We start from the raw sequence: 42,653 nt of genomic DNA, 5'->3' as shown, positions 1-42,653 counted from the left end.
GTGACCGCGCACGGTATAGCAGCCGCCTGCACACTCGGCACGTAGTCGAAGTCGGCCACCAGGATATGGTTGTAGAACCAGCCGTTGATCAGGAACTTCACTTCTTCGGCGATTTCGTCGAGGGTCATCCGCTTGGCGTTCTCCAGCAGATCAAAAAGCATCCGGCGAAACTCCCGGTGTAACTTCCGGTGTGCCTCAAGGCCTGGGTATTGACAGGCCATCATCAACTGCTCTTCTTCATGCAGGTGCACCTTGACGTATTCAGTCAGAATTGCCAGTGTTTTCAACACCCTGATCTGGTCACCATCGCCACCGAAGGTGGCGGCCAGATCGAACAGTTGCCGGTGCTGTGCATCGATCGCCGGTACCCCCACCTCGATCTTCGATGACCACTCTGCCAACTCAAAATTCATTCTTTACTCCAACGGTTGTGAAGGGTATGACCGGCCGTCTCACGAAGGTACCGAGGGTGTTGCCCGATCAATCTGTTCGGAAAGGGTCAGCCATTGTTCTTCCAAAGCAGACAACTCCAGCGCGATCTGGTTCAGTCGGCGGCCGCTGTCGGCCAGTTCCTGTGCCGAGAGCGGAGTCGACAAACGCGCTTCGAGGGTGTGCTGCTCCTGCTGGAGGTCGAGCAGGCGCTTTTCAATGTGCCCCTGCTCCCGCTGCAGGGTTTTCAGCTTGCCCGGCGTACCGCTATCGCCGCCGGAGCGCGGCAAACGTCTGGGCGGCCTGTTTTCGCACTTCAGTGATTCCCGGAGGCTTTCCCGGATGCGTTTCGCCTCGTCGAGCAGATAGCGCTGGTAGTCGTCGAGGTCGCCTGTGAAGTCCTCCATGCCACCGCGGGTGACCAGCCAGAATTCGTCACACACCGAACGGAGCAGAGAGCGGTCGTGGCTGACCAGCATCACGGTTCCCTCGAACTCGTTGAGCGCCATCGCCAGGGCCTCGCGCGTGGCGAGGTCGAGGTGATTGGTGGGCTCGTCGAGCAATAACAGGTTGGGGCGTTGCCAGACGATCATGCACAGTACCAGACGGGCCTTTTCTCCGCCGCTCATCGTGCCAACCGTCTGCTTGACCATCTCGCCACTGAAATTGAAGGTGCCGAGGAAGCTGCGCAGATCCTGTTCCCGGTCGCCTTGTCCAGTGGGCAAGCATTCCTTGGCCAGGCGCAGCAGGTGTTGCAGGGGGGTTTCGTGCGGGCGCAGGACATCGAGTTCCTGCTGCGCGAAGTAGCCGATGTTGAGGCCTTTGCCTTCACTGATGGTGCCGCTGCTGCAGGGCAGGGCGCGGGCGATGGTCTTGACCAGCGTCGACTTGCCCTGGCCGTTGGCGCCGAGGATGCCGATGCGCTGCCCGGCCATGACCGATCGGTTGACCCGCTGGACGATCACGGTCGGTGGCGTGCCGGCAGGCGCATCGACCGGCGGTGGGTAGCCGAAGCAGGCATTGTTCATGACCAGCATCGGGTTGGGCAGGTTGGCGGGTTCCTTGAACTCGAAGGTGAAGTCGGCGCTGGTCAGTACCGGCGCTAGACGCTCCATTCTTTCCAGCGCCTTGACCCGGCTTTGCGCCTGCCTGGCTTTCGTCGCCTTGGCCTTGAAGCGGGTGATGAAACTCTGCAGATGGGCGATCTTTTCCTGCTGCTTGAGGTAGGCATTTTGCTGCAGATCGATCTGCTGGGCGCGGGTTTCCTCGAAGGTGCTGTAGTTGCCACCGTAGCGCGTCAGCTTGCCGTTGTCGAGGTGCAGGGTCACGGTGGTCACCGCGTCGAGAAACTCCCGGTCGTGACTGATCACCACCATGGTTCCTGTGTAGCGTTTGAGCCAGGTCTCCAGCCAGACCAGCGCATCCAGGTCGAGGTGGTTGGTTGGTTCGTCGAGCAACAAGAGATCGGAAGGGCACATCAGCGCCCGCGCCAGTTGCAGGCGCATTCGCCACCCGCCCGAGAAGCTGTCGACCGGATTGTTCAGTTCGATGGTCTTGAAACCCAGGCCGAGGATCAGCGCTTGCGCACGCGCCTGCGCATCGTGTGCGCCCGCGTCGTGCAGAGCCAGGTAGGCGTTCGCCAGGCGTTCGCCATCGCTCCCTTCGCTTTCGGCCAATTGCACTTGCCGCTGGGCGGCCAGCAGCGCCTGGTCGCCCTCGATCACGAAGTCGGTGGCGCTCAGGCCGCTTGACGGCATCTCCTGTACGACTTGCGCCAGGCGCCAGGTGGCGGGTCGCGAGAATTCGCCGGCGTCTTCGTGCAGGCTGCCATCAAACAGCGCGAAGAGGGTGGTTTTGCCCACGCCGTTACGACCGACGAGGCCAACTCGTTCGCCTGGGTTCAAGGTGGCCGTCGCCTGGTCGAGCAGGATCTTGGCGCCGCGACGCAGGCTGACGCTCTTGAGCGTGATCACGCCGTCGAAACTCCCGTCGATGCTCCGGTGATGGGTGCGCAGCCCGGTGCCTGGCCAGCAGCAGCCAGGTTCACCGGAAGATCACGGTCTTGTTGGCATGCACCAGCACCCGATCTTCGAGGTGATAGCGCAACCCACGCGCGAGGACCGCTTTTTCGATGTCCTTGCCATAGCGGACCATGTCTTCGATCGAATCCGAATGGTCGATGCGGATCACGTCCTGCTCGATGATCGGCCCCTGGTCGAGTTCCCTGGTGACGTAGTGGCAGGTGGCACCGATCAGTTTGACGCCGCGCCGATAGGCCTGGTGGTAAGGCCTGGCGCCGACGAAGCTGGGCAGGAAGGAATGGTGAATGTTGATCATCTGTCCTGGGTAGCTGTCGCACAGATCTGGCGGCAGAATCTGCATGTAGCGAGCAAGTACCATCGTGTCCCCCTTGACTTCCTCGTAAATGCGCCTGATCTCGGCGTGCGCTGCGGCCTTGTTGTCGGGGTCTATGGGTACATGGTGGAAGGGAATGCCATGCCACTCGACCAGTTCCTTGAAAGTGCCGTGATTCGAGATGACGCAGGGAATCTCGATGTCGAGTTCCTTCGCCTGCCAGCGTGACAGCAGATCGTAGAGGCAGTGTTCCTGTTTGCTGACCATGATCACGACGCGCCGTTTCACTGCCGAATCACTGATTTTCCAGTCCATCGACAACTCGTCGGCAAGCGGGCGGAAACGCTCTCGAAATTCGGCCAGATGAAAAGGCAGCGACTCGGCTTTCACCTCCATGCGCATGAAATAGCGCCCGTCCTGTTCACCGCTGCCGTCGTCGGCATGATAGCTCGATTCGAGAATCCAGCCGCGGTGCTGGGCAATGAAGCCGGAAACGCGCGCGATGATACCGATCTGATCCGGGCAGGATCCGGATAGGGTATAGAAACGCTGCGAATGCATGTTGCGTAACCTTTCTAGGCGGGCGTGACCGCGACGAAGGCCTTGTCAATCTCTGCGCGCAGCTCGGCGTAGGACTGTGTGACCGGGAACTGCGGGAATTCGCGGATGACCTGCGCGGGCGGGTGAAAAAGGATGCCGGCGTGCGCTTCGCCGAGCATCGCTGTATCGTTGTAAGAATCGCCGGCAGCCACCACTGTGAACCGGAGTTCCCTGAGGCGGCGCACCGCTTCGCGCTTCTGGTCGGGCATGCGCAGGCGGTAGCGTACCAGCATCCCGTCGGCGTCGGCTTCGAGGCTGTGGCAGAATAGCGTCGGCCAGCCAAGTTGCCGCATCAGCGGGTGCGCGAACTCGTAGAAGGTGTCGGAGAGGATGATCAACTGATAGTCCTCGCGCAGTTCATCGATGAAGGTCCGGGCACCTTCAATCGGTCCCATTTCGGCGATGACCTTCTGGATGTCCATCAGGCCAAGCTTGTGTTCGGCCAGGATGGCGAGGCGGGACTGCATCAGCTTGTCGTAGTCCGGCTCGTCGCGGGTAGTACGGCGAAGCTCCGGAATGCCGGTGCGTGTGGCGAATTCGATCCAGATTTCAGGGACGAGGACGCCTTCAAGGTCGAGGCAGACGATTTGCACGGCAAGCTCCCAGAGGATGTGGTTTCAAGTAAGCGCGTGATTCTACCAAATCCCCGGAGTGGCACGGCAGCGCTGTAGCGACCGCATCGCGGTATGATGATAAACCTGCGGTCCTTCAGTAAGAAAAGAGGAAATGATGATTACGCCCAATATTCTTGCGTTGGTCCTGGCAGGCGGCGAAGGCACCCGTCTACATCCGCTGACCCAGCATCGTTCAAAGCCTTCAGTGCCTTTCGGCGGCCGTTTTCGCATCGTCGACTTCGTTCTCTCGAACCTGGTCAATTCGAAGATATTTTCCATTTACCTGTTGGTTCAATACAAGTCGCAGTCGCTGATCGAGCACATCCGCCGTTCCTGGTTGCTGGCTCCGATCTTTCCCGAGCAGTTCATCGCCGTCGTTCCGCCGCAGATGCGCGAAGGGCCGGAATGGTTCCAGGGCACTGCCGACGCCGTTTATCAGAACCTTGGACTGATCGAAAAGCGTGCACCGGACCTCGTTGTGGTGTTTGGTGCGGACCACGTCTATCGGATGGATGTCCGTCAGATGGTCCACTTTCACCTGCTCAGCCAAGCCGACGTCACCATCGCCGCGTTGCCGGTTCCCATTGGAGAAGCCTCGGCATTCGGCATCATTGATGCTGCTGACGACGGTCGCGTGCGCAGCTTCCGAGAGAAGCCGATCCAGCCGTCGCCGATGGCCGGTGACCCGACGCGCGCCTTCGCCTCGATGGGAAACTACATATTTACAACCGAGGTCCTGATCAAGGCGCTACGGGAAGGGCATCGCCTGGGAGAAAAGGATTTTGGCAAGGATCTGCTGCCGCGCTTGATCCAGACACAAAGGGTGTTTGCCTACGATTTCTGTGGGAATCGCATCCCCGGCATACACGCCTCCGAGGAGCCTGGCTACTGGCGCGACGTGGGCACGATCGATGCCTATTTTGCTGCCCACCAGGACCTCCTGGGTAGCGAACCGAGGTTGGATCTGTTCAATCCCAAGTGGCGGATCGGCTCCAGTAATTATCAGGGGCCGTCCCCGAAATTCTTCCACGCCGAGCTGGACAACAGCATCATCAGTGCCGGCGGGCTGATCAAGGGGGCCCGCATCCGCAATTCGATCGTTCGCCGCGAGGTGTTCATGGAGGAGGATGTGGAACTCGATGAATGCATCATCATGGACTACGCGGTGCTGCGCAAGGGAGTGAGGCTCAGGCGCGTGATCGTCGACCGTTACAACATCATCGAGGCCGGTGATCGTATCGGTTTCGATGCGGACGCCGACCGTCACCGATTTACCGTGACCGAATCAGGAATCGTGGTCATTCCCCGAGGCCAAGGCACGGATACCTATGCGGATGCGCGGATGTTCCACTACCTCTAATTGCGCTCATCCACTCCCTGCACCACAAAGATGTTCTTGGCGACATCGATTCCGACAGTCATAATGCTCATGGACTTTCCCTTTCAGGTTCCAAATTCAAATCAGGAAACCGGTGCATGAGCAGTCACGAAGAGCCCGTTGCAGGGCAGCGCAAGGGATACGGGCAGCGCCAGGGCCGACGGGTCGATGCCGACCGGCGTGACGCCGTGGCGAAGCTGCTGGCTGACTTGCCCCTGCGCCGCGACCTGTTGCTGGAACATCTGCATCGATTGCAGGACGAGCACAACTGTCTGCGCGCGGGAGACCTCGTGGCGCTGGCCGACTTGCTGCGGATTGGCGTCGCTGAAGTCTATGAGACGGCCAGCTTCTACGCCCATTTCGATCTTTGTGACGATGGCGATCCGGCGCCAGTGCTCGCGGTCCGGGTCTGTGACGGCCTCGCTTGCCGATTGCAGGGTGCCCTGCCACTGATGGCGTCGCTGCGCGAATGGCTACCGCCGGTGCGCGCCAGAGTTCTCCGGGCACCCTGCATGGGTCGCTGCGACCTTGCGCCCGTGGTCCAGGTCGGAAAGCGCCATGCCGATCGGGCGAGCACCACAGGGGTGCTCGCCCTGATCGAGGCAAGGGTCCTGACACCATTCCCGGTTGCCAGCGAGAGTTTCGACGCCTACCGAGCACGCGGCGGCTACCAGCCGCTGCAGGCGCTGCGCGACGGCGCGTTGTCGACCCAGACGGTACTTGACGAAATCGAAGCAGCGGGGCTGCGCGGGATGGGCGGCGCCGGCTTTCCGAGTGCCCGAAAATGGCGGCTGGTCAGCAATGCGCCGGCACCGCGCTTCCTGGTCTGCAACGCCGACGAGGGCGAACCGGGTACTTTCAAGGACCGACTGATCCTGGAACAGCAGCCACACCAGTTCCTCGAAGGCCTGCTGCTGGCGGCCAGTTGCATTGGCGCTACCCGTTGCTGGATCTATCTGCGTGACGAATACCCTGCCGCGCACGCCATACTGACTCGCGAGATCGTCTTGCTCGAACGCCTGAAACTGGTCGAAGCGGGCTTCATCGAGTTGCGTCGTGGCGCCGGTGCCTATATCTGCGGCGAGGAATCGGCGCTGATCGAGTCGATCGAGGGCAAGCGCGGTTACCCGAGGCAGCGCCCCCCTTACGTCGCCGAGGCCGGACTTTTCGGGCGGCCGACACTGGTCAACAACGTCGAGACACTGGCGCTGGTACCGGGAATTCTCTCTGGCGGAGGTGCACGCTTCGCCGCACTGGGTAGCAAGGGTTTTGCCGGTCTGCGCAGTTACTCGGTCTCTGGACGGGTGCGCGAGCCAGGAGTAAAGCAGGCACCGGCAGGAATCAGCGCGCGCCGCCTGATCGACGACTACTGCGGCGGCATGGCCGAGGGTCATCAACTGCTGGCTTACCTGCCTGGCGGTGCCTCGGGAGGGATTCTGCCGGCGAGCATGGCCGATCTGCCGCTGCAGTTCGGCGAACTCGAGAAGGTCGGCTGCCTGATCGGTTCGGCGGCAGTGATCGTCCTCTCCGATCATGATGACCTGCGCGCTGCGGTGCAGGCGCTGCTCGAGTTCTTCGCCGACGAGAGTTGCGGCCAATGTACCCCCTGCCGGGTCGGCACCGAGAAGATGCTGGCCATGTTCCGCGCACCCGAACCGGACTTGGATCTGCTCAATGAACTGGCCACGGTGATGCGCGATGCGTCGATCTGCGGCCTCGGCCAGGCGGCGCCGAATCCGCTGATGACGGCCTTGCGCTATCTGCCACAGCATCTGTTAACAGGCCACGGCGATGGCTGAGACCGGATCAGCAGAGCTTCGCTTCGTTCTCGATGGCCGCCCGTTGACGGCGCTGCCCGGCGAAACCATCTGGCAGGCAGCCCGGCGCGCCGGTACGACGATTCCTCATCTGTGTACGCGCACAGCGCCAGACTATCAGCCGGGCAGCAACTGCCGCGCCTGCATGGTCGAGATCGACGGCGAGCGAAATCTCGCCCCCAGTTGCAGCCGCCAAGTCAGCGAGGGGATGCAGGTGCGCAGCGACACTTCCGAACGTGCCCGGCAAAGCCGACGGATGGTGATCGAACTGCTGCTCACCGAACAGCCGCCACGCGCGCAGGCGTACGACCGCAACTCGGCGTTCTGGTACTGGGCCGGGCAGGCGGGTGTGCACGCCAGCCGCTTTCCGCAACGCACCAGGGCGGCCTGTGCCGACCGCAGCCACCCGGCGATGAGCGTGCAGCTCGATGCCTGCATCCACTGCCAGCTCTGTCTGCAGGCTTGCCGCGACATCCAGGCAAACGACGTGATCGGCATGGCTGGTCGCGGCGCAGCGGCGAGGATCGTTTTCGATCTCGACGACCCGATGGGCCGATCGAGCTGTGTCGGCTGCGGCGAATGCGTGCAGGCCTGCCCGACCGGCGCACTGCTGCCGACCGCGATGCTTGCCGATGACGGCAGCGGCCTGCTCGGGGCAGGCGAGACCGTCGACCGCGTCGTTCCCAGCGTCTGTCCTTACTGTGGCGTCGGCTGCCAGGTCGACTATCAGATCCGCAATGATCGGATCCTCGCCGTCAGCGGCCGCAACGGGCCGGCCAATCGCGAGCGCCTGTGCGTCAAGGGGCGCTTCGGTTTCGACTATGTGCACTCGCCAGAGCGCTTGCTGAAACCCCTGATTCGCCGCGATGACGCGCCCAAGGTCGCCGACGCGGCCTTCGACCCGGCCAGGCCCGGCACGCATTTTCGGGAAGCGAGCTGGGAAGAGGCACTGCAGCGGGCGGCGTCCGGGCTGCGGTCGATTCGCCAGCAACACGGTGGCGGCGCACTTGCCGGTTTTGGTTCGGCCAAGTGCAGCAACGAGGAAGCCTACCTGTTCCAGAAACTGGTACGCACTGGTTTCGGCACCAACAATGTCGACCACTGCACCCGCCTCTGCCACGCCTCGTCGGTCGCGGCCTTGATCGAGGGGGTCGGTTCCGGCGCGGTATCGGCTTCATTCATGCAGATCGACCAGGCCGAGGTGGCGATCCTGATCGGCTGCAATCCGGAATCCAATCATCCGGTCGCCTCGACCTTCTTCAAACGCGCCGCACGCCAGGGCACCCGCCTGATCGTCATCGATCCGCGCCGCCATGGTCTGGCGCGCTTTGCCGACAAGACGCTGCAATTCCGGCCAGGGACCGATGTCGCGCTGCTCAACGCGCTGCTGCACACGATCATCGACGAGGGCTTGTTCGATCCGGCGTATATCGCCCGCCATACCAGCGGCTTTGCCGAGATGCGCGCGCACCTTGACGCTTTCAGCCCGGAAGCGATGGCCGCAGTCTGCGGCATCATGGCCAGCGAAATCCGCGAAGTGGCGCGACTCTACGCCCGATCGAAAGCGTCGATGATCTTCTGGGGAATGGGAATTTCGCAACACGCGCATGGCACCGACAACGCGCGTTGCCTGATTGCTCTGGCGCTGATGACCGGACACATCGGCCGTCCCGGTACCGGTCTGCATCCGCTGCGCGGGCAGAACAACGTCCAGGGCGCATCGGACGCCGGTCTGATCCCGATGGTCCTGCCTGACTACCTGCCGATCTCGGTGGCCGCCAATCGCCGACGTTTCGAACAACTCTGGAACACGACTCTCGATCCGCGGCCGGGGCTGACCGTGGTCGAGATCATCAACGCCGCAGCCGCTGGCGACATCCGCGGCATGTACATCCTTGGAGAAAATCCGGCGATGTCCGACCCGGACCTCGGGCATGCGCGGCAAGCGCTGGCGTCTCTCGAACATCTGGTGGTGCAGGACCTGTTTCTCACCGAAACCGCAATCTACGCCGACGTCGTCCTGCCGGCTTCGGCCTGGCCGGAGAAAGAGGGCAGCGTAACCAATACCAATCGCCAGGTGCAGCTCGGTCGGCAGGCGCTACCCTTGCCCGGCGATACCCGGCCTGATTGGTGGATCATCCAGGAACTGGCGCGCCGGGTCGACCTCGACTGGCGCTACGACAGCCCACAAGCGATCTATTCCGAGATGCGCATGGCGATGCCCTCGCTGGCCAACATCAGCCACGAACGCCTCTTGCGCGAGGGTTCGGTGAGCTACCCCTGCGCCGGCGCCGACGTGCCGGGTGCCGACGTCGTTTTCGAGAATGGTTTCCCGACGCCCAGTGGTCGTGCCGGCTTCGTTCCAGCCGCTCTGCTGCCACCCGACGAACAGCCGTCCGAGGAGTATCCGCTGATCCTGTCAACCGGGCGCTTGCTGGAGCATTGGCATACCGGCGCGATGAGCAGACGAAGCGTTACGCTTGACGCACTCGAACCCGAAGCGGTGGTGACCGTCAGTGACCAAGACCTGCGTCGGCTGGGACTGGCTGACGGCGAGCGTGTCCGCCTGAGCACCCGGCGCGGTGCAGTCGAAGCCACGGCCCGCGCCGATCCGGCCGTCGCGCCCGGATCGTTGTGGCTGCCATTCTGCTACCACGAAGCCGCCGCCAACCGCCTGACCAACCCGATACTCGATCCCTTCGGCAAGATTCCCGAATTCAAGTACTGCGCGGTACGCCTGGAGCGTGCCTGAATGAGTACCTTCGCGCTGGCGCCCGACCCCGACGATCCGGAGCTCACACGCCACGTTGAAGGCTGCGACCACCGCGGCCAGGCGGTGGCGCTGAGTGTCGTCGTCGAGCGACCGCTGACCCTGTATCTGAACGGCACCGAGGTGGTCACGCTGATGACCATCGGCGACCACCCCGAGCTGCTGGCCCTGGGCTTTCTGCTCAACCAGAACATGCTTGCCGGCGGCGATGCGGTCACCGCCGTGGATTATGACGGCGACCTTGACGTGGTGGTCGTTCGCACGCGCAGCGAGTCGAGCTACGAACGGAAGCTGCAGCGCAAGATTCGCACCTCGGGCTGCGCGCAGGGGACGATCTTTGGCGACATCATGGAGCGCTTCGACGACATCCGTCTCGACACTGCCGCCGAGGTACGTTGCTCATGGCTGCAGAGTCTGTTCCTTCAGATTGGCCGGCAACCGAGCCTGTACCAGAAGGCCGGCGCGATTCACGGTTGCATCCTCTGCGAGCGTGACCGCCCACTCGTCTATATGGAGGATGTCGGACGGCACAACGCCGTCGACAAGATCGCTGGCTACATGCACCGCTACGGTCTCTGCGGCCGCGACAAGATCTTCTACACCACCGGACGCCTGACCAGCGAAATGGTGATCAAGACGGTCCAGATGGAGATCCCGATCCTGGTGTCGCGCTCGGGTTTCACGGCCTGGGGCGTGGACCTTGCCCGGCGCGCTGGACTGACGCTGATCGGGCGCGCCAGGGGGCAGCGCTTCATCGTCCTGTCCGGCGGAGAAAGGCTGGTCTACGACCTCGATTTCGCCAAGGCAGCGGGCGACGATGGCGGTGAGCTGTCTGCGGCGCACAAGATTCGGCCTGACCGCGGTGCAAGCAACGACCCTGGCTGAGATCGGGAGTCGTGGGCTGTTTCGATGCCCGAGGCTCGCCAGGGTCAGCGGCGTACGGCACCCGCCGTACCGGTCCAGACCCGCATGATGCGGTAAGGCGGCGTTCCCTGATCGCTTGCCCCCGTGAAGGCTCGGGTCGTATGCAACTGGTTGACCGAGATATAGAGCCAGCTGTCGTCGCCGAATTGCACGCTATCCGGCCAGTTCAGGAGGGGGTTGCGAACGAATGGCTGCAATTCGCCCAGGGTATCCAGCCGATCGATGCCATTCTCGTTCAAATTGGTGAAGAAGTGGTTCCCCGCTGCATCGGTCGTGGCACCATCGGAAACCGGTTTGCGTCCGGCGACACGAATGGCCGCTGCGATGTCGGCATCGCTCCCTTCGCGCAATAACCGCGTTGGTACAGAGTACCAGCGGGTTCCGGTCATCGCGCCAAAGAAGAGGGTTTCGCCGTCAACAGACAAGCCCAAGGGATTGACTCCGCCTTTCGCCGGTTTTCCGCCGAAGAAAGTGGGTTGTCCGCCAACCCGCATCTCGGCCCCTTCCTCGGCTTGCAGGCTGGCGTGTCCCTGGAAGCGCCGGACCTTGCTGTCCTCGATGCGTACGGCCAGCAGGGCCGGATGATTGATGTCCGCCAGATAGATCCAGCCGCGCTCGGCATCCACCACCAGATCCTGGATGAAGCTGTCCTTGGGGGCGACATCGCCCGGCAGGTCGATGCGCCTGGCCAGTTTTCCAGTCGCGATATCAAACCCCCACAGCCGGGTCTTGCCGATGTTCAGGCCCATGTCGGTAATCCACAGGCGGCCCCGGCCGTCCTGCGTGATACCCAGCGGCGCATCGATGCGGCTATCCCCGCGTGTGTTCGCATCGCTTTGCAGATCGGCCGACGGCCATGGACGGTAGGATGCTGGCCCGGTAATCTCGATCAGTTGCAGACCGGACGGTACGTCCAGTGGGTGGACCGTGGCAAAGACACGGGCATTGGCAGTGGCGCTGACATTGCCCGGCCGAATCGGCAATTCGGCCACGGTTTCGAGCGTGCCGATGGCTGGCGCAGCCGTAATCAGATGGCTGCCTACCATCAGTGCAGCGGCTAGGAGATGGCGAAACAGATGGTGGGGCATGATTCAATCCTCGGGTTTGGCATGGTTGTGGGCAAACGAGACAGGATCAGTCGGACTTGACCGCCATTTGCACGCGCGTACGCGTCCCCAAGGCGTTGGGGTTCTCTGCCGTCATCGGATTCTCCAGGGTCAGAGGCGACGCTGGCATTATAGAGCGATATAGCGAGCGTCGGCCTGCGCGCTGGTAGCCGTGTGTTGCCCGCCGTGTCGCCATCATGGCCATCAGCTTTTCTCCGTCCGCGGGACCGACCGCAACGATTCGGGCCCTCGATCGGCGATAAGTACCGTTATAAACGACGACTGCGAGGCCGAACAGGTCATCGGCAGGAACAAGGCAGAAACAAGCGACCCGGGGAAAAACCGATAGAGTCGGCGCCATGAAGCCATGCATTTCCAGGCTTGTGCTCGTGCCGCCAGCGGTGCTGCCAGTCCAAGTTTTACGCTGGATCAATATCCGGACGCACAATCCAGTGTGAAATCGCGACACTGACGATACCAACCGCCGAAGCACCGACATTTTGAGGACAGACACATGGCCGAAATCCAGTTCGCTAACAACTTCAATGACCTTTCGCACGCTCAGGGGGTCGATGCAGGCTTCCAGTTCGAGTTCTATTGCGAGCGCTGCTCTGATACCTGGCGTTCGGAGTCCGCTCCCTATCGCAGCGGTCAGGCTTCAGGCTGGGTTGGCAAAGCCGCCAGCATTCTCGGCGGAGTCCTCGGCAGTGTCGGTTCGGCGATCGATGGACTCGCGCAACATGGCTTTGGCGAGGCACGCGATAATGAATTTCGGCATGCGATCGAGCAGGCCAAGGCGCACTTTGCACTTTCACCGCTGCGGCAAATGTCACGCCTACGTTTGCGACCGTTGCTTCAATTCCGGTAGCGGGCTCTGCTACAACTGCGCGCCGGACGTCGAGGTAGAGATCAAGGCCGCGTGCAATCAGGGAGAGGTCCAGGGTGCGACGGAGAACGCGGTCGCAGAGGGTGTTCGCCGCGGCAGCCGGCGCGAAGTCGGGCGAGGTCGGCAACTCGTCTGTCCGGCCTGCGGAGCAGAAACGCACGGTGCGAAGTTCTGCCCCGAATGCGGCGCCAGGACGAGCGGCTGAGTCTGTTGCATCTGACCCGCATCGTCATGACCGTTTCCCTCTCCTCCGATCCCTCCCCCACAAGTAGGGGAGGGAGAGATTCGTGAGTCGCTAACGCGACTTTCACATTATAAGAAGAGCACTGGCTGGCGAAACGGCACCAGGGGAGCTGTTGCCGTTGCCGGACTTCCCCCGGGTATTCACCCCAAATCTCGGCACCCAGGCCGCGAATCGGGAGCCCGCAGCTACCCCCCTGCCAATTGGCAAGCATCCGTCCGATCCTGCCCAACCCAGATCAGGCGGCTGAGATCGAAACCGAGTTGGCGCGCTTTTACCAGTAACTGCTCGCGAACGTCGGCGGGCAGTCGCCGCTCGCGCGACAGGATCCACAGGTAGTCACGGCTCGGGCCAACGACCAGTGACCAGAGGTAAGCATGCTCATCCAGTGCGGCGATATGGTAGCCGCCGTAGAAAGGGCCAATGAACGACACCTTCAGTGAAGCGAGCGTCGGTTCGCCAATGAACCGTGCCTGGCCGATGGCTTCCTTCCAGGCAGCCTTTTCTGCGCTGTAGCCGCAATTGATCACTTTGACGCTGCCGTCTGGCTGCAGGCTGTACTGCGCCGAAACATCGCTGAGTCCGCGTTCGAAAGAGTGGTCGAGGCGGGCGATCTCGTACCACTTCCCGAGGTAGCGATCGAGCTGGAACGGGCTGACCGGGGTGATTCCTTGAGGAACACTGGTGCAGGCCACGAGGAACAGAAGCGAATCTAAAAACAGAAGGATACGAAGAGGGCGCATGCTCGTTACCTACGCAGGGGGTGACTCGTCGACGCGCTGGTAGCCGTGTTTCGCCCGTCGTGCCGCCATCATGGCCATCAGCTTTTCACCGTCCGCAGGGCTGTCGACCGCAACGATTCGGACCCTCGATCGGCGATAACCGCCGTAATAGACGACGACTGCGAGGCCGAACAGGTCATGGCCCAGCTCAAAGCAATAGAAGCGGCCATCGGGGCGTGTCCAGATTTCCATTGCACTATCGTACCGGTTTTCACGCATCGTTGAATGGTCGAATACCCTCATTGACGGCATGCAGGCGCGGCTCGCAGCAGGTCTCAGGTGCGATACAATGCGCAGAACAAAAAACCATTTCTACGAAATGGCTTATCATGTGAAACTGGAAGAGATCCCATGTCTGAACCGATAACGGCCGTCTGGCCCGGAAAATCCTATCCTTTGGGCTCCACCTGGGACGGCGCAGGAGTCAATTTCGCCTTGTTCTCCGAGCACGCGGAGAAAGTCGAATTATGCTTGTTCGACGCCAGTGGGCGGCTGGAACTACAGCGCATCGAGATCCTCGAACAGACCGATCAAATCTGGCATGTCTATCTGCCCGAAGTCCGTCCCGGACAGTTGTACGGATACCGGGTGCATGGGCCTTACCGACCCGAGCAGGGGCACCGTTTCAACCCGCACAAGCTGTTGCTCGACCCTTACGCCAGAGCCATCGTCGGCGGGATCGAGTGGAGCGATGCCCAATTCGCTTACCGCATCGGCAGTCCACAGGAAGATCTGAGCTTCAGCCGTCGCGACAGTGCGCCCGGAATGCTCAGGTGCCAAGTCATCGATCCGGATTTTGACTGGGAAGGCGACCAGCGCCCCAACATCCCCTGGCACCAAACCGTGATTTATGAACTGCATGTCAAGGGTTTCACCCAACTGCATCCGCATGTTCCACCCGAATTGCGCGGTACCTATGCCGGACTGAGTGCCGGGCCGGTCATCGACCACCTCAAGCACCTGGGTGTGACGGCAGTGGAGTTCCTGCCGATACAGACCTTTGTGGATGATCGCCATCTGCTGGAGAAGGGGCTGAAGAATTACTGGGGATACAATTCGATCGGCTATTTTGCTCCCGAGCCACGCTATTCCGCCAGCGGCCAGATCAACGAGTTCAAGCATCTGGTCAAGACGCTGCACGCAGCCGGTATCGAGGTCATCATGGATGTGGTCTACAACCACACCGCCGAAGGCAACCATCTGGGACCAACACTATGCTTCCGAGGTATCGACAATGCTGCCTATTATCGCCTGGTGGCAGGCAACCTTCGTTACTACATGGATTACACCGGTTGTGGCAATACCTTGAACATGATGCATCCGCGGGTATTGCAGCTGATCATGGACAGCCTGCGCTACTGGGTGATCGAGATGCACGTCGATGGTTTTCGCTTCGACCTGGCGGCGGCATTGGCGAGGGAACTGCACGAGGTCGATCAACTCGGCGCATTCATGGACATCATTCACCAGGACCCGGTCCTGTCACAGGTGAAACTGATTGCGGAACCCTGGGACCTCGGCGAAGGCGGCTATCAGGTGGGCAACTTTCCGGTCGGCTGGACCGAGTGGAACGGCCGATACCGCGATGTGGTGCGCGACTACTGGCGGGGCGAGGGTGGCCTGATGGGACAGTTGGCTCACCGGCTGACCGGTTCGAGCGATCTGTATCAGCACAGCGGTCGTCGGCCCTATGCCAGTATCAACTTCATTACCGCCCATGACGGCTTTACGCTCTACGATCTGGTCAGCCATAACGAAAAGCACAACGCTGCCAATGGCGAAGACAACCGTGATGGCGACTCGCACAACCGCAGCTGGAACTGCGGCGCCGAGGGCGACACCACCGACCCGGAGGTGCTGCAGCTGCGGGAGCGGCAGCGACGCAATCTGCTGGCGACACTGCTGCTTTCGCAAGGCGTGCCGATGCTGCTCGCCGGTGATGAAATGGGCCGGACGCAATGTGGCAACAACAACGCCTATTGTCAGGACAATGAACTGAGCTGGCTCGATTGGCAACTGGCCTGGATGCCCGCAAACCGTGAACTGTTCGAATTCACCCGCCGCCTGATCGATCTGCGCAAAGCCCATCCAGCGCTACGTCGGCGACATTTCTTCCAGGGGCAGCGCATCCGCGGCGCGGGCGTCCGGGACATCATCTGGCTGCATCCGACGGGAAGCGAAATCAGTGATGAGGACTGGGACCATCATTATGCCCGTTGCTTCGGTGTGTACCTGATCGGCGAGGCCCTGGAAGAACAGGACGAGCGTGGCCGATGGGTCAAGGACGATGATTTTCTGCTGTTGCTCAATAGCCATTACGAGGCGATCCGGTTTACGCTCCCGTGGAAGGGAAACAGCGAGCTGGTTCTGGATAGCGCTCTATCGGAGGAGGGTGGTAATGGCCGGCCGTGCATGGGACCGACCTATCTCTTGCAGGGCCGTTCGCTGGCGCTGTTGACGCAGCGGCGGCAAGCCGGCCAGGTGGCGGTGCCATTGTTGCGGCGGCGTTATTTCATGCCCGTTGGCGCACAGCTACTGGAAGGTGGCCGGATTCGGTTCCGTCTGTGGGCGCCGCTGGCAGATCGGGTGGAGGTGTCGCTGGAAGAGCCGGGTGGCACCGTTCATCTGCCGATGGAGGCGAGGGAAGCGGGCTGGTACGAATTGAGCACCGATCGGGCCAGGGTGGGCGATCTCTACCGGTACCGGATCGACGGCGTCGGAGAATTCCCGGATCCGGCTTCGCGTTACAACCCCCTGGGCGTACACGGTCCCAGCCAGTTATTGGACCCCGGTCAGTTCGTCTGGAACGACCGCAACTGGCGGGGCCGGCCCTGGGAAGAGGCGGTCCTCTATGAACTGCACGTCGGCGCCTTTACCCCGCAGGGCACCTTTGCAGCGGTTCGGGGACGGCTTGATTACCTGCGTGAACTGGGGGTGACCGCCATCCAGTTGCTGCCGGTCGCCGCTTTTGCCGGGGCACACAACTGGGGTTACGACGGCGTGCTGCCGTTTGCGCCCGCAGCCAGCTACGGCCATCCGGACGAACTGAAAGATCTGATTCAGACGGCTCACCACAAGGGGCTGATGGTATTGCTGGACCTTGCCTGTCACTACTTCGGTCCCGAAGGCAATTATCTGCATCTTTACGCGCCAGCGTTCTTCGCGACCGATGCGACCGGTCTGGCCGGCCGCAGTATCGATGCAGCGAACCCGGTGGTGCGCGAGTTCATCATCCACAATGCGCTGTACTGGCTGGCAGAGTTCCACTTCGACGGCCTGCGCCTGAATGCCGCGCTGCTGCAGGAGCAGGCGGGGCAGCCGGATCTGTTGGAGGCGCTGGCTCACGCCGTCCGCGAAGGACCTGGCAGAGAGCGTCATTGCCACCTGCTGCTCGGCCATGATCGGCGTGCCGCGCGCTATATCCATTGGCATGATCACAGCGTGCCACGCCGCTACGAAGCAGTCTGGAATGACACGGCCCAGCAGGCCGTGCAGGAGGTGCTGATCGGTGCTGGCGTGGCCGCTGTCGATCGGCCGCTCGAGCGGTTGGGCGCGTGTTTGAGCCGGGGGATCACCGCTGGCGGGCCAGATTCCCTGTTACCCAGCGCTTTCGTGACCTTCCTGCAGGATCATGCCTGCATTGGTAATCGCGCTCTGGGCGAGCGTCTTCACCAATTGGTGTCGCCGCGACCGCTGGGGGCCATGGTGGCGACCACGCTCCTGGCACCGATGCCGCCGGCGCTGTTCATGGGCGAGGAGTTCGCCGCCACCCAGCCGTTCCTGTATTTTTGCGATTTCAACCCGGATCTGATCAAGAAGATCGCCATCAACCGGCGCAAGTCCTTTGCCCATCTGCCGGGATTTCGCACGCCCAAAGCGCGGGCCCGCATTCCCGACCCCACCCATCCGGCCACCTTTGCGCGCTGCCAACTGGATTGGAACAGCGTGAATCACTCACCGCACGCGGACTGGCTGGATTTCTATCGCCGCCTGCTGGCGGTTCGCCATCGGCAAATCACTACCCGCCTGGCGGGAATGCATGAGGAAGCGGTGCAGTTTACCCTGCCAGGCGAACACGGGTTATCTATCCGCTGGACGCTCGGAGATGACTCGGTGCTGACCCTGCTGGGCAATTACGGCGACCTTCCGCTGGCGGGACTGCAACGGCCCGAAGGCGTGGTTCTGTGGGCCGAACCCGGTGAAGCCGAGCATGCGCTCAACCAGGGCCAATTGCCGCCATGGTCGGTGGTGTGGTTGTTGCGGGCCGCCGGCTGAGAGCTTGTCAAGAAATATTTCGCTCGCCCTTAGCCCTCGTGGGCAACAAGCGGCGGCGCGCGGTGCATGCTCTTCGTCACCTGCCTCGGCGTGCATCTGGCGATGCACCGGCAGCAGCCGCTACGCTGAAGGCGTTATGGATGGAAAAAGGCCCTTCGCCGCACTTCACTGTGGCGAGGGGCGATTGCATCGGTCCGCTCAGGCCAGGTCGAACCGGTCGGCTTCCATCACCTTCGTCCAGGCGGCAACGAAGTCCTGCACGAACTTCTCCCGATTGTCGTCCTGCGCATAGACCTCGGCGTAGGCGCGCAGCACCGAGTTCGAGCCGAAGACCAGGTCGACGCGGGTTGCCGTCCATCGGGTGGCGCCGCTAGCGCGATCGACGATCGCATAGCTGTTGCGGCCGGTCGGCGTCCATGTGTAGGCCATATCGGTGAGATTCACGAAGAAGTCGTTGGAGAGCGCGCCGACGCGGTCGGTGAACACGCCGTGCTGGCTGCCGCCGTGATTGGTGCCGAGCACGCGCAGTCCGCCGACCAGGGCTGTCATTTCGCAGGCGGTCAGTCGCATCAGCTGTGCGCGGTCGAGCAGCAGTTCCTCCGGTGTCACCACGTAGTCCTTTTTCAGCCAGTTGCGGAAGCCGTCGGCCAGCGGTTCGAGGACCGCGAACGACTCGACGTCGGTCTGCGCCTCTGTGGCATCTCCACGGCCCGGAGCGAACGGCACCGTGACCTCGGCACCGGCCGCCTTCGCCGCCTGTTCGACACCGACATTGCCGGCGAGAACGATCACGTCGGCGACGCTGGCGCCGGTCTCGGCGGCGATCCGTTCATAAACGGCCAGCACCTTGGCAAGACGCACCGGCTCGTTGCCTTCCCAGTCCTTCTGCGGTGCGAGGCGAATGCGCGCGCCGTTGGCGCCACCACGCTTGTCGGAGCCGCGGAAGGTTCGTGCGCTGTCCCACGCAGTGGCTACCAATTCGGCAACCGAGAGGCCGCTCGCCATGATTTTCGCCTTCACCGCAGCAAGGTCGTAATCCTTGCGGCCGGCGGGAATCGGATCTTGCCAGATCAGGTCTTCCTGCGGCACGTCCGGTCCGAAGTAGCGCGCCTTCGGCCCCATGTCGCGGTGCGTCAGCTTGAACCAGGCGCGGGCGAAAACTTCCGAAAAGTAGTCCGGGTCGTCGCGGAAGCGCTCGGCGATCTTGCGGTACTTGGGATCGAAGCGCAGCGCCATGTCGGCGTCGGTCATGATCGGCTTTCGGCGGATCGTCGGATCCTCGACGTCGACCGGCATGTCGGCTTCCTCAATGTGCACCGGCTCCCACTGATGCGCCCCGGCCGGCGACTTCTGCAGCCACCAGTCGAGCCTGAGGAGCAGATCGAAGTAGCCACCCTTGCCGACATTCCACTTCGTCGGATGCGTCGTCCAGGCACCTTCGAGGCCGCTGGTCACGGTATCGCGACCGACGCCGCGAGTCTTGTGGTTGATCCATCCCAGCCCCGCCTCGTCGAGATCGGCACCTTCGGGCGCCGGGCCGAGGTTGGCCGCACTGCCGTTGCCATGCGCCTTGCCGACCGTATGGCCACCGGCGGTCAGCGCCACCGTTTCCTCGTCGTTCATCGCCATGCGGGCGAAGGTCGAGCGCATGTCCCGGGCCGTCCTGATCGGGTCGGGCTTGCCGTCTACGCCTTCCGGATTGACGTAGATGAGGCCCATCATCACCGCGGCGAGCGGGTTCTCCAGATCGCGCTCGCCGGACCAGCGGCTGCCCTCGCTGCCGGTCGGCGCCAGCCACTCTTGCTCGGAACCCCAGTAGATGTCCTTTTCCGGATGCCAGATATCCTCGCGGCCGAAGGCGAAGCCGAAGGTCTTCAGCCCCATCGACTCGTAGGCCATGTTGCCGGCGAGGATCATCAGGTCGGCCCAGCTCACCTTGTTGCCGTACTTCTTCTTGATCGGCCAGAGGAGTCTCCGCGCCTTGTCGAGATTGGTGTTGTCCGGCCAGGAGTTGAGCGGCGCGAAGCGCTGGTTGCCGGCGCCACCGCCGCCGCGGCCGTCGGCGATGCGGTAGGTACCCGCCGAATGCCAGGCCATGCGGATCATCAGGCCGCCGTAGTGGCCCCAGTCGGCTGGCCACCAGGCCTGGCTGTCGGTCATCAACGCCTTCAGGTCCTGCTTCAGCGCCTGGACATCGAGCTTCTTCAGTTCCTCGCGATAGTCGAAGCCCGCGCCCATCGGGTTGGTCTTCGTATCGTGCTGATGCAGGATATCGAGGTTCAGTGCCTTTGGCCACCAGTGCCTCGCCATGTTGGTCAAGGTCGCTCCGCCGTGCATCACCGGGCAGCGCCCGCTGTTCATCGTTCCGTTTCCGTCCGTTGTCATTTCCTATCTCCTGAGAGAGATCGTTGATAAAAGCTGCGTGGGCGCACTTGCCCGGATCGCTGCTGCCCGGCCAAGCATTGTTCCACGGGTCAATGCTTGGTGAATGCGTCTCGGCGATGAGTGCGGGTGGTTTCACCCACATTCCGCTAGCTGCCTGCATGGCGACCTCGCTTGCTCCCGTCCGTTTTCTGTCGGGGCATGCAAATAGTCTAGGTGGCTGCATTCGATTTTCAAAGTCAATTTTATAGATTGCTTCGATAGTCATAGACTATTGAAAAGACTGCGACGGTGTTGCATCTGCACGACATGCAGGACGAGGATCTCTGGAATCCCGGCTCGACCAAGCCGTTCCGCCATCCCAACGTAGGCACCGCTGCTGCCGTCGGCACCACCACAGTGTTGCCAAGACGTTCTCCGCAGCCAGCCTGATCGTGCAGTGGGTCGCCTTTGCCTTCCTGAGAAATGGCCTGCCCTTGCCCCTGGTGGCCGGCGCTCCCTTCGTCTGGCACACGCACGAACTGCTCTTCGGCTTCACGCTCGCTGCAGTCGCCGGCTTCGCACGCACGGCCATCCTCGAATTTACCGGCCCCGCCTTTGTACCGGCAAGGCCGGTGCGCGCACTGTTTGCACTGTGGCTCGCCAGCCGCGCCGGCTTCTGGTCAGGCGCCTGGCTCGGGTTACCGATCCTCGTTGTCGCCGGCTTCGCGCATCTCGGCCTCATCGCTGGACTCGTCGCGCTGCTCGCGCCACTCCTTTTCAGCGACCCGGAGCGCAAGCATCTCTCCTTCCTCTGGGCGCTCGCCGCCTTCACCGTCCTGAGGTGTTCGAGAAGCCTGACGCACTCGCGTGTTGTATCAGGCAAGCCACTCCTGAAAATACGCCAATCTTGGCAAGCAAGACCGAAGCATCCACCAGAAACTGCCTCGCAGGGGTGATCAATTGATTATAATCAGACTGTTACCGAAGAGTGACAGTGAGCCGCCCAAGTTCTGCAGGCATGTGCGATGTGACCAGGGAGGCGGCACTGCTTGTTGGTTTCCCCATCACTGACAACAGGGGGCATCATGACCATTGCAAACTTGAACTTGGCCCAGGTACTGGACCAGCTCAACTCGGGTCGGAGCTGGAGCGGTGCCAGTATCAGCTATTCGTTTCCGAACACGGCCCCGGGTCTGTACTCGCAAGGCGAGGCTGCGGCGTTCCGTGCATTCGATGCCGATCAGCGGTCGATGATGACCCTGGCGATGGTCACCTGGGACGATCTGATCTCTCCGAACTTTGTGCAGGGCACGGCGGGCACCACCCACATCGAGTTTGGCTACACCACCTCCAATATCGGCTTCGCCCACGCCTACTACCCGGAAATCGGCAGCGCCTGGTTCAACAACACCGAACCGGACCTGATCACGCCGCTGATCGGCGGCTACGGTTTTGATACTTTCATCCATGAACTCGGGCATGCGCTGGGCCTCAACCACATGGGCGACTACAACGGCAATGGCAACTGGGCACCTTCGTCGTACCAGGATAGCGTGGTGCTGTCGGTGATGTCCTACTTCGGCCCGCGCTACGCGGCGCCCTATTACTCGTCCGAGGTAATGCAGGCCGACTGGACTGGCAGCGATGGCCGGACCTACTCGGCGCAGACACCGATGCTCAACGACGTCATGGCGATCCAGGCAATTTATGGTGCCTCCACCAGTACGCGGCTGGACAACACGGTCTACGGCTTTGGGAGCAACATCGTCGACAGCACCCGTGCGATCTATGACTTCTCCCTCAATGCGCATCCGATCCTGACTCTCTACGACGCGGGCGGTCTGGATACCCTGAACCTGAGCGGCTGGTCGACGCCCAGCCGCATCGACCTGCACGCCGGCGCGTTCTCGTCAGGTAATGACATGAGCAATAACATCGCGATCGCCTACAATGCGACGATCGAGAACGCCGAGGGCGGCGGTGGCAATGATGTGATCACCGGCAACGACACGGCCAACCTGTTGCGCGGCGCCGCCGGCAATGACGAGCTCTACGGCAGTGCCGGTGACGATACGCTGATCGGCGGCACCGGCAACGACGACCTTCGTGGCGGCGCCGGTACCGACACAGCGGTGTTCGAGGGCAGTTTCGCCAGCTATACCATCAGCAGTAGCGGCGGTGTGCTGACCATCAGCAGCTCGGCCAGCGGCAGCGACCGGATCAGCGAGGTAGAACGTTTTCAGTTCGCCGACAGCACGCGCACGCTCGACCAGTTGTCTGCCGATAGCGACACCACTGCACCGCAACTGGTGAGCCTGAACCCGTTGGACGACGGCAGCAACGTCGCCGTCGGTGCAAATCTGGTACTCAGCTTCGACGAGGCCATCAAGGCCGGCAACGGTACGATCAGCATCTACAACAGCGACGGCAGCCTGGCGCGCAGCATCAACGCTGTTGATGCGACACAGGTGCGCATCAATGGCAGCACCGTGATCGTCGACCCTGCCACCGATCTGCTGGCCAGCCGTGGTTACTACATCACCCTGTCGGCCGGCGCATTGACCGACCTCGCCGACAATCCCTTCGCTGGCATCAGCGGCGCGACCCGCTGGAACTTCAACACCGGCAGCACCGACAGCAGTGCTCCACAGATCGTGGCGCTGACGCCGGCTGACGACAGCGGTAACGTCGCGCGCAATGCCAACCTGGTGATCGTCTTCAACGAGAGTGTTCGCACCGGCAGTGGCAACCTCAATATCCGCGATGCACTTGGAGAGCTTCGCACGATTGCGGTGACCGATGCCAGCCAGGTCACGATTGACGGCAGTACGGTGACGATCAATCCAACGGCAGATCTGGCAGCTGGCGCCAGCTACACCATTACCGTCGATGCAGGTGCTTTCCACGACCTGGCCGGCAATCCCCATGGCGGCATAATGACGACCAGTGCCTGGAACTTCAGTACCAGCGCCACTACGGTGACCGACGACTATCCTTACAGCACCGACACCCCTGGGCTGGTCGTCGTCAATGGCGCAAGCGCATCGGGGACGATCGAAGTGCCTAACGACCAGGACCTGTTACGGGTCGAGTTGCTGGCTGGCGTCAACTACACCTTCGACCTCCAGCGCAAGGCTGGTGGCCTAGCCGATCCCTTCCTCGTGCTGTTCAGTCCGACCATCACGCAGGTGGCCTTCGATGACGACAGCGGCGGTTCCGGCAACGCACGCATCAGCTATACGGCATTGACGACCGGCTCGTACTACCTGGCCGTTGTCGACTACGGCATCGGCACCGGCGGCTACACCTTGCGGGCCACGACCGCCGATTCGGTGGCGCCCACCCTGGTCAACCGGACGCCAGCCGACGATACGCAGGCCGTCAGCGTCAGTGCCGATCTCGTGCTGGACTTCAGCGAAACGGTGCTGGCCGGTAGCGGCAGCCTCCGGATCTACAACAGCAACGGCAGTCTGGTGCGCGAGATCCATGCCAGCGACAGCGCGGGGGTGCGTATCGCGGGCAACCGTGTCACCCTCAATCCGGGCGAGAACCTGCCTGCAGGCACCAGCTTCTACGTCAATATCGACGCCAATGCCTTCCGCGATGCCTCGGGCAACACCTATGCGGGCCTTTTCGACACGAGTTCGTGGAACTTCAGCACCGCTGCCGTGACGTCGACCGACGACTATCCATTGAGCTTGAACACTACGGGGATGGTCACCGTCAATGGTCCGGCACTCAACGCCCGTATCGACAGCAGCAACGACGGTGACCTGTTCAAGGTGGACCTGAGCACTGGTGTCACCTACCTCTTCGACATGATCAGCCCGCTCAGCAGTGCGGTGGACCCTTTCCTGGTGCTCTACGGAATGCAGCCCGAGGTGAACCTGATCACCTACGACGATGACGGTGGTCCGCTGCCGCTGGATTCGCGGATCTACTACACCCCCTCCACCTCGGGGACCTACTATCTGGCGGCCTACGACTATGCCGAGGCGACCGGCACTTACAGTATTTCCGCCACGGTCCCGGTCGACGACTACCTGGGATCGACGGCCACCAGCGGTCGCCTGGTGAGCGGTGGCGCCGTGCTCACCGGCAGTATTGGTGTTCCCAGCGACATCGACATGTTCGCGCTGTCCACGATGGCGGGCGTGCAGTATTCGGTAGACCTGCGGAGTACCGGTCTGACCGACCCCTACCTGGTGCTGCTCGACGCGGACGGCACCGCCATCGCCTACGACGACGACAGTCTGGGCTCCCTCAATGCCGAAATCACGTTTACCGCGCAGACCAGCGGCACGATGTTCCTCGCCGTTTCCGATTTCGATGTCGGCACGGGCGCCTACAGTATCAACGCTTTCCCGCGTGTCGCGAACATCACCGGCACCTCCGGCGGCGACAAGCTGATCGGTGGTGCGGACAGCGACCTGATCTATGGTCTTGGCGGCAACGACACGCTGACCGGCGGTGCGGGCAACGACACACTGGGAGGCGGTGACGGCATCGACACCATCAACTATGGTGGCCCTGCCAGCCGTTATGTCCTGGGTGTGCCGGGCACTGGGTGGTCGGTACAGGACACTTCCAGCAGCGAGGGTCGTGACCTTCTGTACGATTTCGAACGCATTCATTTTTCCGACTACAATCTGGCGGTTGACATTGACGGCCATGCCGGCACGACCGCCAAGATTCTGGGCGCGGTCTTTGGTGCGACTGCGGTCCACAATCGCACCTATGTCGGCATTGCGCTAGGTCTACTCGACGGCGGCATGTCCGACCAAAGCCTGATGCAGCTGGCGCTCGACGTCAGGCTAGGTACCGCTGCCAGCCACCAGGCGGTGGCCAGCCTCCTTTACACCAATGTCATTGGCAGTGCGCCCCCGCCGGATGCCTTGGCGTACTTCACCAGCCTGCTCGATAACGGCGTGCTCACCCCGTCCGGCCTGGGTGTATTGGCGGCCGAAACCACGCAGAACGCAGTCAACATCAATCTCGTGGGGCTGTACGAGTCCGGTATCGAGTTTGTCTGAATCCCGCAGAAGACCCCGTCGAGTGGCTGCTCAGGTCCTGGCCTGCTGCTCGGATCTGCTCACTGACTGACGCCGGCGGCCTCGAAACTGGCCATTTCGTTGAGGAAGGCGGCGGCAGCGCGCACCAGCGGCCAGGCCAGTGCAGCGCCAGTGCCCTCGCCGAGGCGCAGGCCGAGGTCGAGCAGCGGTTCGGCATTCAGGGCGCGCAGTTGTGCAAGATGGCCGGGCTCTGCCGAGCGGTGGCAATAGACACAATAGTCACGAATATTCGGTGCGATGGCGGTGGCAACCAGCAGCGCTGACGTGACGATGAATCCGTCGATCAGCAGCAGCAGACCGCGCTCGGCAGCGGCGAGCATCGCGCCGCTCATCATCGCGATTTCAAAACCTCCGAATTCGGCGAGTACGCACAGCGCGTCGGCGCCAGGGGACAGCGCGGCACGCTTTACCGCCTGCGCCAGCAGCGCCTGTTTGCGGGCGAGCCCAGAATCGTCGAGGCCGGTACCCCGCCCGACGCAATCGGCCAGCGGCGTGCCGGTCAGAGAATGCGTCAGCAGCGAAGCAGCGGCGGTATTGCCGATCCCCATCTCGCCGAAACCGACCACACGGCAGCCCCGATCGGCCAGCGCACCGACGATGGCCGCGCCGCGAGCCAGCGCGGTATCGCGCTGGCTCGCGCTCATCGCCGGCTGTTCGAGATAGTTGCCTGTTCCGAAAGCGATCTTGGCGTCGACCAGAGTGTCGCGTGGGCCAAAGTCATGCGCGACGCCGGCGTCGATGACCTGCAGTTGCAGGCCGTTGTGACGGGCGAAGACATTGATCGCTGCACCGCCGGCGAGGAAGTTTTCGACCATCTGCCAGGTCACTTCCTGCGGGAATGCCGAAATACCGGCGCCTGCCGCGCCGTGGTCGCCGGCGAAGACCAGCAGGTGAGGATGATCGAGACTCGGTGTCAAGGACTGCTGTATCTGCCCGATCTGCAGCGCCAGACGTTCGAGCCGGCCCAGCGAGCCGGGCGGTTTGGTCTTGCCGTCGATGCGGGCCTGTAGCTCAGGGACGACGGCGGTGGGTGGGATGGAGAAATGCATTTTCTGGCCAGACGGGAAGAAAGGCAAGGCGCCGATTATACGCGTCCCCGGTCGTGCTAAGCTTCGCCGCATGAGAGAACTGATCATCGGTGGTGCCCGTTCGGGCAAGAGCGTTCTGGCCGAACGCCGGGCCAGTGAAAGCGGATTGCGTGTCATCTACGTGGCGACGGCGTTGGCACTCGACGCCGAAATGTCACGGCGTATCGAACAGCATCGGGTGCGGCGCTGTCCCGAATGGGGTCTGGTCGTCGAACCGCTCGAACTGGCCGCTACCCTGCATCGACACGCGGCGCCAGAGGTCTGCCTGCTCGTCGATTGCCTGACCCTGTGGTTGTCGAATCTACTGTTTGCCGGCGAAGCGGCAAACCAGGCAGAAGCCGGCGAGGCGGTGCATTGCCAGCGCCTCGCCGGTGCGACGCAAGCACTGGTCGACCGGCTTCCGAAACTGCCGGGGCGTGTCATCCTGGTTTCCAACGAGGTCGGTTGCGGCATCGTGCCGACAACGCCAATGTCGCGGCTGTTTGCCGACGAGCATGGACGGTTGAACCAGCGAGTGGCGGCAGTGTGCGAACGGGTGACGCTGGTGGCAGCGGGGTTGCCGCTGACCCTCAAGTAGCCGGCGCTTGCTCTGCTGGAAGCAGATCAGTGTTAATGTGTTGATCCTGTCTGATAATTTTGCCGAACGAGGAGCCAAGAGATGTACAAGCGAATCATGGTCGCCGTTGATGAGAGTTTCATGACCAGCCAGGTCATGCAGGCAGCGATTGAACTTGCCAAGGCCGGCGGCGCACGATTGGCGATCTGCCACGCGATCGACGAAACGATTCTCGCGCAACGGGAAATGGCGATGATGCTGCCAAACAGCGTTGGTAAGACCGAGGCGCGCATGCGCCTGGGTGCGCAGGGGTTTCTCGGCCGGCTTGCCAACGAGGCGCAGGCGGCCGGGATCGAGGCTGAAATCAGGCTCGTCGAGTCTGAACAGAAGCATGTTTCGGACATGCTCATCGACGCGGCGAGCGAATGGCAGGCCGATCTGGTGGTCGTCGGTACGCATGGGCGGCGCGGCATCGAGCGCTTCTTCGTCGGCAGTGTCGCTGACCGCCTGGTACGCAAGGGGCATACCTCGCTGCTGCTGGTGCGCGGCGAAGAGGGCGACGAGTAGCGGCGGACGAATGGCGTCTCCTGCGACCCGACGTGGCGGTTGCCCGTGCGGGTCAGCCCTGCGTGGGCAGCCACTCGCTCAGGCGCTGCAGATCCAGATGTTGCTCGACGGCGTCTGCGAGGCGGTCGATGTCCTGTTCGCGGCGCTGACGCGGGTCAAAATTCTGGGTTGGCCGGTATCCGGCCCAGGTCAGCAACGCCGATAAAGCTGGCGGAGAATCGAACAAGCCGTGACAGTAGGTCGCGAGAATCTGTCCATCGTTCGATAGTGCGCCATCGGGCTGACCGGCGAGAAGGGCTGCAGGTCGGGCCAGTGCAGCGCCGCTGGTGACACCCATGTGGATGCGGTAACCGGCGACCGCAGCGGCTCCGGCTCCGGGAAGCAGCAGTTCACCACGGACATTCTCCAGGGTCTTCTCGGAGGCCAGGCGCGTTTCATAGTCCAGCCACCCGAGTCCCGGCAAGCTGCCGGCCGGGCCTTCAAGCCCCTGCGGATCGTGCAGTTCGCGGCCGAGCATCTGCAGGCCGCCGCAGATACCGATCAGTTTGCCGCCGTAGCGCAGGTGGCGACGAATGAACCCATCCCAGCCATGCGCACGCAGCCAGGTGAGATCGGCCTGTACCGCCTTTGAACCGGGCAGCACGATCAGATCACAGGGCGGCGGTGCCGCATTGGGCCCTACGAAGCGAAAATCCACTTCCGGGTGAAAACGCAGCGGGTCGAGATCGTTATGGTTCGAGATGCGCGGATACACCGGCGCGACGACCCGCAGGCCGCTCGCCGCTTTTTCCCCCACGGTGCGCGGCACGGCATCCTCGGCATCGAGATAGAGGCCGTGCAGATACGGCAGAACGCCGAGAACCGGCTTGCCGGTACGTTCTTCGAGCCAGCGCAGGCCGCTCTCGAGCAAGCCGATGTCGCCACGAAAGCGATTGATCACGAAGCCCTTGACGCGCGCCTGCTCGGACGGTGAAAGCAGGTCGAGGGTACCGCAAAGATGCGCGAAAACGCCACCGCGATCGATGTCGGCAATCAGGATCACCGGGCAATCGACGGCTTCGGCAAAACCCATGTTGGCGATGTCCCGGTCGCGCAGATTGATCTCGGCCGGGCTGCCGGCACCTTCGACGAGCAGGCACTGGTACTGAGCACAGAGGCGCTGCCACGATTCAAGTACCGCCTGCATGGCGCGTGGCTTATAGGCGTGGTAGTCGCGCGCATCGAGGTCAAGCAGTGCCTTGCCGTGGATGATCACCTGCGCGCGCTTGTCGGTCGCAGGTTTGAGCAGCACCGGATTGAAGTCGGAGTGCGCCGGCAGGCCGGCAGCGAGTGCCTGTAGCGCCTGCGCGCGGCCAATCTCGCCGGCATCGACGGTGACCGCGGAGTTGAGCGCCATATTCTGCGGTTTGAAGGGCGCGACGCGAACGCCTCGGCGATGCAGGATGCGGCACAGCGCGGTCACCAGCACGCTCTTGCCGGCATCGGAAGTGCAGCCCTGGACCATCAGGCTGGGGGTAGGGGGCTCGTTCATCGTAGAATCCGAGTTTCGTCGCCGCGATTGTCGCATGCCAACCGTCATTTCCCTATCCCTGCTTGCTACCGAAATGCCAACGTCGCTATTGCTGCCCCTGGCGGCGATCGTCGGCGCTGGACTCGACCGGCTGCTCGGCGAGCCGGGGCGCTGGCATCCACTGGTCGGCTTCGGGGTGCTGGCGAGTGCCTGCGAGCGTGCCCTGAATACCGGCGAACGGCGCCGCCTGCGCGGTTTGCTGGCCTGGGGGCTGCTGGTTCTGCCAGGCGTCGTGATCACCCTGCTGTTCCTTCTGGCGATGCCGCCCGGTCTGCCACGCTCGCTGATCGACGCCGTTCTGCTCTATCTGGCGCTCGGTGGATGCAGCCTTGGCGAGCATGCCCGGCGTGTCGCCGATGACCTGGCGAAGGGGGATCTTGGCGCGGCACGCCGGCACGTCGGCTGGATGGTTTCGCGCCAGACCGAAGAGCTCGACAGCACCGGTGTCGCGTCGGCCTGCATCGAATCGACGCTGGAGAACGGCAACGACGCCGTTTTCGGTGCGCTGTTCTGGTTCGCGCTGCTGGGCGGAGCGGGTGCCGTTCTCTTCCGTCTGGCGAACACGCTCGACGCGATGTGGGGATATCGCAATCAGCGCTTCAACGAATTCGGCTGCGCTGCCGCGCGCATCGACGACCTGCTGAACCTCGTACCCGCGCGTCTGACCGCTTTGTCCTACGCCATGTGCGGGCGCACGCGCGTGGCTTTGCGTTGTTGGCGAGAACAGGCGCCGCGCTGGAAAAGCCCGAACGCCGGCCCGGTGATGGCCGCCGGAGCCGGCAGTCTGGGTCTCGCGCTCGGTGGTCCGGCGGTCTACCACGGTCGGCTGGAAGAGCGGCCACGCCTCGGCGAAGGGCGGCCAGCCTGTGGTGAGGACATTGCCCGCGCGCTGACCCTCGTTCGTCGCAGCCTGCTGTTGTGGCTGGCGGTACTGCTCGCCTGGGGGCTGCTGCGTGCTTGAGCACGGTGGTCGCCTGCGTGCCGCCGCCCGGCAGTACGCGCCTTTCTGCAAAGGTGGGCTGGCCGACTGGCTGGATCTGTCGACCGGTATCAACCCCGGTGTGTATCCGCTGCCGGCGATCGACCCGGCCTGCTGGCATCGCCTGCCCGAGGACGACGATGGCCTCGCGGTAGCGGCAGCGACCTACTACGGCAATGATCGCTTGCTGGCGCTGCCGGGATCGCAAGCGGCGATCCAGTGGCTGCCGGCGCTGTTTCCACCGGTCGCCGTCGCGTGTCTGACACCGATCTACGAAGAGCACCCGCACGCCTGGGAACGTGCTGGCCACAAGCTGCGCCGCCTGCAGAACGCCTCTTTGGCGCGCGCACTGGCTGCCGCAACGCCGATCATCGTGCTCTGCAATCCCAACAATCCGACTGGCCGAACGCTGCCCGCCGCAGAAGTGCTCGCAGCCGCCGTGCAACTGCAGCGGCGCGGTGGCTGGCTGATCGTCGACGAGGCGTTTGGCGACCCCGACCCTGAGAATTGTGTGACCGCTTTCGCCGGCGGCCCGGCAGCACCGAATCTGATCGTCCTGCGCTCGCTGGGCAAATTCTTTGGTCTCGCCGGTGCACGGGTCGGTTTTGTCTTCGGCGCGCCTGAAAAACTTGCAAGACTACGCGAGGTATTGGGGCCCTGGCCCTTGTCGGGGCCAGCGCGTGACGTCGCCCGGCAGGCGCTCGCCGACGGTGCCTGGCAGGCGCAGGCGCGGCGCGATCTGGCCCTGGCCTCGGTACGGCTGGCGACCTTGCTGGCGCCGATTGGCGAGGTGAGCCACTGCGCGCTGTTCGCTACCGTTGCGACAGCGCACGCCGCGGCACTCTTCGAGTACCTGGCTCGGCAGGCAATCCTGACCCGGCATTTTCCGGCACACGGTCTGCTCCGCTTTGGCCTGCCTGGCGGCGAGGCCGAATGGCAGCGGCTCGGCAGCGCCCTCGCCAACTGGAGCCCCTGACATGCCCGGCGCCCGCTGGCCGCAGCTTCTTGCCGTCTGGCTGCTGACGTTCTGCCCGCTCGTTCAGGCCGGGATCAGCGTCGTCGATGACAGTGGGGGCACGGTGCGTCTGGCGCAGCCGGCGAAACGCATCGTCAGCCTGGCGCCACACCTGACCGAGACGCTGTTTGCCGCCGGGGCCGGCGAGCGCATCGTCGGCACCGTCGACTACAGTGAGTATCCAGTGGCGGCGAGCAAGATCGCGAGGATCGGCGGCTATTCGCGGATCGACCTCGAACGTGTGGCCGCGCTGCGGCCGGACCTGATCATCGCCTGGCAGAGCGGCAATGCCGCGGCGCACCTCGATCGACTGCGCGCGCTCGCGATTCCGATCTATCTGTCGCAGCCCAATCGCCTCACCGATGTCGCCGGCGAGATCGAGCGCCTCGGTGTGCTGGCCGGTAGCAGCGCGGTCGCCGACCGCGCTGCCGAGAGTTTTCGCCAGCGCCTTGCCGGTTTGCAGAAGCGCTACGGCAGCCTGCCGCCGGTACGCACTTTCTACCAGATCTGGAAACAGCCGCTGATGACCGTCGGCCGTCGGCAGATCATCTCCGATGTCATAAAGCTTTGCGGCGGCGACAACGTTTTCGGCAAGCTGGAAACGATGGCGGCGTCGGTGACGGTGGAAGCGGTCATCGCCGCCAACCCCGAGGTGATCGTCGCCAGCGGCATGGACGAAGCACGGCCCGAGTGGCTGGACGACTGGAACCGCTGGACCTCGATCCTCGCCGTGGCTCGCGGCAACCTCTTTTTTATCCCGCCCGACCTGATCCAGCGCCACACGCCACGCCTGCTCGAAGGCGCCGAGCGTCTCTGCCAGCATCTTGAATCCGCACGCGGCCGCCGGCCAGCGAAGTGAGCCGGGCAGCATGGCGCTGCTTGCATCGCTGGCAGGTCCACGAAATATCGGCGTCCATCGGCCTCATCGGCGGATTTCAGGACCATGTTCGCGACCCTGTCGCTCACTGCAATCGGCAGCTGATTCTTCCCGGTATTACGGATTTCCACAATATTCATTCCGGCTGTTTCTTGCGATATTGGCACCTGCAGGACGTGTAGTACCCAATTTCACATCATTTATCCATGGAGGAGACAAAAAATGAAATTTTCCAAACTGCTTTTCGGTCTGGCTGCCTGTGCGCTGTCTGCGACGCCCTTCAGCGTCCTCGCGCAACAGCCGATCGTTATCAAGTTCAGCCATGTCGTGGCGCATGACACGCCCAAGGGCCTTGCCGCCGAGTTCTTCGCCAAACGCGCCGGCGAACTCACCAAAGGCAAGGTCAAGGTCGAGGTATACGCCAACTCGACGCTGTACAAGGACAAGGAGGAGATGGAAGCACTGCAGCTCGGCGCCGTGCAGATGCTCGCCCCGTCCCTGGCCAAGTTTGGTCCGCTGGGGGTCAAGGAATTCGAACTCTTCGACCTGCCCTACATCTTCGACAACTATGCCGAACTGCACAAGGTTACCCAGGGGCCGATCGGTCAGGGTCTGCTCAAGAAACTGGAGCCCAAGGGGGTAACCGGTCTGGCCTTCTGGGATAACGGTTTCAAGTCGTTTTCGGCCAATACGCCGATCAAGATGCCGGCCGATCTGAAGGGCAAGAAGATGCGCATCCAGTCTTCGAAGGTGCTCGAAGAGGAAATCCGCGCCTTGAGCGCCTTGCCGCAGGTGATGGCTTTCTCCGAAGTCTATCAGGCGCTGCAGACCGGCGTGGTCGATGGTACCGAGAACCCGATTTCCAACCTGTACACGCAGAAAATGTTTGAAGTCCAGAAGCATCTGGCACTGACCGAACACGGCTACCTCGGTTATGCCGTGATCGCCAACAAGAAATTCTGGGAAGGACTGCCGGCCGACGTGCGTGGCCAGCTCGAAGCAGCGATGAAGGAATCGACCGCTTACGCCAACAAGATCGCCAAGGAGCAGAATGACAAGGATCTGGAAGCAGTCAAGAAGACCGGCAAGACGCAGGTCTATTCGCTGACCCCGGAAGAGCGGCAGGCTTTCAAGAAAGTGCTGGCGCCCGTGCATCTGAAGATGGAGTCGCGCATCGGCAAGGATCTCCTGCAGGCGGTCTACAAGGAAACCGGTTTCGATCCGACCAAACCCTGATCATTGGATAAGACAAAAGACAGCCCGTTGGGATGCCACGCCTGACGGGCTTTTTTTCAGGCAGATGGGGAGTTTTCCACATGAAGCTACTGGATCATCTCGAGGAATGGCTGATCACCTTCCTCATGGCGGCGGCGACGACGATCATCTTCGCGTCCGTCGTGCATCGCTACCTGTCGGGAATATCGATTCCCGGCTTGCAGGACTGGTTGTTGTCTCTCAACTTTGGCTGGGCGCAGGAACTGTGCATCATCATGTTCGTCTGGATGGCGAAGTTTGGTGCGGCCTATGGTGTGCGCACCGGCATTCACGTCGGTGTCGACGTGCTGATCAACCGCATGACCGGTCGGACGCGCGCCAAGTTTGTTGTTTTCGGCCTGCTCGCCGGCGCACTGTTCACCGGCATCGTCGGCACGCTCGGCGCACACTTCGTTTGGGAAAACGGCTTCCACTATGCCCTGTATACGGCTCTCGGAAAGGACCTGGTGGATATTCCCGAGGGACCGACCACACCGGATCTCGAGTGGCCGACGTGGATCGTTTACAGCGCCATTCCACTGGGGTCGAGCCTGATGTGTTTCCGCTTCCTGCAAGTCACGGTGAGTTTCATCCGGACCGGTGAGCTGCCGCATCATGACCACGGGCACGTGGATGGTATCGACGAGACGACGATCGCCGAAGAAATCAATGCGTTCCAGATGGAGGACAACCTGCATCCGCACGACCTGACCTACAAGAAGCGTCACCCGGAAGACTCGTCGGACAAGGGAGGTAAGCAATCATGAATGCTTCGATCATTTTCATCATCCTGCTGGTCCTGATGCTGACCGGCATGCCGATCTCGATCTCGCTCGGCCTGACGGTTCTCAGTTTCCTGTTCATGTTTACGCAGGTGCCGCTCGAATCGGTCGCCCTGAAGCTTTTCACGGGTATCGAGAAGTTCGAGATCATGGCCATTCCGTTCTTCATCCTGGCCGGCAACTTCCTGACGCACGGCGGGGTGGCGCGACGAATGATCAAGTTCGCGACCAGTATGGTCGGGCACTGGTACGGTGGTCTTGGCCTGGCCGGAGTGCTGGCCTGTGCCCTGTTCGCCGCGGTCTCCGGCTCGTCGCCGGCGACCGTCGTGGCGATCGGGTCGATCCTGATGCCGGCGATGGTCAAGGCGGGTTTCCCGAACAAGTTCGGGGCGGGCGTGATCACCACCTCCGGTGCGCTCGGCATCCTGATCCCGCCGTCGATCGTCATGGTCATGTATTCGGTGGCGACCAATACCTCGGTCGGCGCGCTGTTCATGGCCGGCGTGATTCCGGGGATCGGTCTGGCGATGGTTCTCGGTGGCGTCACCTGGTATCGGGCGAGGAAGTTCGACTACCCGCGCATGCAGAAAGCGACGCTCGGCGAGCGCTGGAAGGCTTTCCGCGAATCGGTCTGGGGGCTGTTGCTGATCGTGGTGGTCATGGGCGGCATCTACAGCGGCATGTTCACGCCGACCGAAGCAGCCGCGATGAGTGCGGTCTATGCCTTCTTCGTCGCGGTCTTCGTTTACAAGGATCTGTCGATGAAGGACGTGGCGCGGGTGCTGCTGAACTCGGCGAACATGTCCGCGATGCTCCTGTACATCATCACCAACGCCGTGCTCTTCTCGTTCATCATGACCAACGAGAACATCCCGCAAGCGCTGGCGGACTGGATGCTCGGTCACGGTCTCGGGATGATCGCCTTCCTGCTGGCGGTCAATATCATTCTCCTGCTGGCCGGCAATTTCATGGAGCCTTCGTCGATCGTGCTGATCTTCGCGCCGATTCTCTTTCCGGTGGCGATGAAACTGGGAATTGACCCGGTGCATTTCGGCATCCTGATGGTGGTGAACATGGAAGTCGGTATGTGCCATCCGCCGGTCGGGCTCAACCTCTATGTCGCATCGGGGATTACCAAGATGGGGATTACCGAACTGACCGTGGCGGTCTGGCCGTGGCTGTTGTCGATGCTCGCCTTCCTGGTGGTGGTGACCTATGTACCGATCCTGTCGACCTGGTTGCCGAAGACTCTCGGGATGATGTAGCCGAAGCCACCTTGCAGCGCTGATCCGGACGCGCGTACGGGGCAACCCGTACGCGCGTCCGGCATTTCGGTCAACCTCAGTGCCGAGTTCAGAATACAGAATATCCCCGCCACTGCCCAAGATATCCGGTGAACGTCGCTGCCACCACAAGCACGGTGTCGGCTGCGGGCCATCCCACGAGCAACACCGATGAACGTTGCCAGGGTGAACTCAATATCTCACGACCACCAGCCGATCCGCACCCGATTCTGCGCCCCAGGCCTCGCCGCTGCGGCCCGCCATCTGGCGCACGCTCGCGCTGCGTGCGCTACTCGGGAAACTCTCGAAGGTTTCGGTCTTAGGATCGAAGCGCACGATGGCATTGGCCGTGAAGTCGGTCAGCCAGACCTTGTCGCGCTCGTCCACCCACACCGAATAGGCGCGCGGAGAAGTACCAGGCAGTTTCCAGGCTTTCCAGGTTCTGGTGGCGGGGTCAAACACGCTGACGTTGCCGCTCTGCCATTCGCTGACCCAGATACGTCCGGTCGAGTCGCTCCATACGCGCCGCGCTCCCTGATTCGGCGTCGGTGGGTCGATCGGAGTCGCCTCGCCGCTCGTCAGGTCGATGCGCGCGATATGGCTGCCGGCGAGCGAAGCGTAGTAAACCTCGCCCGACGGTGTGGTCGCGATGCCGTAGGGCCCGCGGCCGCGCGGCGATTTCCATACGTCCACCTTGCCCGTCGTCGGGTCCAGTCGCCCATGGAACCCTGCCTGGCCGGTGAACCACAGGCGGCCGGACCGGTCGAAAGTCGCGGTGTTGAGGTTGACGTAGGCGGTGCCAGGCAGCGGCCAGCGCCTGACTTCATGGGTCGCCGGGTCGACGCGCACAATGGCGTTCAGCCCACTGTCAGTGACCCAGGGTGCGCCGTCAGGACCAACGATCACGCCGTGCGGGGATGAGCCTTCACCCAGCCCGATCTGTTCGACCTGGCCGTTGATTGGGTCGAGCCGCCCGAGCGCGCCCTGTCCCTGCGCCGTGTACCAGACCGCGCCGCCGGGTTTCGGGTCGGGCGCCACGTCGTGCGGCCGTGCCCCGCGCGGCAGTTCGTAATAGCGCACCGCTGCGGCTTCCGCAACGGCGGCAAAGGCAAGGCAGGACAGCCAGAGCCCCAGGCGATTGATCAAGGTCATCATCATCGTCTCCGCAGAGCAGGCAAGTCAGGAGCAGGCACGCTGCAGACATGACTTGCCCAGCAAAGATGGAAAATTCAGTGCTACGCCAGGGAGTATCACTGATCACGGCAGGCGCGGTCAATCGACTGCGCGCTCCCGAGATCCCGATGCGGCGTTTCGGGTGTATGCTGAGGTCTGGAAAGTAGCCGGGACGTTTCCCCGATTCCGCTACTGAAACCGGTCTCGATCAGGATCTCCGAATGCCTCGAAGCATCAGGCATGCAGAGCCAAACCTGCGGTGCCGAACCCTTGGAGAGCGATACATGTCGGAATACACTGCAGAAGTTCTTTGGCTCCGTGGAGAGCAGGATTTTCTTGGCAACAGATACAGCCGGCGGCATCTTCTGCGCTTCGATGGCGGCGTCGAGATCCCGGGGTCGTCATCTCCGCATGTCGTGCCGGTGCCAATGTCCGACATCTTCGCAGTCGACCCCGAGGAGGCTTTTGTCTCGTCCCTGGCAAGCTGTCACATGCTTTGGTTCCTGTCAATCGCAGCGAAGCGAAGGTATTGCGTCGATCGCTACTGCGACGCTGCCACTGGCATCATGGAGAGGAACGAAGCCGGCAAACTGGTCATCTCGGTGGTCACCTTGCGTCCGGAGGTGCAATTTTCCGGTGCAAGCATGCCAACACACGCGCAATTGGATCAGATGCACCACCAGGCCCATGACGAGTGTTTCATCGCCAATTCCGTCAGGACCGAGGTTCGTTGCATTCCGATCTACACGGCTCCTGAAGGGCAGTGAATCCACGGAAGCTGCCAGCTTGCACTGCGGAATCTCGGAATCCCGGAATCCCGGCATGCCGGCGCCCACGCCGACTCTTGTCGTACTGAACCGTTCAAGCAATGATGGGCGACGGTATCAACTGGTGTGAACCATGAAACTTCCCGTTGAGAGGGAGAATTTCCAGATTACTCCCGGCGCAGCTCCGGTCTCCCTGGGTGGGCTGCTTGCCGTGCTGGTTTTTGGCGCGGTCTGCCTGGGTTTTCACTGGTTTGGCAGGGACGGCTGGGTGCCTTTGCTCGACAGCGCCAACCTGGCCCTGCACGAAGCCGGTCACCCGCTGGTCGGCATTTTCAGCGCGCGGGCGACCGTCTATGGCGGGACGCTGTTTCAGCTCGTTTTCCCGCTTGCGGCGGCCTGGCATTTTCGTCGCACCGGCAATCCGGTCGGTCTGGCGGCAGCCCTGCTCTGGCTGGGAGAAAATCTCTTCAATATTGCCCGCTACATGGCGGATGCACGCGTTCAGGAACTCCCCTTGGTCGGTAGCGGAGATCATGACTGGACCGAGATCTTCGGTCGCTGGGGCATACTGCATCTGGATGGCCGGATCGCGTCGCTGACGCGCGGCTGCGGCCTCCTGCTGACGGCCGGAGCCGTGCTATGGCTTTATCGACGTTGGCGGGCCGACAGCCAGGGAGGCCTCGCTCAGCCGACGAAAAAAATCTCGCCGCGCGACCGAAACGCCAGGAGCCGCCCCTGAGGCCACCAATAGGCAGGATCCATCGCTATCTCGATAGCGCCTCATTGGATATTTCCGGCAAGTGCGATGCGCGATGAGCCGGAATGCAGGGAGCCGAGCTGTCGGCAGCCCATGTGCCGGGGGCTACCGGTGTACGGCTTTCGGCCAGAGGATCATCTGCGTGCAGCGAAACAGGGCCAGCTTGCGCCCGCTCGCCTCGTCGCTTACCACCGCATCCCAGACCTGCGTGTTGCGTCCGAGGTGTTGGGCGGTCGCCGTGCAGGCGACGCTTCCCTCTTTGACGGTGCCGAGATGGTTGCTCTTCAGCTCGATGGTCGTGAAGGACTGTGCGCCTTCCGGCAAATGCGCGATGGTCGCGTAACCGCAGCTCGTGTCGGCCAGCGCGACGACGCTGGCCGCATGCAGGAAATCGTTGGGTGCGACGTGCAGCTTGTGGATCGGCATCCGGCTGCTGAGCGTGTTCGGTGCCAGCGACAGGATCACGATGCCCAGGTAGCCCGGTAAGTACTCGCTGCCTTGCTGGTTGAGGAGTTCGATGGTGATGTCGCTGCGTAGTAAGCTCATGGTCGGCGATCCAGGATGAAAGAGGAAGACGTTTTTCGAAGCCGCACTCAGGCCGGAGCAAGCCCCCTGGTCATGGGCGCTTCGCGGATCGGCAGGTTGATCAGCGCAGCGGCGGTGGCCAGTGCCATGTCGGCGTACCACATCCAGCCGAAGTCGCCGAAACGGACAATGACCAGGCCACCCAGCCAGGCGCCAAGGAAGCCGCCGATCTGGTGCGACAGCAGGGTCATGCCGAACAGCGTGGCCAGATAGCGAACGCCGAACAGCTTGCCGACGATGGCCGCCGTCGGTGGGACAGTCGCCAGCCAGGTAAACCCGAGACCGGCAGCGAAGACGTAGAAAGTCAGCTCCGTGCGCGGCGCCAGCAGGTAAGCGGCGACGAGCACGGCGCGCGAGCCGTACATGACCGCCAGTACGTACTTGCTGCGATAGCGGGAGACACAGGCACCGGCATAGAGGCTGCCCAGGATGTTGGCCAGGCCAATGATCGCCAGCGACCAACTGGCGACCTCGGGAGGCAGCCCGCACAGATTGACCTCGCCCGGCAGATGGGTGACCAGGAATGCGATGTGGAAGCCGCAGGTGAAGAAGCCGGCATGCAGCAGCAGGTAGCTGCTGTCGCCGAATGCCTCGCGCAGGGCCGCCCGCAAACCCTGGTCGGCCCGCTCGACGGCATGGGCCGGCGCGGCCGGCAGCGGGCTGGCGACCTTCCGCACCAGGGGCAACGCCGCCAGGGTCATCACTGCCAGAACCCACATCGCGCCCATCCAGCCGAGCGCCTGGATCGCCTTCTGGAGGATCGGAGCGAAGACGAATTGCCCAAAGGAACCGCCGGCGTTGATCACTCCCGATGCTGTACCGCGCACTTCCAGCGGCAGGCGCTGCGCAGCGGCGCCGATCAGCACTGAAAAGCTCCCGGCGCCTGAACCGATCGCTGCCAGCAGGCCGAGCGATACCACCAGACCGAAACCCGAAGTGGCGTATGGAGTAATCGCGCAACCCATTGCCAGCATGACGATGCCGCCGGTGAGGACAGCGCGCGGCCCGTAACGGTCAGCCAGGGCGCCGGCCACCGGCTGGATCGCCCCCCAGGTAAATTGGCCGATCGCCAGTGCCAGGCTGATGGTGGCAATCCCCAATCCGCTGGTGGCGTTGATCGGTGCGATGAGCAGCCCGAAGGACTGGCGCGTTCCCATCGTCACCATCAGGATGCCGGCCGCAGCCAGGGTGATGGCCATGACGCCGGGGCGGTTGAGCGAACGCAGCATGGCAGGTGCCTGTGGAGAAATATTGGCCAGGCCGGAATGGACACTGGATCGGACGAACTATAGTGCCAAAACTGGGCGACAAATAGCGGTAGAATCAAGCATCGATGTCAACGGACAATTGACAAATGATCTGGTTGAGCAGTTGGGCAAGCTTTGTCAAGATTGTCGAAACCGGCAGCATGGCTGCAGCAGCCCGTCGTCTCGACTGTACGCGGGCACAGATCAGCAAGCAGGTCGGCGACCTCGAGCAAGCTTTTGCTGTCCGTCTCTTCGAGAGAACGACACGCAAACTACGCTTGACACCGGCGGGCGAAATCTTCTACCAGCATGCGTTGCGTGCGCTGGAAGTCGTTGACCGTGCCGATCTGGCGGTCCGGATTGGCACCGAAGTGCCGTGTGGGATCATCCGCATCAGCGCCTCGTTGACCTTCGGACGGTTGTACATTGCCCCGCTGTTGCCGCATTTGACCGAATGCTATCCACAACTTGATTGTGAGCTGTTGTTGACCGACGATCTGGTCGACTTGATTGAGGACCGGATCGATCTGGCCTTGCGCCTGACCAATACGCCTCCTGAGGATGCAGTCGCCCGACCCCTGGCCGTGGTCAAGCGGGTGATCTGTGCCGCGCCGGCCTATCTCGATACCTACGGGCATCCCGCAACACCCGCGGAACTGACGAGGCACCAGTGTTTCGATTATGCGCATCCCTCTGGAAAGGCGGTGTGGCGGCTGCTCGATCGTCAGGGAGAAGAAATGGCCATCCCGGTCAACAGCAGATTTCGCATCAACAACGTCGATTGTGTTCTGGAAGCTGTTCTCGCGGGTCGCGGCATGGCAGTCCTGCCCACCTATCTCTGCGGCTCATACCTGGCCGACGGCAGGCTGTGCGCGGTGCTCGATGACCATGAGCCGCTGAGCAGCTTCGGTCGCCATGTCTACGCCTGTTATACCCCGAGCCGAGTCCGACTGGCCAAGGTCCGCGTCGTTCTCGACGAACTCGATACGCTGTTTCGGCCCGTGCCGCCATGGGAGCGGGCTGTCTGAGTCGGGCGATGCGCGCGGTGTCGCAACCGCGCACGTCAAGTGCACCCGGATCAGCTCAATAAGGAGGGAGCAGGCGGCGCAGGCCGTGCATCAGTACCAGAAAAAAGAAGAAGACATTGAAGAAGACATTGCGCAGCAGCAGGCCGGGAAGTTCAGCGCCAGCGGTTGGGCCAGGGCCTGTAGTGGGTTGTGGACTGGTGATCATTGTCGTCTTCTTTTTGCCCGCGCGGAGACAGATGGAAAGTTTGCGCTCACCCCCTTGCCCACCCGGCCAAATTCGCTATAATGCCCAGCTTGCACAGCGCAACGTCTTCTCCAGATGCCGGTTGTGGAGCGCAAACAACCGAAGAATGATTCAGCAGCACGAGCACGGAGTGGTAGTTCAGTTGGTTAGAATACCGGCCTGTCACGCCGGGGGTCGCGGGTTCGAGCCCCGTCCACTCCGCCAACATTCACCGCAATAGTCCGCCAGATCCAGTCTGCGATCTGGCGCTTTGCGCGGTGCCTGCGTATCCTCTGCCAGTGTGACTGGTGGTCGCCCGGCGCACAACCATCAGGACTCCGGCCAACACCAATCCGGCGCCCATCAGTTGGGGCAGCGACACCGGCTCATCCAGCAAGCCCCAGCCAAAAAATATCGTCAGGACCGGCCCCAGGGTACCGATCAACACCGCCTGTGCCGAACCAATCCGGCGAATTGCGGCCGACTGCCAGAACACTGGTAATGCTGTCGAGAATATCGCCATTCCGATCCCACAGAGATACACCGGCATGGGTTGAACCAGTGCAGAGAGGGGCTGGCTCACCAGAAAGTGAATTTGCGTTGCGACGGTCGAGACGGTCATCGCCAGAGCGGCGAATCGAATCGCCCCGAGTCGCCGGATGGCGGTTTCTGTGCCGGCGCTATACATGGCGTAGGACAAGGCCGATCCGAACACGAAAGCCGCTCCAATCAGTACCGTGTGGACATCGCCAGCGACCTCGAGATCGTGGGCAAAGGCCAATCCGATGCCGGCGTAAGAGAGCACGAGTGCGGCCACTTGTCGCCGCTGCAGTCGTTTACCCATGAACAGCCAGCCGATCAGGACCGTCAGCGTCGGATAAATGAACAGGATCAGACGTTCCAGGGCCGCCGAGATGTACTGTAGCCCAACAAAGTCCAGGATGCTGGCGCCGTAGTAGCCGAGCAGTCCCAGCAGGATGAGGAGTCCCCAGTCCGAACGGGCTAGCCGCGGCGTGGACCGGCCAACCCAGAGGCTGACGCAAAGCACGATCGGGAGTGTGAAGCTCATCCGCAGCGTCAACAGAGTGATCGCATGGACCGACGCGGCAGCATAGGCCAGCTTGACGAAGATCGCCTTGAACGAAAACCCAAACGCAGCAAGAACGGCCAGGGCGATTCCGATGCGCTCGGCGGACCAGTGTTTCCAGGGCATGAGAGGTGAAATCCTTAGTGTTCTGATAGAACGAATGATAGATGGTAAATTTTCTGCTTAAGGTGATCTCCGCAAA

34 protein-coding genes, 1 tRNA gene and 1 pseudogene are annotated in these 42,653 nt (G+C 62.4%); 21 read left to right on the top strand and 15 right to left on the bottom strand.

The window, feature by feature from the left end; translation table 11 throughout:
- The 4 genes from AW06_RS20275 to thrH all read right to left on the bottom strand — a co-directional run.
- A partial coding sequence (locus AW06_RS20275; protein WP_273704543.1) for a bacteriohemerythrin occupies positions 1-413 on the bottom strand: 413 nt, incomplete at its 3' end.
- A gap of 39 nt (positions 414-452) precedes the next feature.
- Positions 453-2,402: an ATP-binding cassette domain-containing protein gene (locus AW06_RS08970; RefSeq protein ID WP_034948899.1), complete on the bottom strand. Its 1,950-nt coding sequence runs from the start codon at positions 2,400-2,402 to the stop codon at positions 453-455.
- Positions 2,403-2,472: 70 nt separating this feature from the next.
- Positions 2,473-3,345 (bottom strand): formyltetrahydrofolate deformylase, encoded by an 873-nt coding sequence (gene purU, locus AW06_RS08965; protein WP_034948897.1) that lies wholly within the window; start codon positions 3,343-3,345, stop codon positions 2,473-2,475.
- Between the two features lie 14 nt (positions 3,346-3,359).
- Complete coding sequence (gene thrH, locus AW06_RS08960) at positions 3,360-3,977, bottom strand: bifunctional phosphoserine phosphatase/homoserine phosphotransferase ThrH (protein ID WP_034948896.1); 618 nt, start codon at positions 3,975-3,977, stop codon at positions 3,360-3,362.
- Positions 3,978-4,113: 136 nt separating this feature from the next.
- On the opposite strand from thrH, the gene AW06_RS08955 reads away from it, so the two are divergent.
- The 4 genes from AW06_RS08955 to AW06_RS08940 all read left to right on the top strand — a co-directional run bounded on the left by AW06_RS08955 (position 4,114) and on the right by AW06_RS08940 (position 10,848).
- On the top strand, positions 4,114-5,358 hold the full coding sequence (locus tag AW06_RS08955) for a glucose-1-phosphate adenylyltransferase (RefSeq protein ID WP_138678891.1): 1,245 nt from the start codon (positions 4,114-4,116) through the stop codon (positions 5,356-5,358).
- A gap of 116 nt (positions 5,359-5,474) precedes the next feature.
- On the top strand, positions 5,475-7,175 hold the full coding sequence (locus AW06_RS08950; protein ID WP_034948895.1) for an NADH-ubiquinone oxidoreductase-F iron-sulfur binding region domain-containing protein: 1,701 nt from the start codon (positions 5,475-5,477) through the stop codon (positions 7,173-7,175).
- On the top strand, positions 7,168-9,945 hold the full coding sequence (fdhF, locus tag AW06_RS08945; protein WP_034948893.1) for a formate dehydrogenase subunit alpha: 2,778 nt from the start codon (positions 7,168-7,170) through the stop codon (positions 9,943-9,945). The genes AW06_RS08950 and fdhF overlap by 8 nt, the downstream gene beginning before the upstream one ends.
- Positions 9,946-10,848, top strand: coding sequence for a formate dehydrogenase accessory sulfurtransferase FdhD (locus tag AW06_RS08940; RefSeq protein WP_034948891.1), 903 nt, complete (start codon positions 9,946-9,948; stop codon positions 10,846-10,848).
- Between the two features lie 44 nt (positions 10,849-10,892).
- On the opposite strand, the gene AW06_RS08935 is transcribed toward AW06_RS08940, so the two are convergent.
- Positions 10,893-11,975: an L-dopachrome tautomerase-related protein gene (locus tag AW06_RS08935; protein WP_034948889.1), complete on the bottom strand. Its 1,083-nt coding sequence runs from the start codon at positions 11,973-11,975 to the stop codon at positions 10,893-10,895.
- A 532-nt stretch (positions 11,976-12,507) separates the two neighbouring features.
- Here AW06_RS08935 and AW06_RS20270 point away from each other — a divergent pair.
- Positions 12,508-12,861 (top strand): hypothetical protein, encoded by a 354-nt coding sequence (locus AW06_RS20270; RefSeq protein WP_273704542.1) that lies wholly within the window; start codon positions 12,508-12,510, stop codon positions 12,859-12,861.
- A gap of 447 nt (positions 12,862-13,308) precedes the next feature.
- On the opposite strand, the gene AW06_RS08920 is transcribed toward AW06_RS20270, so the two are convergent.
- Positions 13,309-13,863, bottom strand: coding sequence for a lipocalin family protein (locus AW06_RS08920; protein WP_034948884.1), 555 nt, complete (start codon positions 13,861-13,863; stop codon positions 13,309-13,311).
- Between the two features lie 9 nt (positions 13,864-13,872).
- Entirely contained in the window at positions 13,873-14,094 is a 222-nt protein-coding gene (locus AW06_RS08915; RefSeq protein ID WP_046536577.1) for a hypothetical protein, read from the bottom strand.
- A 159-nt stretch (positions 14,095-14,253) separates the two neighbouring features.
- Between AW06_RS08915 and glgX the strand changes: the two are divergent.
- A pseudogene (gene glgX / locus AW06_RS08910) lies at positions 14,254-16,365 on the top strand (glycogen debranching protein GlgX); the annotation flags it as partial.
- Between the two features lie 51 nt (positions 16,366-16,416).
- Complete coding sequence (locus tag AW06_RS20265) at positions 16,417-18,177, top strand: DUF3459 domain-containing protein (protein ID WP_273704545.1); 1,761 nt, start codon at positions 16,417-16,419, stop codon at positions 18,175-18,177.
- A gap of 198 nt (positions 18,178-18,375) precedes the next feature.
- Here AW06_RS20265 and katG read toward each other — a convergent pair whose 3' ends face one another.
- Positions 18,376-20,538, bottom strand: coding sequence for a catalase/peroxidase HPI (katG, locus tag AW06_RS08905; RefSeq protein ID WP_138677863.1), 2,163 nt, complete (start codon positions 20,536-20,538; stop codon positions 18,376-18,378).
- Between the two features lie 347 nt (positions 20,539-20,885).
- Between katG and AW06_RS08900 the strand changes: the two genes are divergently transcribed.
- Both AW06_RS08900 and AW06_RS20260 read left to right on the top strand, forming a co-directional pair.
- Complete coding sequence (locus AW06_RS08900) at positions 20,886-21,497, top strand: NnrS family protein (protein WP_273704544.1); 612 nt, start codon at positions 20,886-20,888, stop codon at positions 21,495-21,497.
- A gap of 129 nt (positions 21,498-21,626) precedes the next feature.
- Positions 21,627-25,574 (top strand): Ig-like domain-containing protein, encoded by a 3,948-nt coding sequence (locus AW06_RS20260; RefSeq protein WP_273704541.1) that lies wholly within the window; start codon positions 21,627-21,629, stop codon positions 25,572-25,574.
- A 59-nt stretch (positions 25,575-25,633) separates the two neighbouring features.
- Here the strand turns inward: AW06_RS20260 and cobT are convergent, their stop codons facing one another.
- Entirely contained in the window at positions 25,634-26,662 is a 1,029-nt protein-coding gene (gene cobT / locus AW06_RS08890) for a nicotinate-nucleotide--dimethylbenzimidazole phosphoribosyltransferase (RefSeq protein WP_034948875.1), read from the bottom strand.
- 70 nt (positions 26,663-26,732) lie between these two features.
- Between cobT and cobU the strand changes: the two genes are divergently transcribed.
- Both cobU and AW06_RS08880 read left to right on the top strand, forming a co-directional pair.
- Complete coding sequence (gene cobU, locus AW06_RS08885) at positions 26,733-27,278, top strand: bifunctional adenosylcobinamide kinase/adenosylcobinamide-phosphate guanylyltransferase (protein WP_034948908.1); 546 nt, start codon at positions 26,733-26,735, stop codon at positions 27,276-27,278.
- Positions 27,279-27,359: 81 nt separating this feature from the next.
- A complete protein-coding gene (locus AW06_RS08880) occupies positions 27,360-27,824 on the top strand; it encodes a universal stress protein (RefSeq protein ID WP_034948872.1) in 465 nt (154 codons plus the stop codon).
- A 52-nt stretch (positions 27,825-27,876) separates the two neighbouring features.
- Here AW06_RS08880 and AW06_RS08875 read toward each other — a convergent pair whose 3' ends face one another.
- Positions 27,877-29,355: a cobyric acid synthase gene (locus AW06_RS08875; RefSeq protein WP_138677859.1), complete on the bottom strand. Its 1,479-nt coding sequence runs from the start codon at positions 29,353-29,355 to the stop codon at positions 27,877-27,879.
- 73 nt (positions 29,356-29,428) lie between these two features.
- Between AW06_RS08875 and cbiB the strand changes: the two genes are divergently transcribed.
- From cbiB to AW06_RS08840, 6 genes are all read left to right on the top strand, one after another.
- On the top strand, positions 29,429-30,355 hold the full coding sequence (gene cbiB / locus AW06_RS08870) for an adenosylcobinamide-phosphate synthase CbiB (protein WP_034948868.1): 927 nt from the start codon (positions 29,429-29,431) through the stop codon (positions 30,353-30,355).
- Positions 30,348-31,349, top strand: coding sequence for a threonine-phosphate decarboxylase CobD (gene cobD / locus AW06_RS08865; RefSeq protein WP_034948865.1), 1,002 nt, complete (start codon positions 30,348-30,350; stop codon positions 31,347-31,349). Before cbiB ends, cobD begins: the two co-directional genes overlap by 8 nt.
- A gap of 1 nt (position 31,350) precedes the next feature.
- Positions 31,351-32,247 (top strand): cobalamin-binding protein, encoded by an 897-nt coding sequence (locus AW06_RS08860; protein ID WP_034948862.1) that lies wholly within the window; start codon positions 31,351-31,353, stop codon positions 32,245-32,247.
- Between the two features lie 240 nt (positions 32,248-32,487).
- Positions 32,488-33,501 (top strand): TRAP transporter substrate-binding protein, encoded by a 1,014-nt coding sequence (locus tag AW06_RS08850; RefSeq protein ID WP_034948857.1) that lies wholly within the window; start codon positions 32,488-32,490, stop codon positions 33,499-33,501.
- Between the two features lie 80 nt (positions 33,502-33,581).
- Positions 33,582-34,286 (top strand): TRAP transporter small permease, encoded by a 705-nt coding sequence (locus tag AW06_RS08845; RefSeq protein WP_034948855.1) that lies wholly within the window; start codon positions 33,582-33,584, stop codon positions 34,284-34,286.
- Positions 34,283-35,566, top strand: a complete 1,284-nt coding sequence (locus AW06_RS08840) for a TRAP transporter large permease subunit (RefSeq protein ID WP_034948854.1) — start codon at positions 34,283-34,285, stop codon at positions 35,564-35,566. Before AW06_RS08845 ends, AW06_RS08840 begins: the two co-directional genes overlap by 4 nt.
- Positions 35,567-35,776: 210 nt before the next feature.
- On the opposite strand, the gene AW06_RS08835 is transcribed toward AW06_RS08840, so the two are convergent.
- On the bottom strand, positions 35,777-36,739 hold the full coding sequence (locus AW06_RS08835) for a lyase (RefSeq protein ID WP_246148534.1): 963 nt from the start codon (positions 36,737-36,739) through the stop codon (positions 35,777-35,779).
- Between the two features lie 302 nt (positions 36,740-37,041).
- Between AW06_RS08835 and AW06_RS08830 the strand changes: the two genes are divergently transcribed.
- Positions 37,042-37,524, top strand: coding sequence for an OsmC family protein (locus tag AW06_RS08830; protein ID WP_034948851.1), 483 nt, complete (start codon positions 37,042-37,044; stop codon positions 37,522-37,524).
- Between the two features lie 133 nt (positions 37,525-37,657).
- Positions 37,658-38,263: a hypothetical protein gene (locus tag AW06_RS08825; RefSeq protein ID WP_273704540.1), complete on the top strand. Its 606-nt coding sequence runs from the start codon at positions 37,658-37,660 to the stop codon at positions 38,261-38,263.
- Positions 38,264-38,386: 123 nt separating this feature from the next.
- Here the strand turns inward: AW06_RS08825 and AW06_RS08820 are convergent, their stop codons facing one another.
- Together AW06_RS08820 and AW06_RS08815 are read right to left on the bottom strand one after the other, a co-directional pair.
- A complete protein-coding gene (locus tag AW06_RS08820; RefSeq protein WP_034948849.1) occupies positions 38,387-38,827 on the bottom strand; it encodes a PaaI family thioesterase in 441 nt (146 codons plus the stop codon).
- A 47-nt stretch (positions 38,828-38,874) separates the two neighbouring features.
- The gene (locus AW06_RS08815; protein WP_034948846.1) at positions 38,875-40,095 is read right to left on the bottom strand and encodes an MFS transporter; all 1,221 of its coding nucleotides are present in this window, start codon (positions 40,093-40,095) and stop codon (positions 38,875-38,877) included.
- A gap of 125 nt (positions 40,096-40,220) precedes the next feature.
- Here AW06_RS08815 and AW06_RS08810 point away from each other — a divergent pair, with 125 nt between their 5' ends.
- On the top strand, positions 40,221-41,141 hold the full coding sequence (locus AW06_RS08810) for a LysR family transcriptional regulator (RefSeq protein ID WP_034948844.1): 921 nt from the start codon (positions 40,221-40,223) through the stop codon (positions 41,139-41,141).
- Positions 41,142-41,196: 55 nt separating this feature from the next.
- On the opposite strand, the gene AW06_RS20255 is transcribed toward AW06_RS08810, so the two are convergent.
- Positions 41,197-41,346, bottom strand: a complete 150-nt coding sequence (locus tag AW06_RS20255) for a hypothetical protein (protein ID WP_171047274.1) — start codon at positions 41,344-41,346, stop codon at positions 41,197-41,199.
- Between the two features lie 166 nt (positions 41,347-41,512).
- Between AW06_RS20255 and AW06_RS08805 the strand changes: the two genes are divergently transcribed.
- Positions 41,513-41,589 (top strand) — tRNA-Asp (locus AW06_RS08805).
- A gap of 4 nt (positions 41,590-41,593) precedes the next feature.
- Here the strand turns inward: AW06_RS08805 and AW06_RS08800 are convergent.
- On the bottom strand, positions 41,594-42,577 hold the full coding sequence (locus tag AW06_RS08800) for a DMT family transporter (protein ID WP_138677850.1): 984 nt from the start codon (positions 42,575-42,577) through the stop codon (positions 41,594-41,596).
- Positions 42,578-42,653 lie beyond the last annotated feature (76 nt).

The sequence above is a fragment of the Candidatus Accumulibacter cognatus genome (assembly GCF_000584975.1).
Classification (GTDB): Bacteria; Pseudomonadota; Gammaproteobacteria; order Burkholderiales; family Rhodocyclaceae; genus Accumulibacter; species Accumulibacter cognatus.
This window is presented reverse-complemented; position numbering and strand designations above follow the sequence as displayed.

Coding starts and splice junctions, on each gene's coding strand:
- purU (WP_034948897.1), bottom strand. CDS start 3,345: ATGCATTCGCAGCGTTTCTATACCCTATCCGGATCCTGCCCGGATCAG.
- AW06_RS08955 (WP_138678891.1), top strand. CDS start 4,114: ATGATTACGCCCAATATTCTTGCGTTGGTCCTGGCAGGCGGCGAAGGC.
- AW06_RS08950 (WP_034948895.1), top strand. CDS start 5,475: ATGAGCAGTCACGAAGAGCCCGTTGCAGGGCAGCGCAAGGGATACGGG.
- fdhF (WP_034948893.1), top strand. CDS start 7,168: ATGGCTGAGACCGGATCAGCAGAGCTTCGCTTCGTTCTCGATGGCCGC.
- AW06_RS08940 (WP_034948891.1), top strand. CDS start 9,946: ATGAGTACCTTCGCGCTGGCGCCCGACCCCGACGATCCGGAGCTCACA.
- AW06_RS08935 (WP_034948889.1), bottom strand. CDS start 11,975: ATGCCCCACCATCTGTTTCGCCATCTCCTAGCCGCTGCACTGATGGTA.
- AW06_RS20270 (WP_273704542.1), top strand. CDS start 12,508: ATGGCCGAAATCCAGTTCGCTAACAACTTCAATGACCTTTCGCACGCT.
- AW06_RS08920 (WP_034948884.1), bottom strand. CDS start 13,863: ATGCGCCCTCTTCGTATCCTTCTGTTTTTAGATTCGCTTCTGTTCCTC.
- AW06_RS08915 (WP_046536577.1), bottom strand. CDS start 14,094: ATGGAAATCTGGACACGCCCCGATGGCCGCTTCTATTGCTTTGAGCTG.
- AW06_RS20265 (WP_273704545.1), top strand. CDS start 16,417: ATGCCCGTTGGCGCACAGCTACTGGAAGGTGGCCGGATTCGGTTCCGT.
- katG (WP_138677863.1), bottom strand. CDS start 20,538: ATGAACAGCGGGCGCTGCCCGGTGATGCACGGCGGAGCGACCTTGACC.
- AW06_RS20260 (WP_273704541.1), top strand. CDS start 21,627: ATGACCATTGCAAACTTGAACTTGGCCCAGGTACTGGACCAGCTCAAC.
- cobT (WP_034948875.1), bottom strand. CDS start 26,662: ATGCATTTCTCCATCCCACCCACCGCCGTCGTCCCTGAGCTACAGGCC.
- cobU (WP_034948908.1), top strand. CDS start 26,733: ATGAGAGAACTGATCATCGGTGGTGCCCGTTCGGGCAAGAGCGTTCTG.
- AW06_RS08880 (WP_034948872.1), top strand. CDS start 27,360: ATGTACAAGCGAATCATGGTCGCCGTTGATGAGAGTTTCATGACCAGC.
- AW06_RS08875 (WP_138677859.1), bottom strand. CDS start 29,355: ATGAACGAGCCCCCTACCCCCAGCCTGATGGTCCAGGGCTGCACTTCC.
- cbiB (WP_034948868.1), top strand. CDS start 29,429: ATGCCAACGTCGCTATTGCTGCCCCTGGCGGCGATCGTCGGCGCTGGA.
- AW06_RS08860 (WP_034948862.1), top strand. CDS start 31,351: ATGCCCGGCGCCCGCTGGCCGCAGCTTCTTGCCGTCTGGCTGCTGACG.
- AW06_RS08850 (WP_034948857.1), top strand. CDS start 32,488: ATGAAATTTTCCAAACTGCTTTTCGGTCTGGCTGCCTGTGCGCTGTCT.
- AW06_RS08845 (WP_034948855.1), top strand. CDS start 33,582: ATGAAGCTACTGGATCATCTCGAGGAATGGCTGATCACCTTCCTCATG.
- AW06_RS08840 (WP_034948854.1), top strand. CDS start 34,283: ATGAATGCTTCGATCATTTTCATCATCCTGCTGGTCCTGATGCTGACC.
- AW06_RS08835 (WP_246148534.1), bottom strand. CDS start 36,739: ATGATGACCTTGATCAATCGCCTGGGGCTCTGGCTGTCCTGCCTTGCC.
- AW06_RS08830 (WP_034948851.1), top strand. CDS start 37,042: ATGTCGGAATACACTGCAGAAGTTCTTTGGCTCCGTGGAGAGCAGGAT.
- AW06_RS08825 (WP_273704540.1), top strand. CDS start 37,658: ATGAAACTTCCCGTTGAGAGGGAGAATTTCCAGATTACTCCCGGCGCA.
- AW06_RS08820 (WP_034948849.1), bottom strand. CDS start 38,827: ATGAGCTTACTACGCAGCGACATCACCATCGAACTCCTCAACCAGCAA.
- AW06_RS08815 (WP_034948846.1), bottom strand. CDS start 40,095: ATGCTGCGTTCGCTCAACCGCCCCGGCGTCATGGCCATCACCCTGGCT.
- AW06_RS08810 (WP_034948844.1), top strand. CDS start 40,221: ATGATCTGGTTGAGCAGTTGGGCAAGCTTTGTCAAGATTGTCGAAACC.
- AW06_RS20255 (WP_171047274.1), bottom strand. CDS start 41,346: ATGATCACCAGTCCACAACCCACTACAGGCCCTGGCCCAACCGCTGGC.
- AW06_RS08800 (WP_138677850.1), bottom strand. CDS start 42,577: ATGCCCTGGAAACACTGGTCCGCCGAGCGCATCGGAATCGCCCTGGCC.